Origin of the sequence: uncultured Albimonas sp. (assembly GCF_963977235.1) — a bacterium.
Lineage (GTDB): Bacteria > Pseudomonadota > Alphaproteobacteria > Rhodobacterales > Rhodobacteraceae > Albimonas.
Genome location: NZ_CAXBOD010000011.1, coordinates 1 through 57,671 on the forward strand (window position 1 = coordinate 1; position 57,671 = coordinate 57,671).

Genomic DNA, 57,671 nt, shown 5'->3' on the forward strand with positions numbered 1-57,671 from the left:
CCAGCTTGGAGCAGCCACCACGAAGGGTGTGGTGAGACCCCAATCACCCCATCTGTCTCGAAGCGATCATCCGCCCCGAAACCGACAGTCTACGCTACTATCACCTCGGTGCGAACTGGACCCGCCGGGTCGACCATGTGGGCGCCAAGCCGGCCCTGGATCTCAACGGCCCGCTGATCCTGTAGCCCTTGCGAACCCCAAGGGCGCCGGAGCCGCGTGGAGGGTTCGCAAGCAGCGCAAGGTGCTGCACTTTTTGGCGCCCGCCCCGCTCGCGCGACGCCCACTACGAATGCGGCCGGTCCGTCAGCACGCCTTCGCAAACTCGATAGAATTTCCAGTGCTCGTCCAACACCATATAGATAGGCAGTCGCCCCTTCACAGGGGCGCGGATCGAAACCTGGTGGGCCCGGATCAGGTCGCCTCCGAAGTCGTCGCCCCTTCACAGGGGCGCGGATCGAAACGCTGGCATCGGGTGCATCAACCCCTCGGTGGCGAGTCGCCCCTTCACAGGGGCGCGGATCGAAACGTCAATGGTCTGAAGTCCGCAGAGGACAGCCTGAAGTCGCCCCTTCACAGGGGCGCGGATCGAAACTCGTCCAGGCGCTCGGGTTCACGCCCGCTCAGATGTCGCCCCTTCACAGGGGCGCGGATCGAAACACAGCCTGATCGTCGCCGCCCCAGATGTCGTCCAGTCGCCCCTTCACAGGGGCGCGGATCGAAACACCGCAGCGGCGGGGTTATGCTTTGGGGGCGAGGTCGCCCCTTCACAGGGGCGCGGATCGAAACTCCTGCACCGTCGCGAACAGGGACAGGGTCGTGGGTCGCCCCTTCACAGGGGCGCGGATCGAAACTCGTCATAGCGGTTGATCCGGTAGGCGGAGCCGTGTCGCCCCTTCACAGGGGCGCGGATCGAAACTCGTCCAGGCGCTCGGGTTCACGCCCGCTCAGATGTCGCCCCTTCACAGGGGCGCGGATCGAAACCAGCAAGAACGTGATGCCGCCCGTCGACACGAAGGTCGCCCCTTCACAGGGGCGCGGATCGAAACATCGTCGGGGCTGCTGGCAGCGTGCGGGGCGTGGCGTCGCCCCTTCACAGGGGCGCGGATCGAAACGGCCGCGGTCTGCGTCTCGGCGATCAGGTCGCGGACGTCGCCCCTTCACAGGGGCGCGGATCGAAACACGGCCGAGATCGACCGGCAGGCGCGCGGCTTCGGCGTCGCCCCTTCACAGGGGCGCGGATCGAAACACGAACACCGGGTCGCCCTCTGCGCGGCCGTCGAGGTCGCCCCTTCACAGGGGCGCGGATCGAAACTCGTCGGATGCACGGGGCCGAAGCCGCCCACGATGTCGCCCCTTCACAGGGGCGCGGATCGAAACGTCCAGGACCGCTTTGCGGTTGGCGGGGGTGGGCTGTCGCCCCTTCACAGGGGCGCGGATCGAAACCCGTTGATGGTGACCTCGTGAGGCATGGTCAGTCGTCGCCCCTTCACAGGGGCGCGGATCGAAACCGCATGGCCCTCGACGGCTACGGCTGGGAGGACAGTCGCCCCTTCACAGGGGCGCGGATCGAAACGCGACCTACCCGCCGAAGCTGATCGAGCCCTGCATGTCGCCCCTTCACAGGGGCGCGGATCGAAACCCGCAGCCAGCTGAACATCGCCGCGCCGGCGGCGGTCGCCCCTTCACAGGGGCGCGGATCGAAACACGGTGCGCTGGTCGCTTTCGCTGGGGACGTGCTCGTCGCCCCTTCACAGGGGCGCGGATCGAAACATTTCCGCGCCGATGGCTTTCAGGTCGATCCCCGGGTCGCCCCTTCACAGGGGCGCGGATCGAAACTTCAGGTCGGCCTTGTTCTGGTCGACGTGCTGCTGTCGCCCCTTCACAGGGGCGCGGATCGAAACCTGCACCCGCTGGCCGACCTCGTAAGCCGTCATGGTCGCCCCTTCACAGGGGCGCGGATCGAAACTTAGCCTGGCGCAGCGAGGACAAAGGAGGGTCGGAGCTCGCCCCTTCACAGCGGCGCGGATTGAGACCTCAACACCGGCCTCAGGAAGTTCGGGTGAGACGAGTTCCGAAGGTGTCGGCCTCCTTGATCGCCTGCTGCTGCTTTTCGGTGTCGGTAGGATCCAGCAGGGCGTTGGCGCGCTGGCGGGGCGTGCGCCCGCCCGCGGCTTCGGTGACCTTCGCGCATGCAGGCTCGTCCAGCTTGCAGCCCAGCGCGGCCAGCCGGGCCGCGAGGCTTGACAGCGCGTCCTCGTCGCGCCGGCCCTGCTCCATTCGATCCATCAGCTTCGCGAGCGAAACGGCGCGCCTGCGATCTATCGGCCGGGAGGCGTTCTTCGTGCTTTCCGACGCGCTCAAGGCGTCGATCAGGATGAAACGGGTCTTGGTGTGCGCGTCGGGCATCACCGCGCGCAGGTCGATGTCGGGGATGGTTTGCACGCCGCGACCGCGCATCTGCTCATCATAGCGCTCCGACTTTACGTCGCGCATGAAGATCAGCGCCTTGATCGGCTTGTTGTCGGTGCCGGCGGCGATCATGTCCACGGTGACCGCGACGCCCGGGAACGGGTCCACGCGGAAAGCATTGATCAGCGACCTCGGATGCTCGCCGCCGTCGCGGTAGGCTATCTATCTGGCGAAGTCGTTGCCCTCGCCGAAGACCTCGCGGACGATCTCCTCACCGAGGGAGGCGAGGCCTTGGCCGTGGTCCTTTCGAAGGACGCGGACGAGGGCGGCGGCGCGCTGACGGTGACGGCGGTGGACGGCTCGGCGGAGGGCGTAGGGGCGGCCCTGGCCGGGCGCCGGGGCACACTGACGCTGCAAGCCGATGGCAGCTACGTCTACGTGGCCGACCAGGCGCAGCGCTGGCCGAGGGCAAAGTCGAGGTCGACCGCTTCACCTACCGCGTCGACAACGGCTTCGGCGGCACGGCGGAGGCGGCGCTGGAGATCGAGGTCGCTGGCATCGACACGGCCATTGGCGGGACGCGCACTGCGGATCGGCATATGGGCGACGCGGTGGTGAACCGCTTGATCGGAAAGGGCGGGGCCGAATCGCTGTTCGGCGAGTGCGGCGACGACGAAAAGCTCAGCGGCGGCGGCCGGGACGTCTTGGTCGGCGGCCGTGGCTACGATGCCCTGATCGGCGGCGGAGGCCGCGATCGGTTCGTCTTCCGCCGGGGTGATGGTTGGGACGAGATCACCGACTTCCAGTTCGGGAAGGAGCAGCTTGAACTGCAAATCGGAAATTCGAATCCCGCGCCGACCTGAAGATCCGCGAGAAGGGCGGCGACCTCCTAATCCGCCACGACAAGGGCCGGATTCTGATCAACGACGCCGACAAGAGCGACCTCGACGCCGCAGATTTCCTGTTCTGACGGCGACCAAGCCGGTGGTCGGAACGATCCGCAACGAAACCGCAACGAAACACGGGAACATTCCACGCATACGCAGGGGTCAGTTGAAACTGATTACACTGATATCGAACGAAAATTTTGATGCCCCCAGTCTTCGGGAGGCAGGGGTCGGAGGTTCGAATCCTCTCACTCCGACCAAAACTTGGGTGGGTTTCGCTGCTCGATCCGCAACGAAACGCGCGACGAAACCCACCTGATCACCCCGCTCTGATCTCCATGATCGCGGCCGCCCGCCGTCGCTGGTCAGGGCCGGGCTGTCGACAGACCCCCTCCAGCGTCGCCGCAACTGCGGCCCCTCGGCCCACCGTGCGGCGAACTCGTCCAGTTCGCGCCGGGGGATGCGCTCCCACGCGTGACCCGTCACGCGGATCCAGCGGTCGCCGGGGCGGCGCCAGGCGGGGGGCTGGAGCGCGAGCTCGCAATCCTCGAAGCCGACGTCCTCGTCGCCCCGGCAGATCACGCAGGCGCCGTCGCGGAGCAGTCCCGGGCGAAACATCTCGCCCTTCTCGGCAACGGGGACGAAGCGGAGCTCGTCGCGGCCCAGCGGCTTGCTGCGGGTCCTGACAGCGCGAGGAACCGGACCGGCGACCGCTCTGGTGACATCGCCGTCGCGCCTTGCGACGAGGACAGGCCGTCGAGGGCCCGGAGGTCGATGTGCTCGACACCCCGATGCGTTGGGACGCCGAGGACAAATGAGCAGGCGGCCAGGCGATCTGGCTCGACGTCCGCATCGACAATCACGAGGACCTGCGCCGGATGCCGGGCGCCCGCCATCCGCCGATGGACGCGGCCGGGAAAGCCGAAGTACCCACCCGCTCGGCGATCCGCGATCAACGCGTGCGGCGCGGCGGGTCGCCGCTCGGAACGCAGCCTTCCGGCTCGGGTCGACCGCTTGCACGGCGCGCCAGTGGCGATCGTCGCCGACCACAGGACGGCTGTCTTCCGCGGGACGGAGCGCGGCGACGGTTGTCGGGTTCGTCGACGAATACGTCCGATTCATCGATTCTCGCCTCCCGCTGCCGCCGTTCCATGCATCTTCCGCCGCAGCGCGCCGACCGGACGCCGCGCGGCCTCGCGGGATCTCGCCCCAGACCGGAGCCGGTTCGAGATCGTGCGGCGATCGCCGAGGGAGCGGGTGAGGGAGCGGATGAAATCCGCCTCCCGCGCCCGCCGAGCGCGCGGGAAGACCCACGGGTCCGCGATCGGAACGCCGACAGAAAAAGGTCGACATATCGCCACGGCGCCCGCTTCCTGCGGGCAGGGATACGCCGAGAGGGTTCGAGTGAAAATGTCCATGGTTTACATCGGTATCGCGCCGCGCGGGCGCGTCGCGCTGTTGCTCGCTTGCTCCGCCGTTGCGCTGGGGGCCGGCCAGCCCCTGTCTGCGCAGACGTTGAAGAGCTGCGCCACGCCAAGCTCGACCGGCGACGAGAGCTGCACGATCAACTCGAGCGATTCGGTGTCCGGCGCGCATGTCGAGTTCACCGGCGCCGCCTCGACGGACGAGGACGACCGCGGCGCCTCCGGCGGCACCTACACCCTGACCAACAACAAGGCGATCACCGTCGGCGGGACCCAGAACGACGTGCTGTTCCTGCGCCTCGACGGGGGCCGGGGCTATGACAACTCGGGCGGCTCGGGCTCGCGCGGGGGCGACGGGGGCACGGTGCATCTCGAGAACAACGCCGCGATCGTGATGCAGGGGACGGCGTCGTCGACCTCCGGCTCCGACGACGGCTCGCTGCCGGGGATCTGGGACGATCCGGGCCGGGTGACGGCGATCTACATCGCCGGCGCCGGCGGCCGGGGCGGCGACGCGCTGGCCGGGGCGGGCGGCGGCGACGGCGGCGACGGCGGCATCGCCGGCGAAGGCTGGCTGCACAACTACGCGGACGTCACCGTCTCGATGGGGCTGCCCTACGGGGGCGCGGGGCTTTACGGGGCGATGGTCTCGGGCGGGGGCGGCGGCCAGGACGACACCGCCGGCGACCAGGACGGCGGCACGGCCGGCGACGGGCGCGACCTCCAGATCGAGAACACCGGCCGTGTCACGGTCAACAGCGGCTCGGCCTCGAAATTCGCCTGGGGGATCGCGGCCGAGTCCATCGGCGCCTCGGGCGGCGAGTGGAACGGCAACGGCGGTCAGGCGGGCACGCTGGGGCTGACCAGCTCGGGCGACGTGACGGTCACGGCCGACGGCTCGGACCTGACCCTGGGCGTGCGGGGCATCTACCTCGCCAGCGTCGGCGGACCGGGCGAGATCCAGGGCTCGTCGGACGCCTCCGACAGCGGCGGGCGCGGCGAGGAGGGCAACACGATCACCGCCACGGTGACCGGCGACGTCACCGTCACCTCGCATTCGCTGAGCGAGCCGGTGGACGTCTTCAACCCCCAGCTGCGGCCCACGGACGACTACGCCACGGTCGGCGCGATCCAGCAATCGGGCGGCATCGTGATGTATTCGCGCGGCGGCGACGGCGGCGGCGGGCCGCAGGCGGTGGGCAGCTCGGACCGCGCCGGCGGGACCGGCGGGGCGGCGAGCGTCTCTGGCGCGATGACCCTGACCATCGACGGGGGCGCGCAGATCACCACCCATGGCGACTGGCTGCCGGGCGTGGTGATGCTGAGCGTCGGCGGCGTCGGCGGCCAGGGGCGCGAGGACAGCTCCGGCGCCGGCGGCGGGGCCGGAGGCGGCGTCGACCTCGAGCTTCTGCGCGGCGGGATCAGCACCGACGGCCAGGGCGCCTACGGCGTGCTGGCGCTGTCGCAGGGCGGCCCGGGCGGCGACTTCACGCCCTCGAGCGGCGTGGTCGACTTCACCCCGGCCAACGCCGGCGGCGGCGGCGCCGGCGGCGGGGTGATCGGCGACCTGGGCATCTACTTCGCGGACGAAAGCGCGGCGGGCGAGCTGACCGAGAAGATCGCGGTGCAGACCGCCGGGGCCGGCGCCTCGGGCGTGGTGCTGCGCAGCTTCGGCGCCCAGGGCGGCGCCACCGGCGACAGCTTCCAGCTGTTCGGGCAGGCGGGGTCCTCGACCGGCTACGGGGGCGACGGCGGGGACGTGGTCGCCAACCTCTATGTCGACGTCGACACCGCCGGCGACAACGCCCGCGGCGTGCTGCTGCAGAACATCGGCAGCAACGGCGGCGACGGCGGCGACGACAGCGGCCTGGTGGTGGTCGGCGGCGCCGGCGGCGCGGGCGGCGACGGCAAGCGGGTGTTCTCCCGCCTCTACGGCGACGTGACCACCGGCGGCGAGGGGGCGGCGGGGCTGCTGGCCCAGTCGATCGGCGGCGGCGGCGGCGCCAGCGAGGAGGTCGGCGGCGCCGTGGCCATCGGCGGCCAGGCCGGCGCCGGCGGGGCCGGCGGCGAGATCGACCTGAACCTGGGCGGCGCGACGGTGACCACCTCCGGCGCCTTCTCCCACGGCCTCGTGGGCCAGTCGGTGGGCGGCGGCGGCGGCGACGGCGGCGCGGCCTTCGACCTCTCTGCGGGCTCGCTGCCCGCCACGGGGCTGGGGGGCGCGGGCGGCGCCGCGGGCGCCGGCGGCGCCGTGAGCATTGCGACCAGCGCCGACGACGGCAGCATCGACGCCGACGTCACGCCGACCACGATCCTGACCCGGGGCGACAACGCGGCCGGCGTCATCGCCCAGTCGGTGGGCGGCGGCGGCGGCACCGGCGGCGACGCGGACGGCGGGGGCGTCTCCATCGCCTCGTTCCAGATGGCCGGCGCGGGCGAGGCCGGCGGCGCCGGCGGCGCGACCGTCATCGACCTGACAGGCGGCGGCGTCACCACCACCGGCAGCCATGCCATCGGCCTGCTGTCGCAGTCGGTGGGCGGCGGCGGCGGGGCCGGCGGCTCGGCCTTCTCCTTCGACGCGGACCTGGGCTTCGCGCTGTCGATCGGCGTCGGGGGCCTCGGCGGCGACGGCGGCTGGGGCGGCAACGCCACGGTCGAGCTCGACGGCGTCACCATCGCCACCGGCGCCGAGGGCGAAACCGACAGCCACGGCCTGGTGGTGCAGTCGGTCGGCGGCGGCGGCGGGACGGGGGGCTCCTCGGTCTCCAAGGCCGTGGCCAAGGCGGTGACGATCCCCGATTCCGACGTTTCGGTCGGTTTCGCGGCCGCGACCGCGCTGGGCGGCAAGGGCGGCTCGGGCGGCGCGGGCGTCACCGCGACGGCGACGCTGGCGGGGACCACCATCGCCACGCTGGGCGACGGCGCGATGGGGGTGATCGCGCAATCCATCGGCGGCGGCGGCGGGGTCGGGGGCAGCGCCTCGTCCTCGGCCGGGGTGAAGGGGGGGGAGGAGTCGATCTCCGCCTCCGTCTCCGCGGCGCTGGGGGCGAGCGGGGGTTCCGGCGGCTCGGGCGGCAAGGTCAACGTGACGCTCGACGGCAGCAGTGCGATCCGGACCTCGGGCGACCATGCCAACGCGATCCTCGCGCAGTCGGTCGGCGGCGGCGGCGGCGTGGGCGGGGTCGGCTCGGCCTCCACCTCCTCGGTGGCGGACGGCTACTCGATGCAGGCGACCCTCGGGCTCGGAGGGCTGGGCGGCTCCGGCCAGTACGCCAACACGGTGACGGTGGCGCTGGACCAGAATTCGGTCATCTCCACCCAGGGCTCGGGCGCGCGCGGCGTGGTCGCGCAGTCGATCGGCGGCGGCGGCGGCGCCTCGCAGGGCGGCACCATGGCGGTGGCGGGGAACGACGGGCCGGACGAGGAGCAGGGCTCGCTGACCCTCAACCTCGGCAAGTCGGGCGCGAACGGGGCCAACGGCGGCGCCATCGTCACCACGACCTACGGCTCCATCGCCACCCAGGGCGACGATGCCGACGGCGTGCTGGCGCAGTCCATCGGCGGCGGCGGCGGGCTCGGCGGCTCGGCGGGGAACGACGCGGGCTCGGACGAGGAGGGCGGCCGCTTCGGTGGCGGGGACGAGGACACGTCCTACGACTTCCAGGTCTCGGTGGGCGGCACGGGCGGATCCGGCGGCAATGGCGGGGCGGTGAGCCACGCCATCGGCAACGGCGCGCAGATCACCACGCAGGGCGACCATGCCGACGGGGTGGTGCTGCAGTCCATCGGCGGGGGCGGGGGCGCCGGAGGCTCGGCGCTCGCCGACGGCTCGGACGGCTCGGCCGACCTCGACCTGCGGCTGGGCCGCAAGGGCGGCGAGGGCGGCGTCGGCGGCGCGGTGACGCTGAGCGCCAACGGCAACGTCGGCGGCTCGGTCGCCACCCACGGCTACGCGGCGCATAGCTTCGTGCTGCAGTCCATCGGCGGCGGCGGCGGCCAGGCCGGCGACGGCTCCACCCGCTCGGGCGGGACGCTGCACCTGGGCGGGGTGGTGAACACCAACCAGTCCGGCCAGCAGGGCGGCGCCGTCTCGGCCTCGGGCTACAAGAACATCGAGACCTACGGAGACGATTCCTTCGGCCTGCTGGCGCAGTCGATCGGCGGGGGCGGCGGCGTGGCCGCGGTGGGCGCCGCCGAGAGCGCGGACGGCGACCTGTCGCACACGGTGATCGCCGGCGGCGCCGGGACCCGCAACAACCTGGGAACCTCCAACGGCGGCACGGTCGACGTCAGCTTCGGCTCGAACCTGACCACCAATGGCGACCGCGCCATCGGCATGGTCGCCCAGTCCATCGGCGGCGGCGGCGGCGTGGCGCTGACCGGCGGCGCGCAGGGCGCCGCCTCGATGACCGTGGGCGGAGGCGCCGGCAACGGCGGCGCCGTGACCCTGCACTACGTCAGCGGCGCCCTGAACACCTATGGCGACGGCGCGCACGGGCTGGTGGCGCAGTCCATCGGCGGCGGCGGCGGCCTGTTCGGCGATTCCGGCGCGGGCGCGCTCGACCTCTATCCCGTCGACTCGAACCGGGTGACGGGCAGCGCCGGCGACGGCTCGAGCGCCGGCGTGACGGTGACGGTCGACGGCACGATCACCACCCGCGGCGCCGGCGCCTTCGGCGTCGTCGCCCAGTCCCTCGCCGGCGGCGGAGGCATGGGCGGCGGCGCCTCGGGCGCCTGGGCGGGCCTGACCGGGGACTACGACGCGGGCGCCGACGGTCAGTCGGGCGGGGTGAGCGTGACGGCCAACAAGGCGATCTCGGCCCCGGGCGAGAATTCGGTCGGCATCTTCGCGCAGAGCCAGGGGGCCGTGGACAACGCCGCGGTCGAGGTGACTGTGAACGCGCCGGTCGCCGGCGGCTCGGGCGAGCAGGGCCTGGGCGTGCTGATCTCCGGCGGGCGGGACAGCAACACCCTGACCGTGACCGCCAACGGCCATGTCTCGGCGGCCTCCGGCGTGGCGGTGCGCTACCAGGGCGACACCGACATCGAGGGCTATTCGTTCCTGACCATCTCCAACGACAGCCTCGCGGGGATCGAGGGGAACATCGAGGCCTATTACCTCAACGGCGCCGCCATCCCGGGCGAGCCGTCGCAGGGGACCGCGAGCGCCCTCGCGGCCGCGAAGGCCGCGCCGGTCGCGGCCCCGCCCGCGCGGATCCTCAACCGCGGTCTGCTGACCGGGGCGACGCGCTACGACGCCCACTTGGTCAACCGCGGCCGGCTCGAGATCGGGGGCATCGGCAGCCGCGAGACGCTGGACGTGGCCGGCGACTTCGCCCAGGGCCGGCGGGGCGAGACGGTCGCCACCGTTCACTTCGCCCGGGGCAAGTCGGACCTGCTGCGCATCGCCGGCGACGCCGCCCTGGACGGGTCGCTGATCCTCGACACCCAGTCGGTGATCGGGGGCGTGGACCTGAAGCTCTTGTCGGCCGGCGGCGCGGTGTCGGGCGCCTTCGACGAGGTCGCCTCGGACCTGATCGTCTACGAACAGCGGATCACCGGCCGCGGCGCCCTGAAGATCCGGGCGACCGGGCAGAGCTTCGCCGACGACAGCCTGGGCCTGACCCCGGCCCAGACGCGCACCGCCCGCTATCTCGGCGCCCTGTTCGAGAGCGGCGACACCCGCTTCGCCCCGCTGTTCGGCGACCTCGAGACCGAGGCCCGCGCCGGCGGCTATCCCGCCGCGCTAGACCGCCTCGCCCCCAGCGCCGGCCTCGCGGCCGCGGCGGCGAGCTTCGAGCTGACGCAGGCCCGCTTCGACGACCTGCTGGACTGCGAGCATTCGCCCGGCGCGGTCACGGGACCGGGCGGCTGCCTGCAGATGCTGGGGTCGGGCCGGCGGCTCGACATCGACGGCTCGGGGCCGGCGCTGGGCTATGACGGCGTGGTGTGGGGCCTGGGCCTGGCCGGCGGCGTGGCGCTGAGCGACACGTTCCAGGTGGGCGCGTCGCTGGGCTGGGACCAGGCCTCCTACGACGGCGAGGGCGGCCTGGGGTCGAGCGAGGGCGACACGGTCTACTTCGGCCTCTCGGCGACGCAGGACCTGGGAGCGATGAGCCTCTCGGCCGCGGGTATGGCCAGCTACGGCGAGGTCGACACCCGGCGTCTGGCCGGCGCCGCGGCGCCCGGCCGGACGGCGACGTCGAGCCACGACCTGCTGACGCTGGGCGGTCGCCTGCGGGCGGCCTGGCGGCAGGACATGGGCGCGAGCTGGCTGACGCCGATGGCGGATCTGGACCTGATCTGGACCTCGGCCGACGGCTATGTCGAGCGCGGCGCCGGGCGCGCCTCGCTGCGGGTTGCGGACAGCGACGCCACGGCGCTGGTGTTCACGCCCGCGATCGAGGCGGGGACCGTGATCCCGGTGACGGCCGAGATCGGGGCGCGGGTCTGGGCGAAGACCGGGGTCAGCTTCTCGACCCTCGATTCCTACTCGGCCCGGGCCCATTTCGCCGCGGCCTCGCCCGCGGTCGGCGGCTTCGCCAGCGACGCGGCGGCGCCCGACGTGGTGGGCCGTTTCAGCGCCGGCATCGGGCTGGCCGGCGACGCCGCGACCAGCCTCGACCTGAGCGTCGACGCGACGGTGGGCAGCGGCTACGTGGGCGGAGCCGGCAGCCTGAAGCTGACCCTGCGGTTCTGACCCGGCGCGACAGTCGCAAGGGGTCGGCCCGGAGGCGGCTGACAAGGCAGGAAGGGCGCGGCGCCGGTCGCGCCCTTCGTCGTTTCTCTTTCGCCCGCTGAGCGGGCCGCGCGCCGCCCTCCAGATCGCCGCGGGCCAGGCCGTCGCCGTTCCCTGGCAGTCAAGACGATGCGGGCGCGCCGACGCGCGCAGACCTGCGACGCAGGGGACCGCAACGAAACCGCAGCGAAACAAGCCGACAGGGGCGCGCGCGCGGACCTCGACACTTCCGCGGCTGTCGTCGGCGGCTCAATCCCGCCGAGATGCCCAGGCGGGAGAGGGGGTCATCGGCGCGGCGCACGCGGCGCCATCGTCCCGCGAGAGGGCGCCCGACGACGGTCCTTGCAGGCGTCCTGATCGGCCCGCGGCGGGCGCGGTGGGGACCCGCCCGGACGATGCCGGGCGGGGTCGGGGTTCAGAAGCGGACGTTCACGCTCAGGCGGCCGGTGTGGCCGGCGTAGCCGTCGCCCAGCGCGCCCTCGTAGCTGACGCCGAGGTCGACCTGCTCGCCGACTTCCAGCGCCGCGCCGAGGCCGAGGCGGCCCACCACCTGGGACTGGGCGGCGCCGTTGACGAAGCCGGCGATGCCGGTGGCGTCGCGCGCGAAGCGGACCTCGGCCGAGTAGGAGTCGAGCGACGAGAAGCTGACCCCTGCCCGCGCCCAGGCCCGGAGGCCCAGCCGCTGCCCGGCGCTCTCGCCCAGCTCCCGCCGCAGGCCCGCCTCGAGCGAGGGGGTGACCACGAAGGCCGTCTCGTCGGCGTCGGCCACCCGCAGGCCATGCCGCCCTGCGCCGGTCTCCGAGAAGCCCTCGGAGGCGACGTGGATCAGGTCGAGATCCAGCGACGGCTTCAGCCAGCCCCCGCCGTCGAGCGACTGGGTCCAGGCGGCGCGCGCCCGGAGCCCGAGGCTCAGCGCCCCATGCTCGGAGCGCGCCTGGCCGGGGGCAAGCGGGCCCGCGGCGCGGCGGCCGTCGAACTCCGACCAGGCCGCGGTGGCGGCGCCGCTGAGGGCGAGCGCCCCCATCTCCCGGGTGAGGCCGGCGCCGAGGAAGCCTGTGGTCCCCTCGACCGAGCCGCCGCCGCCCTGGCGGGCGAGGTTCAGCGTCTCCCAGCCCAGCGCGCCCGACACCTGCCAGCCCGGAGCGACCTCCAGCGCCGCGGCGAAGCCCGCGGTCCAGGCGTCGCCCTCATAGCCGGCCGCAGTCCCGCCGCCGTCCTGGTCGAGGCTGCGCCCCGAGCCCAGGAGCGTCAGGCAGCCCGCGCCCTCGCCGCCCCAGGAGACGCTGCGCCCCCCGGCCTCGCCGCAGCCCAGCAGCGTGTCGAAACGCTCGCGCGTCAGCTCGAAGGCCGCGGCCTCGCCGGCCAGGCTCGCGCCCAGCGTGGCGCCGGAGAGGGCCTGGCCGAGCCCGCCGCCCTGCGCCGCCGCCTCGAGCCGGCCGAACAGCCCGGCGAAGTCGCGCTCCCCGGTCAGGAACAGCCGCTCGAGGTAGCCGGCCGCCGCCCGCTCCTGCCCGCCGAGACCGGGGGCGGAGGCGAGCTCCACCCCGCTGGCGCGAACGGTCACGCCGTTGTTCTCGACCACCTGCTCGAAGCGGAAGATCGCTCCGCCCAGCCGGTCGAAGGCGCCGGAGATGTCGCCGTCGACCTCGATCAGCCGATGCTCCGCGCCTCCGATCAGGGCCCGCGGCGCGAGGCTCAGCGCGCCGTCCAGCGTCAGGTCGCCCGCCACCGAGATGACGTCGCCCCTGCCCTTCAGCGGCTCCGCATCCACCGCCAGCACCGCCTGCGGCCCCATCGTCAGGTCGCCGGCGATGGCGAGCGCGGAATGCTCGCCCGCCTCGCCCGCCACCAGCAGCCCGCGGTTGAGCACGTGGGCGTCATAGCGCTCGGCCCCCCGCAGCACGCCGCCGCGACGGTTGACCAGGTCGATCGAGGGCTGCGGCGCCGGCTGGACGGCCAGCGCCATGGGCTGCGCCGCGACGCCCGCGATCGCAGCCCGCGGCTGCTTGACGCCGCGGGGCCCGAACTGCGAACCGTCGACGCCGCGCTCGGTGCGGCCCTTCACGAAGGAGACCGTGCCGTCGATGACGCCGGAGTTGCGGATCGAGAGATGCGAGTCATAGGGGTCGTTGCGGCTGACGTAGCGGATCGCCTCGCCCGACAGCGCGGTGACGGTGGCGCCCTTGAACACGGTGATCGCGTTCTCCGCGCCGCCGCCGTGCATCAGGATGCCGTAGGCCGAGTCGCCCGAGCCGCCCTGGACGAGGCCGTTGACGAAGGCGTCGATCCACACGTCTCCCGTGCCCCGGCCGTTGCTCGCCCCCAGGCTCTGCAGGAACACCGCCGTGCTGTTCCGGCCGTTGGCGATCACCGCAGCCTCGGGCTGCATGATGAAGTCGATCGCGCCGCCCTGGCCGGTGTCGCCGGTGGCGGTGAGGCCCGCGAAGGGTCCCCGGGCGTCGCCGCCCAGGCCGCCGCCGCCGCCCAGCGACTGGGCGATGACGCCGTAGGCGCCGTCGCCGTGGGTGATCAGCGGCTTGTCGACGTTGACCCCGACATAGCCCGCGTTTCCGGCGCCGTTCATCCGGTCGATGGTGGTCGGCGGCGCCCCGCCGAGGCGGCTGTAGACCAGGGTCAGCCCTTCGGCGAGCGAGACGTCGCCGCCGATGCCGCCGCCGCCGGCGATGGACTGGGCGACGATGCCGTGGGCGCCCTCGCCGAAGGTCATCGCGCAGCTGTCGAGCGCCTGCACCGAGCAGCTCTGCGGGCCGCCCAGGGTGACGTCGACGTCACCCGCGCGGGCCGTGCCGACATAGCCCTCGACGCCGCCCAGCCGCACGTCCGAGACGCGCGCCTCGCCGGCCGAGGCGATGCCGCCGCCGCCCGAGATCGACTGCGCCACGATGCCGATGGCCCGGTCGCCCGCGGTGACCATGCGCCCGTCGAAGGCCACGTTCACGGTGTCGGCGACGTTTGCGCCGTCGCCGCCGCGCCCGCCGAGCTGGAGCGTCACGGTCCCCCTCGCGCCGCCAAGCCGCGCCACGCCGCCGCCGCCCGAGATCGACTGAGCCACGATGGCATGGGCGTCGTCGCCCTGGGTGATCACCTGGCCGAGCGAACCGGTCTCGACCCCGCTGGCGCCCTCGCCGAGATACTCGCGCTGGATCCAGACCTTGCCCGCGGCGCGATCGTCGCCGCTGGCGCTGGTCGCGCCCAGGGTCAGGCGGGCGTCGCCGGCGGTGTCGGCGAAGCTCGCCAGGCCGCCGCCGCCGCCGATCGACTGCACGACCATCCCGTAGGCGCCCGCGCCCTCGGTGAAGATGGCGCCGCCGTCCTCGCCGCGGCCGCTGTGGGTGAGCTGGGCCAGGCCGGCGCGGCCGCCGCCCTGGGTCTGGCCGAGCGCGAGGGTCAGGCCGGGCCCGTCGCCCTGGCCCTTGCCGAAGTCGGCGATGCCGCCGCCGCCGGCGATGGACTGAACCGCCAGCCCGTCGGAGTAGGCGCCCGCGGTGGCGATCGCGCCGCCGAACAGCACCTCGACGTCGTCGGTCCAGCCGGTTGCGGCGCCGGTGGCGCCCAGCTGCGCCGACACGCGGTCGCTGAACCAGCCCGTCGCGAAGGCCGCGGTCGAGAGCTGGCCGCCCCCGCCCGACACCGACTGCACGCTCACCCCGCGCGAGGCGTCGCCCTCGGTCTGCACCAGCGACGGCCCGGCCGCGTCGACGCCCATTTCGAGGCTGACCGCCCCGCCGTAGGAGCTGCCGCCGCCCGAGGTCCCGAGCGTGGCATTGTTCGCCCAGGTCGCCGGGATCAGGGCGAGCCCGCCGCCGCCGCCGACGGACTGCGCCAGCAGCGCCGGGGCGCCCTCGCCGCGGGTTGCCAGGATCGCGTCCCCGATCTCGAGGCTCAGCGCGCCGGGATGGGCGATGGCGTCGCCATTGGCGTTGGCCTGGCCGGTGGAGTTGGCGCCGCCGACGCGCACGTCGGCCACCCCGACCCGCGCCGCGTTGCGAACCTCGAGCGAGGTTCCCAGGGCGCCGACGCCGCCGCCGCCCACCACGTTCTGCGCCAGCAGGCCGACCGCGCCGTCGCCCGAGGTGCGGATCCGCGCGCCCTCGCCCATCGTGGCCGATAGCGCGGCCGAGCCGAAGGTTCCGCCATAGTCGCCGCCCACCCGCAGCCCGTTGCGGTCGTCGCTGTCCGACGCCGCGGCGCGCAGGGTGGTCGAGCCGATGGCCGCGATGCCGCCCCCGCCCATGATCTCCTGCAGGACCACGCCGTTGGCGCCCCAGCCGGAGGTGGCGAAATCGCCGGTCAGCGTCGCCTCGATCCCGCCGGCGGCCGCGTTGGCGTCGAGCCCCTGCGCCCGCTGCCGGTCCGCCGCCCCGGCCGAGGTCGTCCCCGAGGCGCCGACGCGCACCGAGACCGCGGCCGCGGAATCCGAGGTCGGATCGTGGCTCAGCCCCGCCACGCCGCCGCCGCCCGAGATCGACTGCACGATCGCCGCCTCGGCATAGTCGCCCCAGGTGCGGATGGCGCCGCCCAGCGCCGCCGTGAGGCCCAGGTTCTGGATCCCGGCCTGCGCCGTGGACTGGCCCAGGTCGATGCGCATCGAATAGCTGTTGGAGTCGGGGACATAGGACACCGACCCGGGCGCCTGGCGCTTGCCCTTGTCCTCGTCGAAGGTCCACGAGGCGCCGCCGGCCGCGCCGATCACGCCGCCGCCGCCGCCGATGGCCTGCGCCACCAGACCGTCGGCGTCCGCGCCGAGCGTCTGGATGTCGCCGTCGGCCTTGACGCTCGCCGCCGCGGGCAGGACGTCGGGGAAGGCGTTGGCGCCCAGGATCGAGATCTCGCGGGTGACTTTCGCGCTCTCGCCGGCGGTGGCGCGCTCGAGCAGCTCGAAGCCGGTGGCGACGCCGCCGCCCGACTGCACGCTCTGGGCCACCACCCCGCGCGAGCCTGCGCCCAGCGTGGTGATGTAGGCGCCCTCGCCCAGGGTCACGTCGAAGCGGTCGGCGCCGCCGCAGACGATCCCGGTCGCGCACTGAGCGGCCGACCCCATCGCGACCTTGCCCGAGGAGAGCGCGGTCGTCCGCGCCCGGTCGATTTCGGCCGGCGTCAGCGAGACCACCCCGCCGCCGCCGCCGATGGACTGCACGATGGCCGCGTAGGCCCCCGGGCCCCGCGTGGTGATGTCGTCCTCGAGCTTCAGCGTCGCGCCGCCGGCGCGGGCCGTCGCCGCCGTGGCTTCTCCCGCGCCAAGGGCCACGTCGAACAGCAGATCGAGCGCGCTCTGCGGCGCGGACTCGGGGTCGTAGCGGCGCAGGGCCGAGCCATAGGCCATCGTCGCCATCGTCGTGCCGCCGCCGCCGGCCACCGACTGCACGATGACCGCGTGGGAGGCGAGCCCGTCGGTGCTGATCTTGGAGCCCGCCTCGAGCTGGGCGCGCACCGGACCCGAGTCGCCGATGGCCCCGTCGGAGCCGTGGCGGAGCAGCTTCGCGCCCTCGATCCCCGCAAGGCCGCCGCCGCCGCCGACCGACTGCACGATCAGGGCGGGGCTGCGCACGCCGGAGGTGACGATCTCGAACGCGCCCTGGGCCACGGCCTGACCGCCATTGCCCCCGCGGCCCCCGTCGCCGCCGGCGATGAAGTCGAGATGCGCGCCCCGGAACAGGGCGTTGAGGTCGTCGACGACCATGTCGCGGTCCTCGATGTCGATATGCTCGAGCGCGAGTTCCGCCGCGGTCAGCGGCGCCGTGCCGATGCCGCCGATGCCGCCTCCGCCGCCGATCGACTGCACCACCAGGCCGAAGGCCTTGGCGCCGGAGGTGGCGATGCGTCCGCCCTCGCCGTTCGCCTCGGCCCGGGCGCCGTCGCCGCCGGCGCCGCCGTCGCCGCTCTCGCCCAGCCCCAGTCGGATCGCCGCCGCGGGCAGCGCCTCATCGGGGTCGCCGTATAGCTCGTAGAGGTCCAGCTCCTCGAAGGCGGGGTCGTCGTTGGTCTGGGGCTCGCCGTCCTCCTCCGGCGCCTCGGTGTCGGCCTCGAGGCCGAGGTTGCCGACCAGGCGCGAGGCGCTGCCGCCCATGCCGCCGCCGCCGCCCACCGATTGCAGGATCACGCCATGGGCGCGGTCGCCGTAGGTGACGACCTGGGCGTCCTCGCCCAGCGCGAAGCCGACGTTGCCGCCGGTGTTGCCGGCGCCGCCGGTCCCGCCGATGCGCAGCGACAGGTCGAGGAAGCCGATGGAATCGTGGGGCACGGCGCCCCCGCCCACGCCGCCGCCGCCGCCGATGGACTGCAGCGCCACGCCGTCCGCGTAGTCGCCATGAGTGACCACCACGCCGTCGAGCCGGGGCATCATGAAGCGGTCGGCGTCGTCGCTGTCGACCTGCGTCGCGCTCACCGCGAAGTCGCCGCCCTTGCCGCCGTCGCCACCGGTTCCCCCGACGTTGAGGCTCAGCGCCCAGGGGCGGGCGATCTGCTCCTTGATCTCCTGAAGCTCGAGCACGAAGTCGAGCTTCGTGCGCTCGCCGTCCTCCTCGGCGCCGCCGCCGCCGAAGGCGCCGCCCAGGCCGCCGCCGCCGCCGATGCTCTGGATCAGCACGCCGTCGGCGTCGGCGCCGAAGGTCTCGATGGCGCCGGCCAGGTCGGCCTCGGCGATGCGCCCGCCGTCGCCGCCGTTGCTGCCGGTCATGCCCACGCCGATGCTCAGGCGCGGGGCCTTCACCCCGCCCAGCTTCTTCATGATCGCGTCGGTCAGCTTGGAGGTGAACGCCACCGAGGCGGTCTGCGAGGCGCCGCCGCCGCCGCCGATGCTGTGCATCACCAGCCCGCGGGAGCCTTCGCCCTGCGTGCGCAGGTAGGTCGCCTCGCCCAGGACGGTGGACATCCGGCCGGCGTTGCTGGCGCCCTCGCCGCCGTATCCGCCCATGTTGATCTTCATCTTCACGCCGGCGCCTTCGCCGAACTTCTTGGTGCCCGCGCCGGCGACGCCGCCGTTGCCGCCGCCCTTGGCGACGCTCTGCGCCAGGATGGCGTTGGAGCTGGGGCCGAAGGTCTCGACCAGCGTCGCCCCGCCCAGCCGCACGTCCACGTCGCCGCCCGTGCCGCCCGCGCCGCCGTTGCCGCCCATGCCGATCGAGACCGAGGTGTTGACCCGCAGCGACTTGGCGTTCGACTCCTCGCCGCCGGGGATGAACTCCAGGATCCGGTCCAGCAGCAGCGAGGCCACCGCCATCGAGGTCCCGTCGCCGCCGTCGCCGCCGCCCCCGCCGACCGAGTGCGCCAGGATGCCGTGGGCGCCGTCGCCGCGGGTGGTCACGCGGACGTCGCCGAGGCGGAGCGCCACGGAGCCGCCCTCGCCGCCATTGCCGCCCTTGCCGCCCACCGCCGCCGCGCCGGCGATCGCCACCTGCGTGTCGGCCTCCGGGATCGGCAGGTCCAGCGCCATCGCCAGCGCGTCGGCCGAGCCGCCGATCCCGCCGCCGCCGCCGATCGACTGGGCGACGATGCCGTGGTTGTTGGCCACGCCGTCGCGCAGCGCGTCGCCGCCCGTCGAGATGCTGGCGTCGTCGAGGTTGAAGAACAGCGTGCCGCCGTCGCCGCCGCCGCCGCCCTTGCCGCCCACGGACACGGCGCTGCCGAAGCCGAGGCTGACGTCGGTCGAGCTGGCCGAGCCGCCGGCCCCGCCGCCGCGGCCGATGGAATGGGCGATCAGGCCGCGGGCGTGGCTGCCGGTGGTGGAGATGTCCAGCGCCTCCGCGTCGACCGAGACCCGGCCGCCGTTGCCGCCGTCCGCGCCTTCGCCGCCGATGGCGATGGAGGACAGCGCCCCCAACCCGAAGGCGAGCGAGCGCGCGTCGCCCCCGGTTCCGCCGCCGCCGCCGATCGACTGCAGCACCGCGCCATGGGCGCTGTCGCCCTGGGTGTCGATGCGGTTGCGGTCGCCGTCGCCGTCGGCTTCGACCCGGAACTCCACCGTGCCGCCGTTGTTGCCGTCCGAGGCGCCGTCGCCGCCCAGGGCCGCGTTGGGCAGGCGCCCGGCGATGGTGAACACGTCGCCGCCGTTGCCGCCGCCGCGGCCGATCGACTGCGCCAGCAGACCGAACGAGTATTTGCCCTCGGTGCTGATGCGGGTTCCGGAATCCAGCGTCACGTTCACCGTGCCGCCGGCGCCGCCGGCGCCGCCCTGGCCGCCCACGGTGAAGATCCCCGCCACGCCGCCCACGTCGATCACGTCGCCGCCGCCGCCGCCGATCGACTGCATCACCGCCCCGATCGAGGCGTCGCCCAGGGTCTGGATCAGGCCGCCGTAGCTGTAGAGTTCGACGTCGCCGCCAGGCGTGCCGTCGCCGCCGCCGCCGGCCACCACGATCGCGTCGTCCTCGTCGTCGCCGCCGTCGGCGCTGATCCCGGCGCCGTCGGTGGTCAGCGCGCCGCCGCCCCCCGCGATGGACTGCATCAGCAGGCCGTGGGCGCCGTAGCCGTCGGTGAACGTCGAGAACCGCCCGGTCGCGCGGACCCGTCCCGCCGTGCCGCTGTTGCCGCCCTTGGTCTCGCCCGCGCTGATCAGCGAATACTCGACGTCGGCCGAGCCGCCGCCCCCCGCCAGCGACTGCATCACGATGCCGATCGCGCGGTCGCCCTCGGTGACCACGACGGGCGCGGTCTGGACGGATTTCGTGGGCAGGATCAGCGTCAGGTTGCCGGCGTTGCCGCCGCGGCCCGCGCTCTCGTCGTGGAACTCGACCAGACCGCTTGACGTGCGCACCCCGCCGCCCGAGCCGCCCTTGGCCTGCATCATCACGCCGACCGCGTTCTCCCCCGAGGTGGAGATCGTGGCGCGGGCGCCGAGCGCGACCTCGAGGTCGCCGGTGTCGCCGCCCCGCCCGCCGTTGGTGTCGGTGGAGTTGCCCAGCCCCCCCAGAGCCCCCTGGGCGTAGAGCGCCACGCCCATCACGTTGTCGCCCGTCACCTCCACGGACGCGCCGCGCGCCAGCGAGATGCGCGAGGTCTCGAGGGTCTCGGTCTCCTTGTTCCAGCCTGCGTCGCCGCCCGCGCCGCCGTCGGCGCGCGAGAGGCCGTCATGCGTGGCGCCGCCGGCGGCGCCGTAGGTGGCCCCCAGGATGCCCGCCGACTGATAGATGAAGGAGGGGACCGACTCGACCTTGCACACCGCCCCTTCGGGGCAGGCGCGATCGATGATCAGGTCCTCTGGCGTGGCGGCGCGGGTGAAATCGCCGGCGTCGACCACGATGCGCCCGTCATGGGTGATCCGCACGGCGCCGGAATCGCCCCCGTCGCCGCCGTCCACCGAGAGCGACCGAGAGACCTTGCCGGCGTAGCCCCCCTGGCTCGAGGCGAAGATGCCGTAGGCGCGGCCGGCCCGGTCGACCAGGGCGCGCACCAGGATGTCACCCAGACTGTCGACCACCGTGCGCCCGGCGTCGCCGCCCTGCGAGGTGGGATCGGCGCCGTGGCCGGCCGCGCTCTGCGCGAAGATGCCCGCGGCGAGCGTGCTCATCGGCGCGTCGCCGCGCGCGCAGCCGCCGGCGAAGCTGTCGCACAGGCTGACGTCGCCCGTGTTGGTCACCGTGACCGAGCCGGCGTCGCCGGCGTCGCCGCCCCGGGGCTCGCCGTCGGTGGTGTCGCGCTCGCCGCCCGAGCCCGAGCTGCTGCCGGCGAAGATGCCCACCGCGCCGCCGCGCTCCACGCCGGGAGAGGTCGTGGGCGTGGCCGGCTGCAGCCGCAGGTCGCCGCTGTTGGTCACCTCCACCGTGCCGCCGTCGCCGCCGCGGCCGCCGTCGCCCCCGCCGAAGGTCTGCTCGCGCGCGTCGCGGCCCTCGCCCCCGACCGAGGCGGCGTAGAGGTTGAAGACGAGGCCGCCGCGATCCCAGAGGCCGGCGGCCGAGTCGTCGCCGGAATGCGCCGCGAAGCTGGGTTGCTCGAGCGTGGCGTCGGCCGTGTTGATCAGGGTGACCTTGCCGCCGGCGCCGCTCGCGCCCGCGTCGTCATCGTCGTTGGCGCCCTGGCCGCCGCGCAGCCGCAGGGCCAGCGAGGCGAACTGCCCGCCGGTCGCGAGGTCGTTCAGGATCTGGTTGTTGGTCAGCGTGTAGACGCCGGCGGGTTCCGCATCGCGGTCGGAGCCGCCCGGGGCGGTCGGACCGGTGTAGAGCACCTGCGCGCCCGCCACCGCACCGTCGGCGGGGAGCGTACAGCTCTGCGTGCCCAGGGTCGGCGCGTCGCAGTCGGCGAGCTGCTGGGCGGCGGCGCGGCCCGAGCTCAACCCCAGGGCCGCAACGCAGCACGAGCCGAGCAGGGCGGCGCGAAGCGGCGCACGCGCGCCGGGGGCGCGCGAGGCGACGATACGAATGGACATGGCTGTTTCCCCAAACGCTGCATCAGCCGGATGGCAGCCATCCGACCCCCGCGAATCTCGTCCCCCCGGACCACAAGACGCGGTTAACCTTTCGTTTATCGAACCGGATTGATTTTGCAAGCGCTTGATATGGATTGCCGTTTCACAATGTGACCGCCAGCGGCCGGGCGCTTCCATCGCACCGCACGGTCAGCGGAACGACCAGCCGTTGGAGCCAGCCAGGTCCATCACCCCCCCCGCGACTCCGTCCAGACCGCTCTCGCCGCCATGCTCGGCCGCTGCGGCAAGTCCCGGAAGGCCGTCGCGCGCGAGGCCGGTTTCGAGCGTCGCAACGTCATATCGATGAAGACGTCGGGCGAGACGGAGGCGCCGATAGACGGCGCCCGGGAGAGCGCACGCGCATGCGGCGCGGCCGCCGGTTTTCACTCGGCTGGCTCTGGCCGAGTCTTCTCCGGCTGCGCCGGAGGCGCTCGACCATGGACCGGGCAGCTCGGTTCCGACCCGCCGGGCGAGCGTCGGGATTGGAGCGGGACCCGACGCCTGGAGGCCCTCGTCCGACTCTGCGCGGGTCGCCGCCCCCGTCGCGCATTCCATGGTTCACGGACCGCATTCGACCCGCAGACGCTTCGGCGATCCGTGCCGCCCCCCCCTCAAGCGGGCGGAGAAGCTCACGTTGCCGATGGCCCATGGACTTTGTCCCGGACGCGCTGATGGACGGCCGACAGGCCCGCGTCTGAGCGCGGATCGACGACTTCGGCCGCGAATGCCTGGCGCTCGCGGTCGACACCTTGATCTCGGGGCGGCGCGTGACCCGGGAGAGGGTTGCCCACTCGGCCGACGCTTTCGTTCGAGAGACTTGCCCGGGCCAGTCGACCCGAGGACTGCCGAGAAGGAAACGCTGGAAGACGAACATAACATATGTTATGGAATCGATCGAAAGAGCGGATCCCGCCGCTTGCACAGACGGCGCGCCGACAGCGCCGCTCAAGGGAGACGAGACCAGATGGGCCTGATGACCCCGCAGCAGTACGTCGAAAGCCTCAACGACGGCCGCGTCGTCTACTGGGACGGCGAGAAGATCGACGACGTCACCAAGCATCCGCGCTTCAAGGTGCCGATGGCGCTGGTGGCCTCGGACTACGAATACGACGACAACCGGTTCGGAGACCTGCGCCGCTACACGACCGAGGAGGGCGACGAGGCGCACCGGATCTTCCAGATCCCCCGCTCCGAGGACGACCTGCACACCCGGGTCGAGATGATGAAACGCACCTCGATCGGCACGCTGGTCTCGGGCGTGTTCATGGCGCTGCAGGCGATCAAGGACGACCTGGCCAAGGTAAAGCCGGAATACGCCGAGAACATCGAGCGCATCTACCGCCACTGCCGCGACAACGACCTGCGCGGGGCCGAGGTGATCACCGACCCCAAGGGCGACCGCACCCGCCGCGCCCATGAGCAGGACGATCCTGACCTGTTCGTGCGCATCGTCGAGCGTCGCGACGACGGCATCGTCGTGCGCGGCGCCAAGCTGCACATCACCGCCGCCTCGCTGGTGCACGAACTGGTGGTGATGCCCACCAAGGGCATGCGCGAGGGCGAGGAGGACTACGCCGTCTCGTTCTCGATCCCGGTCAACGCGCCGGGCGTGAAGATCATCAACCGCAGCTTCGCCCCGGCCGAGCTGAACGCCTTCGACTATCCCGCCTCGGCCCATCACTCGATGCCCGAAGGCTTCGTGATCTTCGACGACGTGTTCATCCCCAACGACCGCATCTTCCTGGCGGGCGAGGTGAAGCTCGCCTCCCGTCTCGCCCAGTCGCTGGGGTTGTGGGAGCGCGCCGGCGGCGTGGTCGAGGCGGTGCGCAATGGCGAACTGTATGTCGGCCTCGCGCATCTGGTCGCCGAGATGCAGGGCAAGGAGAAGACCCCGGCCGTGCAGACCGCGCTGTCGGAGCTGATCTGCTACTACGAGATGATCCGGATGGGCCTCGACAGCGCCTGCCGGCACTACGAAAGCACCGAGACGGGGATGGTCTATCCCAACAACCTCGGGATCAACGCGGTCAAATACTACCTCGCCTCGAACTTCCACGAGATGATGAAGCATCTGCATGACGTCGGCGGCGGCCTGGTGCTGACCCAGCCGATGGAGGCCGATCTTCGCCACCCCGAGGCGGGCGAATACATCCGCAAGTACCTCCACACCCGCGACGACGTCGACATCGAGAAGCGGATGCGGGTCAACAACCTGATCCGCGACCTGACCGCGGACGCCTATGGCGGCTGGTGGTTCGTGACCACCCTGCAGGCGGGCGGCGGCCTGGCCGCGCAGCGGTTCATGATGAACCGGCTGTTCGACATCGAGGGCGCGCGCAACGCGGCGCTCGAGGCCGCCGGAGCCGACTGAGTCGACTGAGGCGTCAGGCCGGCGACCGCTCCTCGCGGCGCGCCGGCCCGTCGCCCCGGGCGCTCCCGCCCTCCTGGTCCGCGACCGCGCGGCCGCCGGCGCGCCGGCGGCCCGGCGGCGCCCTGTTGCGGAGACACGTCGGTGACTTCGATCCTAACCCTCGCCCGCCTCGGCCGGGCCGCGCCGCCCCTCAGGGCGTTGTCCCGCGCGACGCCTCCCGGCCGGTCAGCGCGCCGGCGCCTGGGCGGTCAAAAGGTCCAGCACCCGGCCGCGAAACCCGGTCTTGTCGCCGTCTTCCAGCGTGACGAGATGCGCGAGGTTCGCGGCCAGCAGGATCTGGGAGCGCAGCCGCGCCTCGGCCGGCGCGAAGCCCATCCGCGCGAAGGCCGCGCCGACGAACTCGACCACCACGCTCTCGGCGTCGTGCAGCGACTTGGCGGCCCGCGGGTCGGAGGTCGCCCAGACGCGCATCGCCCGGTCGAGGTCGAACAGCCCCGAGGCGACGCTGCGGGCCGCCAGCAGTCGGATCTGGTCGACCGGATCGTCGACCTTGCGCGCCACCTCGTCCGCCAGCCGACTGACCTGGTCGGACGAGTAGAAGTCGGCCAGCTGCCCGAGGTAATCGTCCATGTCCGTGAAGTGATGGTAGAAGCTGCCGGTCGAGATGTGCAGCCGCTTGGCGAGCTTGGCCAGCCGCATGCCCGCGATCCCCTGCTCGATCAGCAGGCGCTGCCCTTCCTGGAACCAGTCGGCCTTCGACAGTCTGCGCGTTCGGGTCACGGACGCTCCCGGGTTGTGAATCGGATCGGGGGCAGTGTGGCCGATCTCTGGGGGCGGCTCAATCCGCGGCCTAGAAAAAATCCGCCAGTCTCCATGAAAAGTGAAAAACCAGAACAGACAAGATCCCGTGAACGACTTGGCGTTTCGGGGACGGGATTGGCTTTCGTTCGAGAAGGACTTGCATCATGACGCTTGCCGTCCGCACGCAACAGGTGGAAGCCTCCGGCCTCAGCCCCATCGAGGCGATCATCGCAGAGGCGCGGGCCGGCAGGCCCTTCATCCTGGTCGACGCCGAGGACCGCGAGAACGAGGGCGACGTGGTGATCCCGGCCGACGCCGCGGATGCGGGCGCGATCACCTTCATGGCGCTGCATGCCCGCGGCCTGATCTGCCTCGCGCTTGACCGCGGGCGGGTCGAGACGCTGCGCCTCGCGCCGCAGCCCCAGACCAACCGGGCGGGGCGGGAGACCGCCTTCACCGTCTCGATCGAGGCGCGCGAGGGGGTGACCACCGGCATCTCGGCCGCCGACCGCGCGCGCACGATCGCCGCGGCCATCGCGCCGGGGGCGCGGGCCACCGACCTCGCCTCGCCCGGCCACGTGTTTCCGCTGATCGCCCGCGACGGCGGCGTGCTGGTCCGCGCCGGCCACACCGAGGCGGCGGTCGACATCGCGCGCCTCGCCGGCCGCCCCCCCGCCGGGGTGATCTGCGAGATCATGAACGAGGACGGCTCGATGGCGCGGCTGCCCCAGCTGCGCGTCTTTGCCGAGCAGCACGGGCTCAAGATCGGCGCCATCGCCGACCTGATCGCCTTCCGCCGCCGGACCGAGCGGCACCTCGAGCGGGTGCACCGCGCCCCCTTTCCCTCGCGCCACGGCGACGACTTCACCCTGCATGTGTTCCGCCACCGGCTCGACGGATCCGAGCATGTCGCGCTGACCCGAGGCCCCGTGGGCGAGGACCCAGAGCGTCCGGTGCTGGCGCGAATGCACCAGATCGACCTCGCCGCGGACCTGCTGGGCCACGCGGAGGCGCGCGAGGACTATGTCGGCCGCGCCATGCGGGCCATCGCGAAGCACGACGGGCCCGCGGCGCTGGTCTTCGTCCACGCCTCGAGCCCGACCTGGATCTCGGACCGGATCCGGGGCCTGGGCGAGGAGGCCGCCCGCAGCGAGGCGCTGCGGGACTACGGCGTCGGCGCGCAGATCCTGCGGGAACTGGGCGCCCGGCGGCTGGAGCTGCTGACCTCCTCGGAGGTCAAGCCCGCCGCGATCGAGGGATACGGCCTGAGCATCGTCGCGCGCCGTCCCGTCGACTGAGACGGGCGGCGGCCCGGCCGGGTCGCCGTCCGCCATACGCCTGTCGCACGCCACAGAGCCCGCCGCAGACGCGGGCCGCGCGACAGGCCGAAGCGAACAATCGGGACGGGGCGACGCTCCGTCCGTCAACCGGGAGGAAACCACCATGCTCAAGACCCGATCGCCTGGGCTCCGGCTCGCGCTTGCGGGGGCGCTGACCCTTGTCGCGCTGCCCGCCCTCGCCGCCGACACGCTGCGCGTCGCCATCGGCTTCCCGCCGGGGGGGCGGGGCGACACGCTCTACCAGAACTTCGTCCAGCATCTCGACGAGTATTCCGACGGCACGCTGACCGGCAAGGTCTATCCGCTCAACCTGTTGAGCTTCAAGGAAAGCCTGCCGGGCCTGCGCGACGGGATCGCGGACGTGGCGCTGGTGCCGAGCCCCTATTTCCCCTCCGAACTGCCAGTGACCAACTTGCTGCATGAGCTGGTCGGCCTCGGCGAGGTGCGCGCCGAGGACAAGGACGTCGGCGCGATGGCGCTGATCGGCGCGATCAACGAGTACATGCTGCTCGAGTGCGAGGCCTGCTGGTCCGAGGCGGCGGCCCACAACCAGGTGGCGCTGAACGCGGGCACCTCGTCGCGCTACAACCTGCTGTGCGCGAAGCCGGTCTATACCGCCGAGCAGCTCGAGGGCGTGCGCATCCGGGCCGGCGGCTCGTTCTACGCGCGCTGGGTGAAGGCGATGGGCGCCACCCCGGTGACCATGAGCGGCAACGAGGAGTTCGAGGCGCTGAGCCAGGGCGTGCTGGAGTGCACCACCAATGCGCCCTACGCGCTGGAGGAATTCGGACTGGCCGAGGTGGCGCCCTTCATCAACACCTCGTTCCCCGGCGGGGGCTCCTACTCCGACCTCGCCAACGTCAACCTCGACGCCTGGCGCGGCCTCGACGACGCCCAGCGCAAGGCGATGCTGCACGCGGCCGCCGACCTTTCGGCCGAGCTCTACTGGAGCTTCCGCGAGGGCGACAAGTCGGGGGTGAAGAAGGCGCTGTCCTACGGCGGAGAGATCCGCGCCGCGGATCCCGAGCTGGTGGCGAAGTCCGAGGCCTACCTGCAGTCCGACCTTCAGGCGATCGTCGAGAACTACCGCGACAACCGCGGCGTCGAGACCGCGCCCGAGATCTACGCCCGCCTGACCGAGCTGTTCGACCGCTGGGTCCCGCTGGTCGAGAACGTGACCGGCGCGGAGGAGATGTCCGAGGTCCTGTGGCGCGAGGTTCACTCGCGCGTGGATCCCGCGGCCTACGGTCTGTGACCCCTGCGCGCCGCCCCCGACCGGGGCGGCGCGACGACAAGGCCAAAGGGCGACCAGAAGCGCCCGGTCCAACGGAGGAGACGACCCCATGAACCGCCTGTCCCTGAACCGCCTGTCCCTGTGCGCCGCGACGCTTGGCGCCGTCCTGACCGCGGCGAGCCCCGCGATGTCCGAAACCCTGAAGGTCGCCGTGGGCTACCCGCCCGGCAGCGCCGGCGACCTCACCTACCAGGCCTTCGCCCAGGACCTCTCCGCGCGCACCGACGGCGCGCTCGAGGCCAAGGTCTATCCGATGAACCTGCTCAGCTTCGCCGAGGCGCTCTCGGGCGTGCGCGACGGCATCGGCGACCTGACCCTGATCGCCACGCCCTATTTCCTCTCGGAGCTGCCGCGCACCAACTTCGTGATGGAGCTGGTGGCGCTGGGCGAGCTGGACGCGCCCGATCCGCTGACCGGCTCCAAGGCGCTGATCGGGGCGATGTCGGAATACATCCTGACCGAGTGCGACACCTGCCGCGAGGAATTCGCGGCCCAGAACCAGATCTTCCTGGCCGCCAGTTCGGGCACCCGCAACACGCTGATCTGCACCAGGCCGGTCGCGACGCAGGAAGACCTGTCGGGTCTGCGGATCCGCGCGGGCGGCGCCTTCTGGTCGCGCTGGGTCTCGGGCCTGGGGGCCACCGCCGTCTCGATCCCCGGCAACGAGGTGTTCGAGGCCTTGAGCCAGGGCGTGGTCGACTGCACCTCGATGTCGGCCGCCGAGCTGAAGGGCTTTGGCCTCGCCGAGGTCGCCACCGACGTCACCACCACCGTCCCGGGGGGCGTGTTCATGGCAGCCGCGGCCTCGATGAACCTCGACGCCTGGCGCGGGCTGGACGAGGCCGGGCGCGCGGCCGTGCTGCGCGGGGCCGCGGACATCTCGGCGGGGCTGTTCTCGCGCTATCAGCAGGAGGCCGAGGCGAGCCTCGCCGCCGCGAAGGACCAGGGCATCGCGGTGCATGACGACACGCCCGCCCTGACCGAAGCCTCGCGCGCCTACCTGCGCCAGGACCTCGACGCGATCGTTGCCAGCTACGCCGAGCGTTTCGGCTACGCGGACGGCGAGGCGGTCGTGGCCCGCCTGGGCGAGCTGATGGAGCGCTGGATCCCCCTGGTGGAGGGCGTCGACGACCAGCAGGCGCTGGCCGATGTCTACTGGCGCGAACTGCATTCCCGGATCGACGCGACGAGCTACGGGCTCTGAGCGTCGCATCCGGGGATCGGCGCGCCGCGTTCGGGGGACCTCCCTGTCCCGAAGGCCGCGGCGCGCCGTCCTTGTCCTGACCCCAACCACGCGGAGACCTGCGACATGACCCGAATCCTCGGCATCGGCGGCGCCACGCAGCCGGGATCGAGCACCGAGAAGGCGCTGCGCATCACCCTTCAGGGCGCCGCGGACGCCGGCGGCGAGGTGCGGATGGTCGACGGCGCCTGGCTCTCGGCCCTGCCCCACTACGGAGCGGGCGAGGCCTGCGCGCAGGCGCAGGCCCTGGTCGAGGCGGTGCGCGGGGCCGACGGGCTGGTGATCGCCAGCCCCGCCTATCACGGCTCGGTCTCCGGGCTGGTGAAGAACGCGCTCGATCACCTGCAGGAGACGGCCTCCGATCCCCGCCCCTACATCGACGGCGTCGCGGTGGGGCTGGTGGCCACCGCCTACGGCGGCCAGGCCGGGGCCACGACGATGGTGGCGCTGCGCTCGATCGTGCACTCGCTGCGCGGCTGGCCCACCCCCTACGGCGCCTGCGTGCAGGGCCGCAAAGGCCTGTTCGACGAGGACGGCCGCTGCACCGACCCCGAGATCGAGGGCCAGCTGCGCCTCGTCGGCGCCCAGGTGGTGGAGTTCGCCCGCCGCACCGCCGCCGCGGCCTGAGCGCCGCGCGACACCTCGTCGGCCCGCGCGACGGGCCGGCGCAAGATCCCGACGGGACGCCTCGACGCGCCCCGCACCCACAGGAGGAGACGACCCATGGCCCAGCCGGCGCCCGCCGCCGCGGCGGAGACGTTCCGCGACGAGGTCGCGCGCTTCATCGCGCAGAACATGCCCCCCGAGATGGCGGCGCGGAACCGCACGGCGGTGCATCCGGGGCGCGAGGACTATCTCGGCTGGGCCCGAATCCTGGCGCGGCGCGGCTGGTCGGCCCCCGGCTGGCCGAAGGAACACGGCGGCGCCGGCTGGACCGCCCGCCAGCTGCTGGTGCTGGAGGAGGAGAGCTTTCGCGCCGGCGCGCCCTCGCTGCACATCCAGACCGTGGACCTCGCCGGCCCCCTGATCGCCGAGTTCGGGACGCAGGCGCAGAAGGCGAAGTACCTGCCCGCCATCCGCGAAGGGCGCGAACTGTGGGCGCAGGGGTTCTCCGAGCCGGGCTCGGGCTCCGACCTCGCCTCGCTGTCCACGCGGGCGGCGCGCGAGGGCGACCACTACGTCGTGAACGGGCAGAAGATCTGGACCTCGGACGCCTATTACTGCGACCGGATCTTCTGCCTGGTGCGCACCTCGACCGAGGGTCGGCCCCAGCAGGGCATCACCATGCTGTTGTTCCCGCTGGATCTTCCCGGCGTGACCGTGCGCCCGATCCCGCTGATCGACGGCGGCCAATCGCTGTGCGAGGTGTTCTTCGACAATGTCCGCGTGCCGGTCGAGGACCGGCTGGGCGAGGAGGGCCAGGGCTGGACCTGCGCCAAGCGCCTGCTGGCCGGAGAGCGCGTGCGCACCGCCGAGGCCCCGCGCAACGCGCGTGAGATCGCCCGCCTGCGCGCGGTGCTGGAGACCCCCGCCCCCGACGGGCGCCCCCTGATCGCCGACCCCCTGCGCCGCGCCCGGCTGGCGGAGCTGGAGATGGACCTCGCGGCCCTGCGCGTGGGCGTGGAGCTGGAGCTTGACGGCCGCGGCGCGCCCGGCCTGCCCACGCCCTCGATCCTCAAGCTGCAGGGGACCGAGCTGCTGCAGGCCACCCAGCGCTTCGCGCGCGAGGCGCTGGGCCCCTACGGCGCGGTCTATCACGACCTGACCGACCCCGCCGCGCCGATGGCCGAACCCGGGCCGGAGGCGGGCCGCGGCATCGCCGCCGAAAGCCTGTTCCGGCGGGCCGCCACGATCTACGGCGGCTCCTCGGAAGTGCAGAAGGGCATCATCGCCAAGGCGATCGAGGGCGCCGACGCCGCCTCCGCCCGCCCCCCGGTCCCGGAGGATCTGGGAATGCTGCGCGACAGCCTCTCCCGCTTCGCCGAGCGCCTTGCCGGCCGCGAGGCCCGCCGCGCCCGCCTCGGCCAGCCGGTGCGCGGGGGGGCGGTCTGGTCCCTGATCGCCGAGCAGGGCTGGCTCGGCGCCGGCCTGCCCGAAAGCGCCGGCGGCTTCGGCGGCGGCCCGCGCGAGAGCGCCGAGATCGCCGAGGCCGCCGGCCGCGCCCTGCTGAGCGAGCCCCTCGCCCCCGCCGTCGCCGCCGCCCGGGCGCTGGCCTTCGCCGATCCGGCGGGGCAGGCCGAGCGGCTCTCGGCGACGGTCGCGGGCGAGCTGCTTCCGATCCTCGTCCATGACGGCCCCGACGCCGCGGCCTGCGGCTTCCGCGCCCGGCCGGACGGCGAGCGCTGGCGGCTGAGCGGCCGCGCGCGGGTTGTCCTCGGCGGCCCGGAGGCGGATCTGCTGGTCGTGCCGGCCCGCCTTTCAAGCGGCGCGCTGGGCCTGTTCCTCCTCGCCCCCGCGGCCGAGGGCGTGACCCGCCACGCCTGCCGCACGCTGGACGACCGCCAGGCCGCGGACGTGATCCTCGACGACGCGCAGGCCGAGGCCCGCGTCGCGCCGGCCGAGGCGCCCGAGCGCGACCTCGCGCCGGCCCTCGACCGCGCGCTCGAGCACGCCCTTGTCGACGCCTGCGCCGAGACGCTGGGGGCCATGGACCGCGCCTTCTGGCTGGCGCGGGATCACGTCGCGGAGCGCCGCCAGTTCGGTCAGGCCCTGATCCGCTTCCAGGCGATCCAGCATCGGCTCGCCGAGATGCTGGTCGAGATCCAGCGCGCCCGCGCCCTGCTCGAGCACGGGATCGAGAGCCTCTCCGAACCCGACCCCGCCGCGCGGCGTCGGGCGATGTCGCGGATGAAGGCGCGCCTCGACCGCTCGGCCTTTCTCGTCGGCGGGCAGGCGATCCAGCTGCACGGCGGCATGGGCCTGACCGAGGACTGCGAGGTCGGCGGCTGCTTCAAGCGCATCTGCGTGCAGGGCGCGCGGATGGGGACCGCGGACGACCACCTCGCACGGCTGGTCGGCGAGCTGGCCCCCGCCTCCGAAACCCCCGACTCCGCGCCCCCCAACGCCGAGACCTCCGCCCGCGTCCAGGAGCTGCTGTCATGAGCCTCGTTCAGATGATCCGCCGCAATGCCCGCTGCCGGGCCGGCGCGCTGGGCCTCGTCCACGCCGACCACGCGTTCCTGTGGCCCCAGGTCGAGGACCGGGTCGCGGGGCTCGCCGGCGCGCTGGTGGGGCTGGGGGTGGCGCGAGGGGACCGGGTCTCGATCCTGGCCGACAACTCCCACCGCTATGTCGAGCTGATTTACGCCTGCGCGTGGATCGGAGCGGTGATCGTGCCCCTGAACCACCGCCTCGCCGCGCCCGAGCTGGCCGCGATCGTGGCCGACGCCGGGGCCTCGGTCCTGCTGGCCGACGACGCCCGGATGCCGGTGGCTCAGGGGCTGCAGGAGGCCGCCCCCTCCCTGCGCCGGCTGGTGCGGGCCGGCGACGGGCCCGGCCCCGCGGCGCTGGCCGACTACGAGACGCTGCTCGCCGCCGCGCCGCGCATCCCGCCGGCGGACGTGGGGATGCAGGATCTGGCGGGGATCTTCTACACTGGCGGCACCTCGGGCACGCCCAAGGGGGTGATGCACACCCACGCGAACCTGTGGTTCATGGCCTTCAGCTACGCCACGATGATGGAGATGACCGAGGACACGGTCGCGCTGTGCGCCTCGCCGCTGTTCCACGTCGCCGCGACCTGCGCGCTGATCCCGGCCTTCGTGGTCGGGGGCTGCGTGGTGGTGCTGCCCCGCTTCGACGCCGGCGACGCGCTGGCCGCGATCGAGACGCACGGGGTCACACTCGCGAACTTCGTGCCCTCGATGTTCCGGATGCTGCTCGATCACCCCTCGATGGAGACGGCCGACCTGGGATCGCTGCGCCAGCTGATCTACGGAGCCGCGCCGATGGCGCCGGCGCTGCTGGACGAGATCCTCGCGGCCTTTCCCGAAATCCGCATCCACCACGCCTACGGCATGACCGAGCTGACCGCCTGCATCACCATCCTGCCCTCGAAATGGAACCTGCCGGCGCATCGCGAGGCCGGGCGCTGGCGCTCGGCCGGACAGTCGGTGCTGTCGTGCGACGTCGAGATCCAGGACCCCGACGGCCGCCGCCTGCCGCCGGGCGAGCGCGGCGAGATCTGCGCCCGCGGCCCGCTGGTCATGGCCGGCTACTGGAATCGCCCCGAGCAAACCGCCGAAACCCTGCGCGAGGGCTGGATGCACACCGGCGACGTGGGCTGGATGGACGAGGACGGCTTCGTCTACGTGATCGACCGGCTCAAGGACATGATCATCTCGGGCGGCGAGAACGTCTACGCCTCGGAGGTCGAGGCCGCGATGCTGTCGCTGCCCGGCGTGAACATGGCCGCCGCCATCGGCGTGCCGCACCCCAAATGGGGCGAGGCGGTCCACGGCGTCGTGGTCCTCGACCGGGGCGCCGCGCTGAGCGAGGCCGAGATCATCGCCCACTGCCGCGCCCGCATCGCCGGCTACAAGATCCCCCGCAGCGTCGAGTTCCGCGAGGCGATGCCGATGAGCGGGGTGAACAAGATCCTCAAGCGGGAGCTGCTTCGCGACTATGTCGCCGCGCGCGAGGGCCAGCCCCTCGACGCGTGAGGGGCGGGGTCGCGCGCCGGGCCGCGTCGGGGGCGGTCAGTCGCCCTCGGCGCGAAGCTGGAAGCCGCGGCCGCGCAGGTCGTCGACGATCTCGCGGACGTGGAACCGGTCGCGGGCCTCGAGCACCACGTCGAGCTCGGCCTGTTTCAGCGCCACGCTCTGGAACATGCGCTGGTGGATCACCTCGATCACGTTGGCGCCGGCCTCGCCGATCACGCGGCTGATCTCGGCGAGCTGGCCGGGGCGGTCGTCGATCTCGAAGGTCAGGCGGGCGATGCGGCCGTCGCGCACCAGCCCGCGCAGGATCAGCGAGGACAGGATGCGCGAGTCGATGTTGCCGCCGCAGATCACCAGACCGATCTTGCGGCCCTGAAGCTCGGGCGCGAGCTTGGTGACCACCGCCATGCCGGCGCCGGCGGCCCCTTCGACCACCAGCTTCTCGTTGGACAGCAGGTCGAAGACCGCCGTCTCGATCTCCTCCTCGGTGACCGATTCGATGCGGTCGACGTTCTCGCGGATCACCGCGACGTTGGCCTCGGAGGGGGCCTTCACCGCGATGCCCTCGGCGAGGCTCGCGGCGCCGAAATGCGTGGCGCTCCCCTCGATGCGGGCCTTCACCGCGTCGAACAGCAGGGCCTGGGCGCCGATCACCTCGATCGAGGGTTTCAGCGCCTTGGCGGCCACCGACATGCCCGCGATCAGCCCGCCGCCGCCGATGGGCGCCACGATGGCGTCGAGGTCGGGGACCTGCTCGAGCATCTCGCAGGCCACGGTGCCCTGCCCCGCCGCCACGATCGGATCGTCGAACGGGTGGATCAGGACCAGACCGTCGCGCGCGATCAGCTCATGGGTGTGGGCCATCGCCTCCTCGAAGTTGGCGCCGTGCAGCTCCACCCGGGCGCCGAAATCCTGGGTGCGCTTGATCTTGTTGAAGGGGGTGCCGTGGGGCATCACGATCACCGAGCGCACCCCCAGCCGGGTCGCATGATAGGCCACGCCCTGCGCGTGGTTGCCCGCGCTGCAGGCGATCACGCCGGTCGCCCGCTCCTCCGCCGACAGGCTCAGCAGCTTGGCGAGCGCGCCGCGCGCCTTGAAGGCGTTGGTGTGCTGGAGGTTCTCGAGCTTCAGGTAGAGCTCGAAGCCCAGTTGCAGCGACAGCCGCGTGGCGGGAACGGTCGGCGTCAGCAGGGTCGCGTCGGCGATGGCGCTGCGCGCCCGGGCGACATCGGCATAGGACAGGGTCATCGGCGACTCCGGGGCCTGGGATGCTCTCCGCCCGCGGACCTGCGCCCTGGCGTCGGGGGGAGCCCCGGGGCTTTGCGGGTCCTGAGGGCAGGCGTCAACCCGCGCCACGACATCGGCGCGCCCGGAGCGGCCGCCGCCGCCCGGCGCCGCGCCCCGGAGACGCCGCCTGACGATGCGGCAGGACGCCGAGCATGTTCCCACAATGTTCGCGATCCGTTAACATCCCCTCGACCACCGAGGCGAGCGGACGGGACGGACCATGCAGCAGGCGAGCCATCTAGCGGGCCTGAACGCGCAGCAGCGCGCGGCGGCGACGTTCGGAATCGCGCCGGGCGAAATCCCTCCCCCCCTGCTGGTGATCGCGGGCGCGGGCTCGGGCAAGACCAGCACGCTGGCGCACCGGGTGGCGCATCTGCTGGTCAATGGCGCCGACCCGCGACGGATCCTGCTGATGACCTTCTCGCGCCGCGCGGCGACCGAACTGACCCGGCGGGTCGAGCGGATCGCCGCCCGGGCGCTCGGCGGCGGCGTCGCGGCCGAGGCGCTGACCTGGGCCGGCACCTTCCACGCCGTCGGCGCCCGGATCCTGCGCGAGAATGCGCGCGCCATCGGCCTGAACCCCGATTTCACCATCCACGACCGAGAGGACAGCGCCGACCTGATGAACCTGTGCCGGCACGGGCTGGGCCTGTCGAAGACCGCCGCCCGCTTCCCGGCCAAGGGCACGTGCCTGGCGATCTACTCGCGCGTGGTGAACGCGCGCGCGCCCCTGCCCGAGGTGTTGACCGAGCACTTCCCCTGGTGCGCCGCCTGGGAGGCCGAGCTCAAGCAGCTGTTCGCGGCCTATGTGAAGGCCAAGCAGGCGCAGGGGGTCATGGACTACGACGACCTGCTGCTGGCCTGGGCGCAGGTGATGTCGGACCCCGATTTCGCGGCCCATGTGGGCGCCGCCTGGGATCATGTGCTGGTCGACGAATACCAGGACACCAATCGCCTGCAGTCGCGCATCCTGATGGCGCTGAAACCCGACGGGCGCGGGGTGACGGCGGTGGGCGACGACGCCCAGTCGATCTACGCCTTCCGCGCGGCCACCGTGCGCAACATCCTCGACTTCCCCGACGCCTTCTCCCCCCGCGCGCAGGTGCTGACGCTGGAGCGCAACTACCGCTCCACCGCCCCCATCCTCGCCGCCGCCAACGCCGTCATCGGGCTCGCGCGCGAGCGCTACGCCAAGGAGCTGTGGACCGAGCGCGCCTCGGACGAGAAGCCGCGTCTGGTGACCCTGGAGACCGAGGCCGACCAGGCCCGCCACGTCGTCGACCGCATCCTCGAGGATCGCGAGGAGGGGCTGCGCCTGCGCGATCAGGCGGTGCTGTTCCGCACCTCGTCGCACTCGGCCCAGGTCGAGGCGGAGCTGACCCGGCGCAACGTGCCCTATGTGAAGTTCGGCGGGCTGAAGTTCCTCGATTCCGCGCATGTGAAGGACCTGATGGCCTTCCTGCGCTTCGGGCGGAACCCGCGCGACCGGGTGGCGGGCTTCCGGGTGCTGCAGCTGATCCCGGGCGTGGGGCCGGCGGCGGCGGGGCGGATCCTGGATGCGCTCGACCTCGCGCCAGAGCCGCATGCCGCGCTGGCCGACGTGGCGCCGCCGCCGCGGGCGGGGGCCGACTGGCCGGGCTTTGTCGCGGCCTTCGCGAGCCGCGCCGAGTGGCCGGCCGCGCTCGGTCGGGCGCGGGCCTGGTACGACCCCCACCTCGACCGCATCCACGAGGACGCCGAGGCCCGCCGCGCCGACCTCCTGCAACTCGAGCAGATTGCCGCCGGCTATCCCTCGGCCGAGGCATTCCTGACCGAGCTGACCCTCGATCCGCCCGACGCCACCAGCGCCCAGGCCGGCGTGCCGCTGAAGGACGAGGACTATGTGATCCTGTCCACGATCCATTCGGCCAAGGGGCAGGAGTGGCGCTCGGTCCACCTGCTGAACGCGGTGGACGGGTGCATCCCCTCGGATCTGGGGACCGGGACGGCGGCGGAGCTGGAGGAGGAGCGCCGGCTGCTCTACGTTGCGATGACCCGGGCGAAGGACCGGCTGTCGCTGGGCCTGCCGCTGCGCTTTCACGTCACCCAGCAGGCGCGCAACGGCGACCGCCACGTCTACGCCATGCGCACCCGCTTCATTCCGCGCGAGATCCTCGACCGGTTCGAGAGCGTCGCCTGGTCGCCCCTCCCGCAGGGCTCCGAGGCCCCCGCCCCCATCGACGTCGCCGCCCAGCTTCGCGACATGTGGGCGTGAGAGGGGCCCCGGGGCCTCAGGGCAGCACCTCGAAGTCGCTGCGGCGGTGGTTCTCGACCATCCGGCGCAGGGGTTCGGGGGCCAGCACCTCGACCGAGTCGCCCCACTGGTAGAGATGCCAGGCCATCTCGGTCCAGCCGGCGGCGCGGAAGCGCACGATCAGGGCGCCCTCGGGGGTCTCCTCGACCTGTTGATCGGGGTGAAAGACGAACTCGCGCGCGTGGGCGGCGGCGCGGGGGGCGAAGCGCCAGACCACCTCGCCGAACTCGCGCGCCGACTGGAACAGGCCGAAGGCGCGGGCGGCGTGGGCGTCGATGTCGAAATCCGGCGCGCGGGCGAAGCTGTCGGCCAGCGCCTCCGCCTCGCGGATGCGGTCCATGCGGAAGTGGCGCAGCTCCGGCCCCCGGTCGGGCTGGCGGGCGACGAGGTAGCGGCGCGGGCCGACCAGCAGGCCGTGAGGCTCGACGATGCGCGGCGCGGGCGGGGCGCCGCCGGGGGTGACATAGAGGATGCGCAGGCGGAACGGGCCCTTGAGGGCATGGGTCACGACCTCGGCCACCCCGGGATCGACGCGGGTGCGCGGGCCGGGACGGGCGACGAAGCCGCGCGCCTCCAGCAACGCCTCGGCGTCGGTCTCGGCGCGGCGGGCCTCGCGGGCGGGGGCGTGGGCGATCAGCCGGTCGCGCAGGCGCTTCAGCGCGGCGGCGTCGGCGGCGGTGTCGCCCCGCTCCGCCGCGCGGATGGAGATGTCGAGCGCGGCCAGCGTCTCGTCCTCCAGCCCCTGGAACCGCGCCGGGCCCGGATCGCGCAGCTTCCAGGCGCGGCGACGGTCGGGCAGGACGCGGACCTCGACCTCGCCGAAACAGTCCTCCAGCGCGCGGGCCATGCGCTGGGCGGTGCGGTGGTCGACGGCGAAGGCCTCGGCGATGTCCTGAAGCGTGACGCCGCCATGGCGGGCCGCCGCCATCTCGGCGAGATGCAGAAGCTGGCGGGCCTTGGCGAAGGACATCGGCGGGTTCCTGCGTCTTCCATGACGGTTCCGGTCATGGTTGATGGCAGGCGCGCGCCCCGCGCACGAGCCCGAATCGCAGCGCCCGCCCAATACATGACCGTTTCCGTCACCCCCAGGCCGCAGGGTGGCGCCCCGATCCCAGACACCCGCCGGAGCCCATGACCGCCTTCCGCTTCATCCACGCCTCGGACCTGCACCTCGGCCGCCGCTTCTCGACCTGGCCCGAGGAGATCCGCGGACGCCTGCAGGAGGCGCGGCACGCCAGTCTCGCGCGCCTCGCCGCCGCCGCGCGCGCGCATGGCGCGCAGGAGGTTCTGGTGGCGGGCGACGTGTTCGACTCAGAGACGCCCTCCGACCCCGTCTGGCGCCAGGCGCTGGCCGCCATGGGCGCCGAATCCGACATCCGCTGGCGCCTGCTGCCCGGCAACCACGACAGCCTCGCGGCCGAGGCGCTGTGGGACCGGCTGGCCCGCCGCCGCCCCGACAACGTCCACCTGATCCGCGAGGCCGGCTGCGAGGAGATCGCCCCCGGCGTGCACCTGCTCAGCGCCCCCTCCACCCGCCGCTATCCCGGCCGCGACCTGACCGAGTGGATGGAGACCGCCGCAGACCCCGGCGGCCTCCGCATCGGCCTCGCCCACGGCGGGGTCACGCGCTTTGGCGACGACGACCCCCACGACGTGATCGCCCCCGACCGGGCGGAGCGGGCGGGGCTCGACTATCTCGCGCTCGGCGACTGGCACGGGCGCGTGCAGGTCACGCCGCGCACCTGGTATCCCGGCTCGCCCGAGCGCGACGGCTTCCGCCATGCCGGCCGCGGCGAGTGCCTGGCCGTCGCCCTCCCCGCCCGCGGCGCCCTGCCCGAGGTCGAGCCCGTCCCCGTCGGCGCCTTCGCGTGGACCGAGACCGAGCTTCCCCTCCTGCCCGGCGTCGACGCGGCCGAAGAGCTGGAGCGCCTGCTCCCCCCCTCCGCCGCCCGGCGCGAGACGTTGATGCGGGTGCGCGCCACCGGCCGCCTGGGCCTGGCCGAGCGGGCCGCCCTGACGGCCTGCGCCGAGCGTCACGCCCCCGAATTCGGCTTCTTCGAACTGGCCGACGCCGCCCTGGCGCTGGAGGCCGCCCCCGGCGACCTCGACGAGATCGACCGCGCCGGCGCCCTGCGCGCCGCCGCCGACGCGCTGGACGCAGAAACCCGGGCCGAGGCCCTCTCGGCCGCCGACCGCGACGTGGCGCGCGCGGCCCTCGCCCGCCTCTTCGGCCTGCTGCGGGAGACGGAGGCATGAGGATCCGCGCCATCCGCCTCACCGACGTGCGCCGCTTCGACCGCCCCGTCGCGGTGGAGGGCGTCGGCGACGGGCTCAACCTTCTCTGCGCCCCCAACGAGGCCGGAAAGTCGACCCTCTTCGACGCCCTGCACGCGGCCTTCTTCCTCCCCCACCGCTCCCAGGCGAAGGAAGCCAAGGCCCTGCGGCCGCGCGTCGGCGGCGCCCCCGAGGTGACGGTCGAGATCGAGACCGAGGACGGCCGCTTCGAGATCGCCAAGCGCTGGTTCTCGCGCCCCATGGCCGAGGTCCGCCGGGTTCCCCCCGGCGGCGGCGCCCCGGAGCTGGAGGCCAAGGCCGACGAGGCCGAGGCCCGCATCGCCCGCCTGGTCGGCGCCGCCGACAACCGCGGCCCCGCCGGCCTCTTGTGGGTGCGTCAGGGCGAGCAGGGCCTGGGCGGCGACCCCGGCCTGCGGCGCGACCTGCTGTCCTCGGTCACCGGCGAGGTCGAGGCGATGACCGGCGGCCGCCGCATGGACCGGGCCCGGGCGCGGGCGCAGGCGGAGCTCGACCGCCTCGCCACCACCACAGGGCGCGCAAAGACCGGCGGCCCCTGGAAGGCCGCCCAGGACGAGGCCGAGGCGCTGGAGCTGGAGGTTGCGCGCCTCGAAGCCGACGCCGCCCGCCTGCACGACGACCTCGCCCGCCGCCGCGCGGTGCGCCGCGAACTGGCCGAGCTGACCGAGCCCGCGGCCGTCGCCGCCCGCGAGGCCGCCCTCCAGGCCGCCCTGACCGCCCACGCCGACGCCGAGCGACATGCCGAGCGTCTGCGCGCCGCGCTGAGCGCCGAAACCATGGCGCGCCTGGCGCTCGACGCCTCCCGCGACCGCCTCTCCCGCCTGCACGCCGCGCAGGCCGAGCGGGAGGAGGCGCAATCCCTCGCCGCCGAGGCCGCAAAGTCCCACGCCTCAGCCGCCGCCGAGCGCCGCGCCGCCGACGCGGCCCTGCGCGCCGCCCGCGAAACCGCCGAGACCGCCGCCGCCGCCCGCGTCGAGGCCGACAGCGCGCTCGCCCGCGCCCACGAGGCCGACCGCGCCGAGGACCAGCGCCGTCGCCGCAAGTCGCTGACCGACGCGCTCGCCACCGCCGAGACCCTGCGCCAGCAGCGCGAGGCGGCGGAGGCCGAGGCCCGCCTCGGCCCAGACGCCAAGGCCCTGCGGAAGCTGGAAGATCTCTCCGGCGAGGTCCGCGCCCGCCGCGCCGCCCGCGACCGCGAGGCGATGGCGCTGGTGATGCGCCACGCCCCCGGGGCCGAGGGCGCCGTGACCCTGGAGGGGGCGCCTCTGGCCGAGGGCGCCCGCCTGCCGATCCCCGGGGGCGCGGTGGTGGAGCTGCGCGGCCTCGGCGCCCTCTCGATCGAGCCCGGCCGCGGCGCGGGCGACGCGGGCGCCGTGACCGCCGCCGAACAGGCCCTGACCCAGGCGCTGGAGGCGTTGGGCCAGCCGAGCCTCGCCGCCGCCCGCGCCGCCTTCGACCGCCGCCAGGACGCCGACTCCCGCCGTCGGGAGGCCGAGGCCCGCCTCGCCGCCCTCGCCCCCGACGGTCTGCCCGCGCTGCGCCAGGCCCTCGCCGCCCTGCCTGCGCCGGCCGAGACCGAGGCCCCCCCCGTCCCCGAGGCCCAGGCCGCCGCAGAGACCGCCCGCGCCGCCCACGCGACCGCCGTCGCCGCCCAACGAGAGGCCGACCGCGAGGACCGCGCCGCCGAGCAGGTCGAGACCCGCGCCGCCGCCGCCGCGGACGCCGCCGCCGCCCGCCTCGACCGCGCCCGCCTGGCGCTGGAGGCCCTGGCCGAGCGCGACGCCGACGCCCTCGCCGCCCGCATCGCCGACGAGGAAACCGCCCTCGAGGACGCCGAGGCCGCCCGCAGGACCTTCGCCGACACCGCTCCCGATCTCGAGGCGGCGCAGGCCGAGCTCGCCCGCGCCCGCGGCGTCGCCCGCAACGCCGCCGACAGCCGCGAGCGGCTGGAAAAGCAGCAGATCGAGCTGAGCACCCGGATCGAGATGCTCGCCTCCGACGCGGTCGAGGAGGAACTGGCCGACGCCCGCGCCCGCCGCGCCCGCGCGGTGGCCGCGGCGGACCGCCTGGGCTTCGAGGCGCAGGTCCTTCAGCGCCTTCTGGCGGCGCTGGACGAGGCCCGCTCCGCGGCCCGCGACCGCTGGTTCGCCCCTGTCATGGCAGAGCTGCGCCCCCTGCTGGCCCTGCTTTGGGAGGACGCGGACCTCCGCTTCGACGAGGCCGAGGTCGCCCCCGCCGCCCTCCTGCGCCGCGGCGCCGACGAGCCGTTCGACAGCCTCTCGGGCGGCACGCAGGAGCAGGTGGCGATCCTGGTGCGGCTGGCCTTCGCGCGGATGCTGGCGACCGGCGGCCAGCCCGCCCCGGTGATCCTCGACGACGCGCTGGTCCACACCGACGACGACCGGATCGAGCGGATGTTCCGGGCCCTGCACCGCCAGGCCCGCGACATGCAGATCATCGTGCTCAGCTGCCGCCAGCGCGCCTTCCGCGACCTCGGCGCCCACGCGCTCGACATCGCCCCCGCCCCCGACCGTCTCCCCCCCGACTGACCGCGCCCCGCCCGCCACGCGCCGGCGCCGCGCCCATCACCCTCGCAGAGCGCCTGTTCTCCGGAGCCGTCCGTCGCTGATGCCGATCAGAGCGACTCGTCCGCCCCGGTCAGGGATCGCGAAGCGACCCCGAAGGGGCTTGTCCTTGACCGGGGCGGGCGAGTCGCTCAGGCATCAACAGCGACGGACGGATCCGGAGGACAGGCGCGGGGCCTGTTCTCGGGTGAGTCTTGAAGCGGCCTCCGCGTCTCCAGGCGCCCCCGTCGCCACCGGTCCAGGCCCGCCCGCAGGGCGCCTCCTGCCCCGCCTTCACCGGGGGGGACCAAGGCCCCCCCCGGCCGGCGCATCAGGCGTCGGGATGCGCCTCGGTGATCAGCAGCACCTTGCCGTCGCGCGCGTCTCGCGCGGCGTGGGCCACCGCCTCGGCTGCGCGGTCCAGCGGGTAGCGGGCCGCGACCGGGGCGCCGATCTCACCGGTCTTCAGACGCTCGACCAGGAAGGCGTAGGTCTCGGCGACCTTCTCGCGGGGCTGGTCGCGGAACCACTTGCTCAGCCAGAACCCCTTCAGGGCGATGTCCCGGAACACGAGATGCGAGGGATCCATCCGGCAGGGCTCGCCCGACAGCAGGCCGTAGTTGGCGATCACCGCGCCTTCGTCGCACAGCTTCGCGAGCGCCTCCGTCCCCCAGCCGCCAACCGCGTCGAAGGCGAGCTTCGCGCGGCCCGGCGCAGCGGGCGGCGGCCCCTCGCCGTCATGCACCAGCACGGCGTCGGCGCCGAGCGCATAGAGCCGCTCCTCCGGTCCCGGGCGGCGCACCACGTTGATGGTCTTCAGCCCCAGCGCCTTGGCCAGCCGGATCACGTTCACCCCGACGGCCGAGTTGGCGGCGTTCTGCGCCACCCAGTCGCCCGGCTGGAGTCCCACGATGTCCTTGAGCATCGCCAGCGCGGTCGCGGGATTGGCCTTCAGCATCGCCGCCTGGTCGAGGTCCGCATCGGCGGGGATCGGCACCACGGCGGCGCGGGGCAGGGTCATCCGCTCGACCCAGGCGGGGCCGGGCAGCGGGATCGCGAGGTCTCCGACCGCAAGATCCGTGACGCCTTCGCCGACCTCGATCACCCGGGCCACGCCCTCGGCGCCGGGGATGAAGGGCGGCTCGGGCTTCACCCCGTAGCGGCCCTCGAGCAGCAGCAGGTCGGCGGGGTTCACCGACATCGCCAGCATCTGCAGCTTCACCTCGCCCGGGGCGGGGGCCGCGGGCTCGGGCCGGTCGGCGGGGCCGACGGCGGCGAGGCCGTCTCCGGTGGCTTCCACGACGCGCATGATCTCTCCTCCTGTTCGTTGCCGCGCAGGGAAGAGGGGATCGCGCCGCGGGTCAATCCCGCGGCGCAGGGGTCCGCAGCGTCAGACCCCGGGTCAGGCGCTCGGCAGCGCCACCCGGTAGATCCGCGAGGCGGTGCCGTGGAACAGCGCCGCCTTCTCCTCGGCCGAGGCGCCCGAGGCGACCCGCTTCAGCGCGTTCCACAGCGTCGCATAGGTGCAGGCGCCGCGGTCGACGGGGAAGTTGCTCTCCATCATGCAGCGCTCGGCGCCGAAGGCCTCGATCACGGGCTCGATCCACGGCGCCCAGGCCTTCGCCAGCACCTCGGAGGAGGCCGGCGGCTCGGACAGGAAGCCCTCGAGGTTGCAGAAGGACATCGCCAGGCCGCCAAGCTTCACCGTCACGTTGGGGCACTCGGCCAGCGCCTTCATCGAGGCGAGCCACTGCGGCCGCCGCTCCTCCAGCGTGCCGGCCCAGCGGCCGATGTTCACCGGCGTTCCGACGTGATCGAGGATGATCGAGGTCTCGGGGAAGGCGCGGGCGAGGTCCACCACGTCGCCCAGCTGCGGCTCGAACACCCAGGCGTCGAAGCTGAGCCCCAGGCGCTGGAGATGCGAGAACCCCTTGCGGAAGGTGGAATCGAGATACAGCCCCGCCGGCGCCCGCCCGTGCATCGGGCCCGAGACCTCGCGGTCCTCGTCGTTGGCGCCGACGTTGCGGATGCCGCGGAAACGGTCGGGGGCGCGGTGCATGTGCGCCTCGAGCACGGCGCCCGCGAGGTCCCCCAGCGTCAGGTCCACCCGGCTGACGATGCCGGCGCAGACCCGCTTGGGGCCGAACAGGCCGCTCGCCGACAGGGCGCCGACGCCATTGGCGAACTCGGTCTCGCCGAGCGTGTCGAATCCCTCGGGAGCGTCCGCGCGATAGAAGGCCCGGCAGTCCACGAACACCGTCGCCCGCACGTCATGGCCCGCGTTCATGTCGGCGAGCATGTCGTCGAACATGTAGTTCGGGACCATCTCCAGCACCTTGTTGAAGCCGTGCACGGGCGGCTGCTCGTGCGAGGCGCGGCCGCGCCACAGGTGGTGGTGGGGGTCGATGATCGGCAGATCGGGCTCGAGGATCTCCTCGCGCGGGGCGTCGGTCATGGGCATTCTCCTGGGTCCTCCAGACCGCGATGGATAAGGCGGCCTTGCTTTTTGGGGACATGGAAGTCAGGCGCGGCGGCGCAGGGCAAGAAATTTCTCTGCCGGCCGGTCGGCGCGCGGCATATGCTGCGCTGCCGCAGACGCGCGCTTGACAATGCTCCGGGCGTGCAGAAGCATGAAATCAAGTCGGCCGCATCGAGTTTCGATATGGCCGGGCCGAGCCGGACGCCCCGGCGCGCCCGGTCCGGAGCCGAGGTCGGCGTCCGCCCCCGGCTCGCCGCCCCGTCCCGCCCGGCGGTTCCGCGCCGACCTCCGCCCGATCGAGGCCGCCGCGCCCCGAGACCAGAGCCCCGACCCGAGGACGCGCATGAGCCAGCCGCACCGCTTTCCCACGATCGACGACCGCCTGTTCCTGCAGTCGGTCAGCCGCGCGCTGGACGTGATCGAGGCCTATGCCGCCGCGCCGCGCCCGATGTCGCTGGGCGAGATCGCGGAGGCCGCCGGCATCAACAAGTCCGCCGCCCAGCGCATCGGCCAGACCCTGCTCAGCCGCGGCTACCTCGAGCAGACCGAGACCGGCCGCCTGAAGCTGGGCCGGCTGTTCCTGGACCGCAGCTTCGATTACCTCCGCTCGAACGAGCTGATCGAGCGGGCGACCCCGGTGCTGACCGACCTGCGCAAGGCCGCCGAAGAGCGGGTGGACCTGTCGCTGTTCGACGCGATGAACGACAGCCTGTCCATCGTCTACGCCACCCGCATGCAATCGAAGCGCGAAACCTTCTACGCGACGCTCGCCGGTCGGCGGCAGCCGACCTATGCGACCTCGGGCGGGCGGGCCTGCCTGGCGCTGCTCTCGGACGAGGAGGTCGACGACATCCTCTCGCGCTCGGTGATGACCCGGCTGACCCCGAAGACCGAGACCGACCCGGCCACGGTGCGCGCCGCGATCGAGCAGAGCCGCGCGGACGGCTATTGCCTGGGCGTCGAGCAGGCGCTGCTGGGCGAGATCGCGCTCGCCGCCGCGATCCGCGACCGCCACGGCCGCCCGATCGGCGCCGTCCACATCGCGGGCTCGTTGTCGGAGTGGAACGAGGCGGACTTCCGCCGCCGCTTCGCCCCCATGGCGATGGAGGCGGCCGGCGCGCTCAGCAACTGAGCGCGGACCCGGCCCGGTCGGGTGCGCGCGCGCCCCCCGGGCTTGACCCGGGGCCTCCTGCGCAAGGCGGACGACGGCTCGAGGGTCTGGCGCCGGCGTCGCCCTACTCGGCCGCCGCCGCGTCTGCGGGACGATCGGCGGCGGTCAGGCGACATTCGAAGCGGGCGCCGGCCTGCGGGCGGGCGAGGGTCAGGTCGCCCCCGAAGCGGCGCAGGATCTCGCGGCTGATCGCCAGGCCCAGGCCCGCGCCGCCGGGATCCTTGCGGTCCCAGCCGCGGGAGAACTTCTGAAAGATCCGCTCGCGGTCGGCCTCGATCACGCCGGGACCGTCGTCCTGGATCGCGATCACCACCTGCCCCCCCTCGCGCGTCGCCTCGACCCAGACCTGCGGCTGCGCGCGGTTGGAGTACTTCACCGCGTTCGACAGCAGGTTGATGAACACCTGCGCCAGGCGGTCGGGCTCTCCCTGCACCCACAGTTCGGGCTCGTCGACGCGAACCTGCACCTCGGCCTTCGCCTCGCGGGTGACGCCGCGCACGGTGTCCACCGCCCGGCGCAGCGCGTCGGCGGCGTCGGTGGGGGCGACCGGCAGGCGGACCTGTCCGCGCTCCAGCACGGAAAGATCCAGGATCTGGTCCAGCAGGCGAGTCAGGCGCAGGCTCTCGTCGTGGATGATGCGCAGGAAGCGCTGCGCCTCCGGCCCGTCCATCTGTCCGGCCTCGAGCAGGATCTCCGAGAAGCTGCGCACCGAGGTCATCGGGGTGCGCAGCTCATGGCTGACCTGGGAAAGGAAGTCGTCCTTCTGGGCGTCCAGCTCCCGCAGCCGGGCGTTGGCCTCGCGCAGCTGGGCGAGCGCGCGCTCCAGCTCGCCCGACTTGCGCTCGACCTCCTGGGAATACTCCATGATCCGCACCGTTTCGTCGGCGATGCGCATCAGCTCGGTCAGCGAGATCGTCTCGTTCCCTGCGGCCTTGGTGACCATCGCATGGGCGGTGGCCGCGCCGACCGAGCCCGCAAGCTCGCGTTCCAGCCGCTGCACGAAATGGTCGGTGGGGGCGGGCAGGCCCTCCTCCCGGCCCTGCTCGGCGGCGGCGTCGAGGAACAGGCGGCGGGCGGGCTCGGCCCCAAGGATCCGCTGGGCCAGCACGAACAGGTCCTCCGAGGCGGCCGAGCGGCGCAGAACCCCCGCGGTGTCGTCGTCCCCGGTTCGGAACACGTCCACGAAGATCGCCGATTGCAGCCATTCCAGGGGGCTCGGCTCGCGCAGCAGTGAGCCGACGGTCAGCAGGGCGACGTTGGCGCTCAGGCTCCAGAAGGTGGCGTGAACCAGCGGGTCCATCCCCTCGAGGCCGAGCAGCGCCTGCGGGCGCAGCAGGCCGATCCCCCAGGGGCCGTTCGCCATCACCTCCGCCGGAAGGCCCGCGGCGGGCAGCAGCAGGGTCCAGGCCCAGACCGCCGCCCCCCCCGCCAGCCCCGCCAGCGCCCCCAGACGCGTCGCCTGGCGGGTATAGAGCCCCGCGATCAGCGGCGGCAGGAACTGCGCCGCGCCCAGGAAGGCGATCAGCCCGATGGAGGCCAGCGCCGCGTTCCCCTCCGAGGCCTGGTGCCACAGGAAGCCCAGCGCCAGCACGCCGACGATGGAGCCCCTCCGCCCCAGCAGCACGATGCGCCGCACGTCGCCCGAGAACGCCTCCGACTCCGCCCGCGCCCGCAGCGCCAGGGGCGTGACGATGTGGTTCGAGACCATGGTCGAGAGCGCGATGGAGCTGACGATCACCATCGAGGTCGCCGAGGAGAACCCGCCCAGGAACACGAAGATCGCCAGCGCCGTCTTGCCCTCGGCCAGCGGCAGCGACAGCACGAAGAGGTCGGGGTTCGCCCCCTCGGGCATCAGCCGCAGGCCGGCGGCGGCGATGGGCAGCACCGAGAGGCACATCACCAGCAGATACAGCGGGAACAGCCAAGAGGCGGTGGCGAGGCTGCGCTCGTCGTCGTTCTCGACCACCGTCACCTGGAACTGGCGGGGCAGGCACAGGATCGCGGCCCCCGACAACAGGGTGATCACCGCCCAGCGGGAATTGAAGGTGGTGTCGAGCTGCAGAAGCTCGGGCGTCATGTCGGCCATCGTCGCCCCGACCCCGTCATAGAGGCCGAAGACCACGAAGGCGCCCACCGCCGTCAGCGCCGCGAGCTTCACCAGCGCCTCGACCGCGATGGCCGCGACCACGCCGAAATGCCGCTCGTTCACGTCGGGCGAGCGCGTGCCGAACAGGATCGTGAACACCGCCATTCCCGCGGCGACCCAGAAGGCGGCGACTCCCCCTTCCTCGGCGCCCGGAACGGCGAAGAGGGCGAAGCTCTCGGTCACCGCCTTGAGCTGCAGGGCGATGTAGGGGGTGCAGGCGACGACCGCGAGCAGCGTGACCAGCACCGCGATCGCCGGGCTCTTGCCATAGCGCGAGGACAGGAGGTCGGCGATGGAGGTGATCCGTTGCGAGCGTCCGATGCGCACCATCTTGCGCAGCATCCACCACCAGCCCGCGAAGACCAGCGCCGGGCCTGTGTAGATCGCCACGAACTCGAGCCCGCCCCGCGCCGCCGAGCCGACGGCGCCGTAGAACGTCCAGGAGGTGCAGTAGACCGAGATCGACAGCGTGTAGACCAGCGGCGAGGTCAGCCAGTCCCCGCCCGGCCGCCGCATCCGCCGGTCGGCCCAGAAGGCCACCCCGAACAGCGCCGCGACATAGAGCAGGCAGACCCCCAGCAGCAGGTCGGTCGAGACGCCGCTCATCGCGCGCTCACGGCTCTGGATCGCGCCGCATCAGGCGACGCGACAGCATCCGCGTGACGACCACCAGCCCGGCCCACAGCACCAGAAGGAACACCAGCGCCGCCGGCGCCCCCAGCACCCGCCCGTCATGGGCGAAGACCCGCACGAAGGGCGGCATCAGCGCGAGGAACGCGGCGATGGGCACGATGGCGGCCAGCGCCTCGGCCCGGCGTCGGCGCAGGAATCGGGGGCGAGGCCCTTCCGACCCGCCCGCGGCGGCGGGATCGGGCGGCGCGGGCGCCCCGCCGGACGCGCTCACGGCCGCCCCGAGGGGCGCGTGCGGGCGGATCGCCCGCGGGGCGGGCGGCGCTCAGCCGGCGATGAGGCGGTGCACATGATCCACCACGTCGCGGTTGGAGAAGGGCTTGGTGATGAAGGCGTCGGCGCCGATGTCCTCGGCGGTGCGCCGGTCCTGGGCCTGGCCCTTGGCGGTCAGCATGATCACCGGCAGGCCGGTGGTGGCGGGATCGGCGCGCAGCCGGCGCAGCACCTCGAACCCGTTCAGCAGCGGCAGCATCACGTCGAGGATAACCAGGTCCGGCCGCTCGGCGGCCAGGGATCGGCAGGCGCTTTCGCCGTCGCCGGCGTCGTCGACCGTGTAGCCCTCTCGCGACAGGATGAACCGCAGGGACTCGACGATATGCGGTTCGTCCTCCGCGATCAGCACCCGCTTCGCGTTCATCCCTCATCCTCCCCTGCGGGCCCTCGGACGGGGCCTCGGCGCGGACTTCGATGCGGCCCGCCGTTCAGGTGAGACTAGGGCGAGTTGAAATGGGGGGAAAGCCCGCACGTCGCCCGGGCGAGACCGCCGGCAAGGCCCCCGCGCCACGGGCGCGAAGACGGCCGAGCCCCTGCGCGACACCTGCCGCGCGCCGCGAGCGGCCCGCGTTTCACAGGCGCGCGGCCCGACGCGGCGCCTCCGGCGCAACGCCAGCAAGGCGTCCCAGGCGCACCATCAGCAAAGCCTCTCGGGCGCAACACCAGAAAAACGACTCCGGCGCAACGCCGGCGGCAAGGCCCACAAGGCGCCACGCCTGCCGCGCGCCGCGGGCGACCGGCGCCCACGGGCGCGCGGCCCGACGCGGCGCCTGCGACCGGCCGGCGGCCGGCTCGCGACAGGGCGCGGGGAAAGCCCCCCCCCTCAGAACTCCACTTCCAGCTCGACGATCTCGTCGGGCTCGGCCATGGCGCCCTCGGTCCATTCCTTCATCAGGTCCCACTCGAACACCGTGTCGCAGTAGGCCTGCAGCTTGGGGTCCAGCGGCACCGCGTAGGTCCGGAAGCGGGTGCAGACCGGCGCCCACATGGCGTCGGCCATGGTCGGGCGCCCGAACAGGAACGGCCCGCCGTAGGCCTCGAGGCACTCGCTCCAGATCTCCTTCACCCGCTCCACGTCGGGGCGGGCGCCGGAGAAGATCTTGAAGCTCTTGTGCTGCGCCTTGAGGTTCATCGGCAGGGCCGAGCGCATGTTGTAGAAGCCCGAGTGGATTTCCCCCGACACCGCCCGGCAGTGCGCCCGCTTGGCCTTGCCGTCGGGCAGCAGCCGCGCCTCGGGGTATTCCTCGTTGAGGTAGTTGGCGATGGCCAGCGTGTCCCAGACCGTGACCTCGCCGTCCACCAGACGCGGCACCAGCACCGAGGGGCTGAGCAGCAGCAGCTCCTGCCGCTGGTCGGCGTCGTCCATGTCCACGGGCAGCTCCTCGAAGTCGAGGCCCGCCATCCTGCACAGCAGCCAGCCGCGCAGGGACCAGGCGCCGTAGTTCTTCGAGGAGATGGTCAGCGTCGCCTTCGCCATCGCGCAATCCCTCCAGATCGTTGCTCGGCGCAAGCCTTGCGCCGCCCCGCGCCGTTCTTGCGACGCTTGCACGCCTGCACCATACTCTCGGGAATGACGCAGTGCAGCACAATTGTCTCGCACGCGGCGAGGGCTTGCGCTAGCGTTTCCTGAATATCGGGATGCGGTCCGGAGTCTCGCCCATGCTCTACCAAGCCTACCAGTTCAGCGACGACCTGCTGGCGCCCCTGCGCCTCGCGGCCCGCTGGGGACAGGTGTGGAGCGGCGCCCTCGGATCCACCCTGGCGCAGGACGCGAACAAGCGCTTCGCCGCGACGCTCGAGATGCTCTCGCGCTTCCAGCTCACCCACACCCGGCCCGACTGGGGCGTCACCCAGGTGCAGGTCGGCAACCGCATGGTCCCGGTGAGCGAGGAGATCCCCCTCGCCCTGCCCTTCGGCAACCTGCTGCGCTTCGCCAAGGACGTGGACGCGCCGCAGCCCAAGGTGCTGATCGTGGCGCCGCTGTCGGGCCATTTCGCCACCCTGCTGGCGGGCACCGTGCAGACGATGCTGCAGGACCACGACGTCTATGTCACCGACTGGGCCAACGCCCGCGACGTGCCGCTGCGCGAGGGCAAGTTCGGGGTCGAGGACTACATCGACTACCTGATCCGCTTCCTCGAGGAGATGGGCCCCGGCTCGCACGTCCTGGCGGTCTGCCAGCCCTGCGTGCAGACCCTGGCCGCCGTCGCGATCATGTCCGAGCGGCAGAACAACTGCACGCCGCGCACCATGACCCTGATGGCCGGCCCCATCGACGTGCGCGAGAGCCCGACCTCGGTCAACGATCTGGCCAACGAGAAGACGCTCAGCTGGTTCAAGGAGCGGATGATCCAGACCGTGCCCTGGCGTCACAAGGGCGGCGGGCGGCGCGTCTATCCGGGCTTCGTGCAGCTCACCAGCTTCATGATGATGAACATGGAGCGCCACAAGGCCACGCACAAACGGCTCTACGATCATCTTCAGGCCGGCGAGATCGCCGAGGCGGAGAAGATCAAGACCTTCTACGACGAGTATTTCGCGGTGCTCGACCTTCCGGAAGAATTCTACATCGAGACCATCGACCGGATCTTCCAGCAAGCCCAGCTCGCCACCGGCGAGTTCACCTGGCGCGGCAAGCCGGTGGACCCCTCGAAGATCACCCGCACCGCGCTGCTGACGGTAGAGGGCGGGCGCGACGACATCTGCGCGCTGGGCCAGACCTCGGCCGCGCACGACCTGTGCTCGTCGCTCCGCCCGCATCTCAAGCGCCACCACCTGCAGGCCAACGTGGGCCACTACGGCGTGTTCAACGGCCGCCGCTGGGAGCACGAGATCTACCCGGTGGTGCGCAACATGATCCTCGCCATGGAGTGAGGCCGGGCGCCGCGGAGGGCGACTCCGGTCTCCTGTTAAGTCTTCGGAAACCCTGAGGCCGCATACCTGCGCCACGCGTCGAACCCGGCGCGGCGCAGGACTGCGGCGCGCGGCTCCCCCGAGGCGCGGGCGCACTACGCTCCGCCAGCCGCGGGAGCCTGGGATGATGCTGCGTCGCTTCGAGAACCTCGGAACCAAGACGAAGGTGCTGGCCGGCACGCTCGTGCCGCTCGCCCTGCCGGTGATCGTCAGCGGCCTGGTGATCCTCAACATCCAGAAGATGACCGAGAGCGCGCGCTGGGTGGACCACACCCACGCCGTGCTGAGCGAGGCGGCCGCCATCGTCGCCTCGGTCGTCGACATGGAAACGGGCGCGCGCGGCTTCCTGCTGGCAGGGGACCCGGCGTTCCTCGCCCCCTACGAGGCCGGAGAGCGCGAGGCCTATCGCCGGATCGAGGCGTTGCAGGAGACCGTCTCCGACAACCCCCGCCAGGTCGCCCGCCTCGCGCAGGCCGAGTCGGTCCTCAAGGACTGGCAGACCCGGAGCGCCGAGGTCGAGATCGCCCTGCGGCGGGAGATCGGCGACGCCCCCACGATGAACGACCTCGCCCACGCGGTGCGCGACGGGCGCGGCAAGGTCTACTTCGACCGCCTGCGCGAACAGCTCGAGACCTTCTCGACGCGCGAGCAGGTGCTGCTCGCCGAGCGCCGCGAAGCTTTCGAGACGCGGCTCGCCTCCGGCCGCACCGACGCCGCCGCCACGCAGGAGGCGCTGCGCTGGGTCTCCCACACCTATGCCGTCCTTCAGGACGCCGCCCGCCTGCTGGCGGCGGCCGTCGACATGGAGACGGGGGTGCGCGGCTACCTGCTGGCCGGCCGCCCCGAGTTCCTCGAACCCTACGAGACCGGGGGCGCCGCCTTCGACGCGCTCTCGACCGAGCTGGCCGAGACGGTGTCGGACAACCCCCCGCAGGTCGCCCTGATCGGCGAGATGCAGGAGACGGTGCGCGCCTGGAAGACCGAGGTGGTCGCCCCCCTGATCGAGCTTCGCGCCCGCATCGGCGACGCCCGGACCATGGACGACATGGCGGACCTTGTGGCCGAGGCCCGCGGCAAGACCTACTTCGACGCCTTCCGCGAGGTGATGGCCGAGTTCAGCGCCGAAGAGGCCGGCCTGATGGCGACCCGCCAGGCCGCGAACGCCGAACGGGTGAGCCAGACCTACCTGATCCTGATCGGGGCGACCGGGCTGGCGGTGCTGGTCGGCCTGCTGATCGCCTGGGGGATCGGGACCGTGATCAGCCGGCCCATCGTGGCGATCACCGGAGCGATGCGCCGGCTCGCCCAGGGCGACACGGCCGCCGAGATCGACGGGCGCGAGCGGCTGGACGAGGTCGGCGAGATGGCGCGCGCCACCCAGGTGTTCAAGGAGAACGCGATCCGCATCGCCGCCCTCACCCGCGAGAAGGAGGAGGCCGACCGGCGCAGCGCCCAGGCGCGCGAGGAGATGATGGCGAAGCTTCAGCAGGACTTCGGCGCGGTGGTCGAACGCGCCGTGGCCGGCGACTTCTCGCGCCGGATCCCGGCCAACTTCCCCGACGCCGAGCTCGACAACCTCGCCCACGGCCTGAACCGGCTGCTCGAGACCGTCGACGAGGGCCTGGGCGAGACCGTGCGGGTGATGGCCCGGATCGCGGACGGCGACCTCGGCGACCGCATGAAGGGCTCCTTCGACGGCTCCTTCGCCGACCTGCAGCGCAGCGTCAACGTCACGGTCGAGCGTCTGTCCGAGCTGGTCGGACGCATCGCCGAGGCGGTCGCCACGGTGCGCGCCAACGCCGACGACATGACCCAGGGCGCGCAGGATCTCTCCGCCCGGGCCGAGCAGCAGGCCGCCGCCATCGAGGAGACCTCCGCCACGATGGAGGAGATCTCGTCCACCATCCGCTCCAACGCCGAAAGCTCGACCGACGCGCGCAACCTGGCGGCCGCGGCCTCGGCCGACGCCGACGGCGGCGGCAAGGTCGTGCAGGGCGCGGTCGAGGCGATGACCGAGATCGAGGCCAGCGCCCGCCGCATCTCGGAGATCATCGCGGTGATCGATTCGATCGCCTTCCAGACCAACCTCCTCGCCCTGAACGCCGCGGTGGAGGCGGCCCGGGCCGGCGACGCGGGCAAGGGCTTCGCGGTGGTGGCCGCCGAGGTGCGCAGCCTCGCCCAGCGCTCCTCGGAGGCCTCGCGCGACATCCGCGAGCTGATCGAGACCAGCGCCGGCCAGGTCTCCGAGGGCGTGCGCCTGGTGACCCGGACGGGCGAGTCGCTTTCCGGGATCGTCTCCTCGATCTCCCGGGTCGAGGCCGCCGTCCGCGAGATCGAGGCGGCCAGCCGCGAGCAGTCCTCCGGCGTCGAGGAGATCACCCTCGCGATCAGCAGCATGGACCAGATGACCCAGCAGAACTCCACCCTGGCGGAGCGGACGGCCACCGGCTCGCGCGATCTGCTCGGCGGCGCGCGGGAGCTGGACAACCTGCTGTCCTTCTTCAGCCGCGTGGGGTCCGCCGAGACGCGCCGCCCGGACGCGAAGAAGACCGCGGCCTGAGCGACGACGCCCGCAGCGGGCGCCCGGCCCGGCGAACCCTCGCCGGGCCCTCGGCCGGCCCGGACGTCGGGCCGGCCCGCAGAGACGACGCCGCAGGACGCCGGCGCTGGACCTCGAGCCCGCCGCCGTCGCGTCCCGCAGATCCGGGCCCGATCGCGCCCCTGGCCGACGGCCCGGTCCAGGGCGGACCCGAAGAAACGCCTGCCGGGCGTGGGCCCGGCAGGCGTCGGATCGAGTCGGCGCTTCCGGAGCCCGGTCGGCTCAGGCGGCCTTGGTCTCGTCCAGCGTCGGATAGTCGGTGTAGCCTTCGGCCCCGCCGCCGTAATAGGTGCTGGGGTCGCCCTCGTTGAGGGGGGCGCCGGCCTGCAGCCGCTCGGGCAGGTCGGGGTTGGCGATGTAGGGCCGCCCGAAGGCCACCACGTCGGCCGCGCCGCTCTCGACCGCCTTCATCGCGTGCTCGCGGTCATAGCCGTTGTTGGCCATGTAGGCGCCGTCGAAGAGCTTGCGCAGCGCCTCGACCGACTGCCCCTCGGCCAGCTCCCGCGGGCCGCCGGTCTGGCCCTCGACCAGGTGCAGGTAGGCCATGCCGCGGCCCGCCAGGTGCGTGCCGATGACATGCGAGAAGGTGGTCATCGGGTCCGAATCCAGCAGGTCGTTGGCGCCCGAGAAGGGCGACAGGCGGATGCCCACGCGCCCCGCCGGGATCGCGCCGGTCACCGCGTCCACCACCTCGCCCAGCAGCCGCGCCCGGTTCTCGACCGAGCCGCCGTAGGCGTCGTCGCGCCGGTTGATGCCGTCCTTGAGGAACTGGTCGATCAGGTAGCCGTTGGCGGCGTGGATCTCGACCCCGTCGAAGCCGGCCTCCATCGCCAGCTCCGCGGCACGGGCGTAGTCGGCGACCAGGCCGGGGATCTCGTCGGTGCGCAGGGCGCGCGGGGCCGAGGTCTCGACGAAGCCGCGGTCCTTGAGGAAGGTCTTCACCGCCGCCGGCGTGGCCGAGGACGAGACCGGCGCCTCGCCGCCCGGCAGCAGGTCGGAATGCGAGATCCGGCCCACGTGCCACAGCTGGATCGCGATCTTGCCGCCGCGCTCATGCACGGCCGCGGTGACGTCCTTCCAGCCCTCGACCTGCGCGGGCGTGTAGATGCCCGGGGTCATCGCATAGCCCTTGCCGCGGGGCGAAATCTGGCTCGCCTCGGTGATCAGCAGCCCGCCCGAGGCGCGCTGGCCGTAGTATTCAGGCGCCAGCGGGCTGGGCACGCCGGTCGCGTCGTCGGCCCGGTTGCGGGTCAGGGGGGCAAGGGCGATGCGGTTGGCGATCTCGATGTCGCCGAGGCGGGTCGGGGTGAAGAGGGGATGGGTCATCGGGGACTTCCTTTGTGGATCGTTCGTTCCAGAATTGAGCGCGGCCCGAGACGGGGCCGCGTCCCGGGATCAGGCGCCGAGCAGCTTCCGCGCCTCCCGGCGCAGACCTTCGACGGCCTCGGCGGAGGCGCCGGACTTGCGCATCACCCCGGCCCCCAGGGCCAGGGCATAGGCGGCGCGGGCGCGTTCGGGGGCCGCGGCCTGCCCCACCAGGGGGGCGGCGAGCGCGGCGAAATCCTCGACCAGGCGGTCGCGGTGGTTGGTGACGATGGCTTCGACATCCGCGTCGCGGGCGCCCAGCTCGGCGGCGGCGTCGCCGATGAAGCAGCCGGTCGAAGCGACCTCGGCGTCGAAGTGCCCGTCCATCACGGCTCTCGCGCGCACCGCAGGCGGATCCTGCGGCAGGGCCAGCGCCCTGAGCCCGGCCCGGTGGCCGTCGCACCAGCGCTGCAGCGCCGCCAGCATCGCGCCGCGCTTGGAGCCGTAGGCGTTGTAGAAGCTCGAGCGGCTGAGCCCGGCGGCCGAGATCAGGTCCTCGACGCTGGTCGCCTCGTAGCCCTGCTCGCGGAACACCTGGGTCAGGGCGGCGAGCGCGCAGTCGGGGTCATAGGCCCGCGGCCGGCCGGGCCCGCAGCGCCGCTCGGCGCAGGCGCAGGGCCAGGCGGAAGGCAGGGGGGATATCGAGGGCGCGTTGCTCATCATCGGCGATATTGGAACGCCTGTTCCGCAATGCAAGAGGCGCGGCGTCCCGAAACAGGGCGCGGCGGGCGAGCGGCGTCCGGGCGACCGCGCGCCCCGCCGCCAGGCCCGCCCGCTGGGCGCCTGCGGGCCGGGAGCCGGCCCTCCGCGAACCAACAGCCGGCGATCAGATCGCCAGCGCCACCAGCACCGCGCCGCCCAGCCCGCCCAGCAGCCCGGCGACCACGCCCACGGCGATGGCGCGGCGCAGCTCCAGCCCCTGGTCCTTGACCTCGATCGGCTCACCCTCGGCCAGTTTGGTCAGCACCTTCTCGGCCATCTCGGGCATCCGCGGGCCGAAGCGCGCCAGCACCTTCAGCGTCGCCTCCAGGTCCCGCTTCACCGCCTTGGGGCCGAGGTTGTCCTTCATCCACTCCTCGACCACCGGATGCGCGGCGCTCCACATGTTGAGGTTGGGGTCGAGCGTGCGCGCCACCCCCTCGACCACCACCATCGTGCGCTGCAACAGGATCAGCTCGGTCCGCGTCTCCATCCCGAAACGCTCGGTCACCTCGAACAGGTGCGCCAGCAGACGGGCCATCGAGATACGCGAAGCGTCCTGCCCGAAGATCGGCTCGCCGATCGAACGCAGGGCCTGGGCGAAGGTCTCGAGGTCCCGGTCGGCGGGGACGTAGCCGGCCTCGAAATGCACCTCGGCGACGCGGCGGTAGTCCTTGCGCAGGAAGCCCAGCAGGATCTCGGCGTAGACGCGCCGCGTGTAGGGGTCGATCCGGCCCATGATCCCGAAGTCGAGCGCCACCAGCGTCCCGTCGCGCAGCACCTTCAGGTTCCCCTGGTGCATGTCGGCGTGGAAGAAGCCGTCGCGCAGGGCGTGGCGCAGGAAGCTGCGGATTATGAAGCGGCCGAGCTCGGGCAGGTCGTAGCCGCGGGTCGCCAGCACGTCGACGTCGCCCAGCGGATCGCCCTCGACCCACTCGAGCGTCATCATTCGCTTCTGCGACAGGCCCCACAGCACGGCGGGCACGCGGAAACCCGCGTCCTCGATGGTGTTGGCCTTGAACTCGGCGGCGGCCGAGGCCTCGAGCCGCAGGTCCAGCTCGGTGGTGACCACGCCCTCGAAATGGCGGGTGACCGCGGTGGGGCGCAGGCGGCGGGCCGACGGAGCCAGTATCTCGATGGTGCGGGCGATGAAGTGGAACGCCTCGACGTCCTTGCGGAAGGCGCGCTCGACGCCCGGGCGCAGGATCTTCACCGCCACGCGGCGGCCGGTCTCGCGTTCGATCGCCGGGTGGACCTGGGCGATCGAGGCCGCGGCCACGGGGGGCCCGAACT

29 protein-coding genes and 1 CRISPR repeat array (1 of these 30 running past the window's edge) are annotated in these 57,671 nt (G+C 73.1%); of the genes, 14 read left to right on the forward strand and 15 right to left on the reverse strand.

Going from position 1 to position 57,671, the window contains the following annotated elements:
* Positions 1-366 precede the first annotated feature (366 nt).
* A CRISPR array of direct repeats spans positions 367-2,033; the repeat unit is 31 nt; unit sequence GTCGCCCCTTCACAGGGGCGCGGATCGAAAC.
* Between the two features lie 13 nt (positions 2,034-2,046).
* Together AAC134_RS08160 and AAC134_RS08165 are read right to left on the reverse strand one after the other, a co-directional pair.
* Complete coding sequence (locus AAC134_RS08160) at positions 2,047-2,547, reverse strand: hypothetical protein (RefSeq protein WP_339948580.1); 501 nt, start codon at positions 2,545-2,547, stop codon at positions 2,047-2,049.
* A gap of 296 nt (positions 2,548-2,843) precedes the next feature.
* Positions 2,844-3,242, reverse strand: coding sequence for a hypothetical protein (locus AAC134_RS08165; protein WP_339948581.1), 399 nt, complete (start codon positions 3,240-3,242; stop codon positions 2,844-2,846).
* A gap of 1,470 nt (positions 3,243-4,712) precedes the next feature.
* Between AAC134_RS08165 and AAC134_RS08170 the strand changes: the two genes are divergently transcribed.
* On the forward strand, positions 4,713-11,420 hold the full coding sequence (locus tag AAC134_RS08170) for an autotransporter outer membrane beta-barrel domain-containing protein (RefSeq protein ID WP_339948582.1): 6,708 nt from the start codon (positions 4,713-4,715) through the stop codon (positions 11,418-11,420).
* A gap of 454 nt (positions 11,421-11,874) precedes the next feature.
* Here AAC134_RS08170 and AAC134_RS08175 read toward each other — a convergent pair whose 3' ends face one another.
* The gene (locus AAC134_RS08175) at positions 11,875-21,840 is read right to left on the reverse strand and encodes an autotransporter outer membrane beta-barrel domain-containing protein (RefSeq protein WP_339948583.1); all 9,966 of its coding nucleotides are present in this window, start codon (positions 21,838-21,840) and stop codon (positions 11,875-11,877) included.
* A 1,003-nt stretch (positions 21,841-22,843) separates the two neighbouring features.
* Here AAC134_RS08175 and AAC134_RS08180 point away from each other — a divergent pair.
* Complete coding sequence (locus AAC134_RS08180; RefSeq protein ID WP_339948584.1) at positions 22,844-24,250, forward strand: 4-hydroxyphenylacetate 3-hydroxylase N-terminal domain-containing protein; 1,407 nt, start codon at positions 22,844-22,846, stop codon at positions 24,248-24,250.
* A gap of 225 nt (positions 24,251-24,475) precedes the next feature.
* On the opposite strand, the gene AAC134_RS08185 is transcribed toward AAC134_RS08180, so the two are convergent.
* Positions 24,476-25,030, reverse strand: a complete 555-nt coding sequence (locus tag AAC134_RS08185) for a TetR/AcrR family transcriptional regulator (RefSeq protein ID WP_339948585.1) — start codon at positions 25,028-25,030, stop codon at positions 24,476-24,478.
* Between the two features lie 185 nt (positions 25,031-25,215).
* Here AAC134_RS08185 and ribB point away from each other — a divergent pair, with 185 nt between their 5' ends.
* The 6 genes from ribB to AAC134_RS08215 all read left to right on the forward strand — a co-directional run bounded on the left by ribB (position 25,216) and on the right by AAC134_RS08215 (position 33,589).
* Positions 25,216-26,349, forward strand: a complete 1,134-nt coding sequence (gene ribB, locus AAC134_RS08190) for a 3,4-dihydroxy-2-butanone-4-phosphate synthase (protein WP_339948586.1) — start codon at positions 25,216-25,218, stop codon at positions 26,347-26,349.
* Between the two features lie 145 nt (positions 26,350-26,494).
* Complete coding sequence (locus AAC134_RS08195) at positions 26,495-27,646, forward strand: C4-dicarboxylate TRAP transporter substrate-binding protein (protein WP_339948587.1); 1,152 nt, start codon at positions 26,495-26,497, stop codon at positions 27,644-27,646.
* Between the two features lie 88 nt (positions 27,647-27,734).
* Entirely contained in the window at positions 27,735-28,889 is a 1,155-nt protein-coding gene (locus AAC134_RS08200; RefSeq protein ID WP_339948588.1) for a C4-dicarboxylate TRAP transporter substrate-binding protein, read from the forward strand.
* A 105-nt stretch (positions 28,890-28,994) separates the two neighbouring features.
* Entirely contained in the window at positions 28,995-29,555 is a 561-nt protein-coding gene (locus AAC134_RS08205; RefSeq protein ID WP_339948589.1) for an NADPH-dependent FMN reductase, read from the forward strand.
* Between the two features lie 96 nt (positions 29,556-29,651).
* Positions 29,652-32,030 carry an acyl-CoA dehydrogenase family protein gene (locus tag AAC134_RS08210; protein ID WP_339948590.1) on the forward strand — a complete coding sequence of 793 codons (2,379 nt, stop codon included), beginning with the start codon at positions 29,652-29,654 and terminating at the stop codon, positions 32,028-32,030.
* Positions 32,027-33,589, forward strand: a complete 1,563-nt coding sequence (locus AAC134_RS08215) for a long-chain fatty acid--CoA ligase (RefSeq protein WP_339948591.1) — start codon at positions 32,027-32,029, stop codon at positions 33,587-33,589. The genes AAC134_RS08210 and AAC134_RS08215 overlap by 4 nt, the downstream gene beginning before the upstream one ends.
* A 36-nt stretch (positions 33,590-33,625) precedes the next feature.
* Here the strand turns inward: AAC134_RS08215 and AAC134_RS08220 are convergent, their stop codons facing one another.
* On the reverse strand, positions 33,626-34,834 hold the full coding sequence (locus tag AAC134_RS08220) for a threonine ammonia-lyase (protein ID WP_339948592.1): 1,209 nt from the start codon (positions 34,832-34,834) through the stop codon (positions 33,626-33,628).
* A 259-nt stretch (positions 34,835-35,093) separates the two neighbouring features.
* Between AAC134_RS08220 and AAC134_RS08225 the strand changes: the two genes are divergently transcribed.
* Complete coding sequence (locus tag AAC134_RS08225; RefSeq protein WP_339948593.1) at positions 35,094-37,127, forward strand: ATP-dependent helicase; 2,034 nt, start codon at positions 35,094-35,096, stop codon at positions 37,125-37,127.
* Between the two features lie 16 nt (positions 37,128-37,143).
* Here AAC134_RS08225 and AAC134_RS08230 read toward each other — a convergent pair whose 3' ends face one another.
* Positions 37,144-38,136 carry a WYL domain-containing protein gene (locus AAC134_RS08230; protein WP_339948594.1) on the reverse strand — a complete coding sequence of 331 codons (993 nt, stop codon included), beginning with the start codon at positions 38,134-38,136 and terminating at the stop codon, positions 37,144-37,146.
* Positions 38,137-38,297: 161 nt separating this feature from the next.
* Between AAC134_RS08230 and AAC134_RS08235 the strand changes: the two genes are divergently transcribed.
* The gene (locus AAC134_RS08235; RefSeq protein WP_339948595.1) at positions 38,298-39,422 is read left to right on the forward strand and encodes a DNA repair exonuclease; all 1,125 of its coding nucleotides are present in this window, start codon (positions 38,298-38,300) and stop codon (positions 39,420-39,422) included.
* Positions 39,419-42,028, forward strand: a complete 2,610-nt coding sequence (locus AAC134_RS08240) for an AAA family ATPase (RefSeq protein WP_339948596.1) — start codon at positions 39,419-39,421, stop codon at positions 42,026-42,028. Before AAC134_RS08235 ends, AAC134_RS08240 begins: the two co-directional genes overlap by 4 nt.
* A 346-nt stretch (positions 42,029-42,374) precedes the next feature.
* Here the strand turns inward: AAC134_RS08240 and AAC134_RS08245 are convergent, their stop codons facing one another.
* Both AAC134_RS08245 and AAC134_RS08250 read right to left on the reverse strand, forming a co-directional pair.
* Positions 42,375-43,352 carry a 2-enoyl thioester reductase domain-containing protein gene (locus AAC134_RS08245; protein ID WP_339948597.1) on the reverse strand — a complete coding sequence of 326 codons (978 nt, stop codon included), beginning with the start codon at positions 43,350-43,352 and terminating at the stop codon, positions 42,375-42,377.
* Between the two features lie 93 nt (positions 43,353-43,445).
* Positions 43,446-44,498 carry an amidohydrolase family protein gene (locus AAC134_RS08250; RefSeq protein ID WP_339948598.1) on the reverse strand — a complete coding sequence of 351 codons (1,053 nt, stop codon included), beginning with the start codon at positions 44,496-44,498 and terminating at the stop codon, positions 43,446-43,448.
* 367 nt (positions 44,499-44,865) lie between these two features.
* Here AAC134_RS08250 and AAC134_RS08255 point away from each other — a divergent pair, with 367 nt between their 5' ends.
* The gene (locus AAC134_RS08255) at positions 44,866-45,654 is read left to right on the forward strand and encodes an IclR family transcriptional regulator (protein WP_339948599.1); all 789 of its coding nucleotides are present in this window, start codon (positions 44,866-44,868) and stop codon (positions 45,652-45,654) included.
* Between the two features lie 103 nt (positions 45,655-45,757).
* Here AAC134_RS08255 and AAC134_RS08260 read toward each other — a convergent pair whose 3' ends face one another.
* The 4 genes from AAC134_RS08260 to AAC134_RS08275 form a co-directional block, all read right to left on the reverse strand.
* Complete coding sequence (locus tag AAC134_RS08260; RefSeq protein ID WP_339948600.1) at positions 45,758-48,445, reverse strand: sensor histidine kinase; 2,688 nt, start codon at positions 48,443-48,445, stop codon at positions 45,758-45,760.
* A gap of 7 nt (positions 48,446-48,452) precedes the next feature.
* Positions 48,453-48,743 carry a hypothetical protein gene (locus tag AAC134_RS08265; protein WP_339948601.1) on the reverse strand — a complete coding sequence of 97 codons (291 nt, stop codon included), beginning with the start codon at positions 48,741-48,743 and terminating at the stop codon, positions 48,453-48,455.
* A gap of 51 nt (positions 48,744-48,794) precedes the next feature.
* Positions 48,795-49,166 (reverse strand): response regulator, encoded by a 372-nt coding sequence (locus AAC134_RS08270; protein WP_339948602.1) that lies wholly within the window; start codon positions 49,164-49,166, stop codon positions 48,795-48,797.
* A gap of 459 nt (positions 49,167-49,625) precedes the next feature.
* Positions 49,626-50,279: a glutathione S-transferase gene (locus AAC134_RS08275; protein WP_339948603.1), complete on the reverse strand. Its 654-nt coding sequence runs from the start codon at positions 50,277-50,279 to the stop codon at positions 49,626-49,628.
* Between the two features lie 182 nt (positions 50,280-50,461).
* Between AAC134_RS08275 and phaZ the strand changes: the two genes are divergently transcribed.
* Positions 50,462-51,676: a polyhydroxyalkanoate depolymerase gene (gene phaZ, locus AAC134_RS08280; RefSeq protein WP_339948604.1), complete on the forward strand. Its 1,215-nt coding sequence runs from the start codon at positions 50,462-50,464 to the stop codon at positions 51,674-51,676.
* Positions 51,677-51,839: 163 nt separating this feature from the next.
* A complete protein-coding gene (locus tag AAC134_RS08285; protein ID WP_339948605.1) occupies positions 51,840-54,275 on the forward strand; it encodes a CHASE3 domain-containing protein in 2,436 nt (811 codons plus the stop codon).
* Positions 54,276-54,536: 261 nt separating this feature from the next.
* Here AAC134_RS08285 and AAC134_RS08290 read toward each other — a convergent pair whose 3' ends face one another.
* From AAC134_RS08290 to ubiB, 3 genes are all read right to left on the reverse strand, one after another.
* A complete protein-coding gene (locus AAC134_RS08290; RefSeq protein WP_339948606.1) occupies positions 54,537-55,640 on the reverse strand; it encodes an alkene reductase in 1,104 nt (367 codons plus the stop codon).
* A gap of 69 nt (positions 55,641-55,709) precedes the next feature.
* Complete coding sequence (locus AAC134_RS08295; RefSeq protein WP_339948607.1) at positions 55,710-56,339, reverse strand: TetR/AcrR family transcriptional regulator; 630 nt, start codon at positions 56,337-56,339, stop codon at positions 55,710-55,712.
* 166 nt (positions 56,340-56,505) lie between these two features.
* Positions 56,506-57,671: the 3' portion of a 2-polyprenylphenol 6-hydroxylase gene (ubiB, locus tag AAC134_RS08300; protein WP_339948608.1), read on the reverse strand. It continues 379 nt past the right edge of the window; only the last 1,166 of its 1,545 coding nucleotides appear in the window; its start codon lies beyond the right edge, outside the window; its stop codon occupies positions 56,506-56,508.

Coding starts and splice junctions, on each gene's coding strand:
- AAC134_RS08170 (WP_339948582.1), top strand. CDS start 4,713: ATGGTTTACATCGGTATCGCGCCGCGCGGGCGCGTCGCGCTGTTGCTC.
- AAC134_RS08175 (WP_339948583.1), bottom strand. CDS start 21,840: ATGTCCATTCGTATCGTCGCCTCGCGCGCCCCCGGCGCGCGTGCGCCG.
- AAC134_RS08180 (WP_339948584.1), top strand. CDS start 22,844: ATGGGCCTGATGACCCCGCAGCAGTACGTCGAAAGCCTCAACGACGGC.
- ribB (WP_339948586.1), top strand. CDS start 25,216: ATGACGCTTGCCGTCCGCACGCAACAGGTGGAAGCCTCCGGCCTCAGC.
- AAC134_RS08195 (WP_339948587.1), top strand. CDS start 26,495: ATGCTCAAGACCCGATCGCCTGGGCTCCGGCTCGCGCTTGCGGGGGCG.
- AAC134_RS08200 (WP_339948588.1), top strand. CDS start 27,735: ATGAACCGCCTGTCCCTGAACCGCCTGTCCCTGTGCGCCGCGACGCTT.
- AAC134_RS08205 (WP_339948589.1), top strand. CDS start 28,995: ATGACCCGAATCCTCGGCATCGGCGGCGCCACGCAGCCGGGATCGAGC.
- AAC134_RS08210 (WP_339948590.1), top strand. CDS start 29,652: ATGGCCCAGCCGGCGCCCGCCGCCGCGGCGGAGACGTTCCGCGACGAG.
- AAC134_RS08215 (WP_339948591.1), top strand. CDS start 32,027: ATGAGCCTCGTTCAGATGATCCGCCGCAATGCCCGCTGCCGGGCCGGC.
- AAC134_RS08220 (WP_339948592.1), bottom strand. CDS start 34,834: ATGACCCTGTCCTATGCCGATGTCGCCCGGGCGCGCAGCGCCATCGCC.
- AAC134_RS08225 (WP_339948593.1), top strand. CDS start 35,094: ATGCAGCAGGCGAGCCATCTAGCGGGCCTGAACGCGCAGCAGCGCGCG.
- AAC134_RS08230 (WP_339948594.1), bottom strand. CDS start 38,136: ATGTCCTTCGCCAAGGCCCGCCAGCTTCTGCATCTCGCCGAGATGGCG.
- AAC134_RS08235 (WP_339948595.1), top strand. CDS start 38,298: ATGACCGCCTTCCGCTTCATCCACGCCTCGGACCTGCACCTCGGCCGC.
- AAC134_RS08240 (WP_339948596.1), top strand. CDS start 39,419: ATGAGGATCCGCGCCATCCGCCTCACCGACGTGCGCCGCTTCGACCGC.
- AAC134_RS08245 (WP_339948597.1), bottom strand. CDS start 43,352: ATGCGCGTCGTGGAAGCCACCGGAGACGGCCTCGCCGCCGTCGGCCCC.
- AAC134_RS08250 (WP_339948598.1), bottom strand. CDS start 44,498: ATGACCGACGCCCCGCGCGAGGAGATCCTCGAGCCCGATCTGCCGATC.
- AAC134_RS08255 (WP_339948599.1), top strand. CDS start 44,866: ATGAGCCAGCCGCACCGCTTTCCCACGATCGACGACCGCCTGTTCCTG.
- AAC134_RS08260 (WP_339948600.1), bottom strand. CDS start 48,445: ATGAGCGGCGTCTCGACCGACCTGCTGCTGGGGGTCTGCCTGCTCTAT.
- AAC134_RS08270 (WP_339948602.1), bottom strand. CDS start 49,166: ATGAACGCGAAGCGGGTGCTGATCGCGGAGGACGAACCGCATATCGTC.
- AAC134_RS08275 (WP_339948603.1), bottom strand. CDS start 50,279: ATGGCGAAGGCGACGCTGACCATCTCCTCGAAGAACTACGGCGCCTGG.
- phaZ (WP_339948604.1), top strand. CDS start 50,462: ATGCTCTACCAAGCCTACCAGTTCAGCGACGACCTGCTGGCGCCCCTG.
- AAC134_RS08285 (WP_339948605.1), top strand. CDS start 51,840: ATGATGCTGCGTCGCTTCGAGAACCTCGGAACCAAGACGAAGGTGCTG.
- AAC134_RS08290 (WP_339948606.1), bottom strand. CDS start 55,640: ATGACCCATCCCCTCTTCACCCCGACCCGCCTCGGCGACATCGAGATC.
- AAC134_RS08295 (WP_339948607.1), bottom strand. CDS start 56,339: ATGAGCAACGCGCCCTCGATATCCCCCCTGCCTTCCGCCTGGCCCTGC.